51 protein-coding genes and 1 pseudogene (1 of these 52 cut by a window edge) are annotated in these 55,426 nt (G+C 74.7%); 26 read left to right on the top strand and 26 right to left on the bottom strand.

Features of this window, described 5'->3' with window-relative positions:
• Both ACZ4UX_RS12640 and ACZ4UX_RS12635 read right to left on the bottom strand, forming a co-directional pair.
• Positions 1 to 1,502 carry the start of an ATP-dependent helicase gene (locus tag ACZ4UX_RS12640; RefSeq protein ID WP_465706626.1) on the bottom strand. The gene continues 1,816 nt to the left of window position 1, outside the view, so only the first 1,502 of its 3,318 coding nucleotides appear in the window; the start codon lies at positions 1,500 to 1,502; its stop codon lies beyond the left edge, outside the window.
• 113 nt (positions 1,503 to 1,615) lie between these two features.
• The gene (locus ACZ4UX_RS12635) at positions 1,616 to 1,960 is read right to left on the bottom strand and encodes an MGMT family protein (RefSeq protein WP_465706625.1); all 345 of its coding nucleotides are present in this window, start codon (positions 1,958 to 1,960) and stop codon (positions 1,616 to 1,618) included.
• 134 nt (positions 1,961 to 2,094) lie between these two features.
• Here ACZ4UX_RS12635 and ACZ4UX_RS12630 point away from each other — a divergent pair, with 134 nt between their 5' ends.
• Positions 2,095 to 4,926 carry a flippase-like domain-containing protein gene (locus tag ACZ4UX_RS12630; RefSeq protein ID WP_465706624.1) on the top strand — a complete coding sequence of 944 codons (2,832 nt, stop codon included), beginning with the start codon at positions 2,095 to 2,097 and terminating at the stop codon, positions 4,924 to 4,926.
• Positions 4,927 to 4,985: 59 nt separating this feature from the next.
• On the opposite strand, the gene moeZ is transcribed toward ACZ4UX_RS12630, so the two are convergent.
• From moeZ to ACZ4UX_RS12605, 5 genes are all read right to left on the bottom strand, one after another.
• The gene (gene moeZ / locus ACZ4UX_RS12625; RefSeq protein ID WP_329489492.1) at positions 4,986 to 6,164 is read right to left on the bottom strand and encodes an adenylyltransferase/sulfurtransferase MoeZ; all 1,179 of its coding nucleotides are present in this window, start codon (positions 6,162 to 6,164) and stop codon (positions 4,986 to 4,988) included.
• 265 nt (positions 6,165 to 6,429) lie between these two features.
• Positions 6,430 to 7,467 carry an NAD-dependent epimerase/dehydratase family protein gene (locus ACZ4UX_RS12620; RefSeq protein WP_465706623.1) on the bottom strand — a complete coding sequence of 346 codons (1,038 nt, stop codon included), beginning with the start codon at positions 7,465 to 7,467 and terminating at the stop codon, positions 6,430 to 6,432.
• Positions 7,468 to 7,555: 88 nt separating this feature from the next.
• Positions 7,556 to 8,701, bottom strand: a complete 1,146-nt coding sequence (locus ACZ4UX_RS12615) for a hypothetical protein (RefSeq protein WP_465706622.1) — start codon at positions 8,699 to 8,701, stop codon at positions 7,556 to 7,558.
• Entirely contained in the window at positions 8,701 to 10,323 is a 1,623-nt protein-coding gene (locus tag ACZ4UX_RS12610) for a DUF3492 domain-containing protein (RefSeq protein ID WP_465706621.1), read from the bottom strand. Before ACZ4UX_RS12610 ends, ACZ4UX_RS12615 begins: the two co-directional genes overlap by 1 nt.
• A 395-nt stretch (positions 10,324 to 10,718) precedes the next feature.
• A complete protein-coding gene (locus ACZ4UX_RS12605; RefSeq protein ID WP_465706620.1) occupies positions 10,719 to 11,642 on the bottom strand; it encodes an alpha/beta fold hydrolase in 924 nt (307 codons plus the stop codon).
• 208 nt (positions 11,643 to 11,850) lie between these two features.
• On the opposite strand from ACZ4UX_RS12605, the gene ACZ4UX_RS12600 reads away from it, so the two are divergent.
• The 3 genes from ACZ4UX_RS12600 (at position 11,851) to ACZ4UX_RS12590 (ending at position 13,315) form a co-directional block, all read left to right on the top strand.
• Positions 11,851 to 12,513, top strand: a complete 663-nt coding sequence (locus ACZ4UX_RS12600; RefSeq protein WP_329489487.1) for a TetR/AcrR family transcriptional regulator — start codon at positions 11,851 to 11,853, stop codon at positions 12,511 to 12,513.
• 131 nt (positions 12,514 to 12,644) lie between these two features.
• Entirely contained in the window at positions 12,645 to 12,872 is a 228-nt protein-coding gene (locus ACZ4UX_RS12595) for a DUF3107 domain-containing protein (protein WP_329489486.1), read from the top strand.
• 125 nt (positions 12,873 to 12,997) lie between these two features.
• On the top strand, positions 12,998 to 13,315 hold the full coding sequence (locus ACZ4UX_RS12590; RefSeq protein ID WP_329489485.1) for a hypothetical protein: 318 nt from the start codon (positions 12,998 to 13,000) through the stop codon (positions 13,313 to 13,315).
• 24 nt (positions 13,316 to 13,339) lie between these two features.
• Here the strand turns inward: ACZ4UX_RS12590 and ACZ4UX_RS12585 are convergent, their stop codons facing one another.
• Positions 13,340 to 14,068, bottom strand: coding sequence for a ferritin-like fold-containing protein (locus ACZ4UX_RS12585; RefSeq protein ID WP_465706619.1), 729 nt, complete (start codon positions 14,066 to 14,068; stop codon positions 13,340 to 13,342).
• A gap of 511 nt (positions 14,069 to 14,579) precedes the next feature.
• On the opposite strand from ACZ4UX_RS12585, the pseudogene ACZ4UX_RS12580 reads away from it, so the two are divergent.
• The 5 genes and pseudogenes from ACZ4UX_RS12580 to ACZ4UX_RS12560 form a co-directional block, all read left to right on the top strand.
• A pseudogene (locus tag ACZ4UX_RS12580) lies at positions 14,580 to 16,526 on the top strand (DEAD/DEAH box helicase); the annotation flags it as partial.
• Positions 16,527 to 16,673: 147 nt separating this feature from the next.
• Positions 16,674 to 17,561 (top strand): alpha/beta fold hydrolase, encoded by an 888-nt coding sequence (locus ACZ4UX_RS12575; RefSeq protein WP_465706618.1) that lies wholly within the window; start codon positions 16,674 to 16,676, stop codon positions 17,559 to 17,561.
• 334 nt (positions 17,562 to 17,895) lie between these two features.
• A complete protein-coding gene (locus ACZ4UX_RS12570) occupies positions 17,896 to 18,042 on the top strand; it encodes a hypothetical protein (RefSeq protein ID WP_465706617.1) in 147 nt (48 codons plus the stop codon).
• Positions 18,043 to 18,358: 316 nt separating this feature from the next.
• Positions 18,359 to 18,997, top strand: a complete 639-nt coding sequence (locus ACZ4UX_RS12565; RefSeq protein WP_329489481.1) for a DUF6758 family protein — start codon at positions 18,359 to 18,361, stop codon at positions 18,995 to 18,997.
• A 63-nt stretch (positions 18,998 to 19,060) separates the two neighbouring features.
• Positions 19,061 to 19,921: a PHP domain-containing protein gene (locus tag ACZ4UX_RS12560; protein WP_352295855.1), complete on the top strand. Its 861-nt coding sequence runs from the start codon at positions 19,061 to 19,063 to the stop codon at positions 19,919 to 19,921.
• A 110-nt stretch (positions 19,922 to 20,031) separates the two neighbouring features.
• On the opposite strand, the gene ACZ4UX_RS12555 is transcribed toward ACZ4UX_RS12560, so the two are convergent.
• Complete coding sequence (locus ACZ4UX_RS12555; RefSeq protein WP_465706616.1) at positions 20,032 to 20,679, bottom strand: suppressor of fused domain protein; 648 nt, start codon at positions 20,677 to 20,679, stop codon at positions 20,032 to 20,034.
• Positions 20,680 to 21,133: 454 nt separating this feature from the next.
• Here ACZ4UX_RS12555 and corA point away from each other — a divergent pair, with 454 nt between their 5' ends.
• Positions 21,134 to 22,258 (top strand): magnesium/cobalt transporter CorA, encoded by a 1,125-nt coding sequence (gene corA, locus ACZ4UX_RS12550; RefSeq protein ID WP_465706615.1) that lies wholly within the window; start codon positions 21,134 to 21,136, stop codon positions 22,256 to 22,258.
• Between the two features lie 7 nt (positions 22,259 to 22,265).
• On the opposite strand, the gene ACZ4UX_RS12545 is transcribed toward corA, so the two are convergent.
• Entirely contained in the window at positions 22,266 to 23,195 is a 930-nt protein-coding gene (locus ACZ4UX_RS12545; protein WP_465706614.1) for a DMT family transporter, read from the bottom strand.
• A gap of 124 nt (positions 23,196 to 23,319) precedes the next feature.
• On the opposite strand from ACZ4UX_RS12545, the gene ACZ4UX_RS12540 reads away from it, so the two are divergent.
• The 4 genes from ACZ4UX_RS12540 to ACZ4UX_RS12525 all read left to right on the top strand — a co-directional run bounded on the left by ACZ4UX_RS12540 (position 23,320) and on the right by ACZ4UX_RS12525 (position 27,185).
• Positions 23,320 to 23,880 carry a pyridoxamine 5'-phosphate oxidase family protein gene (locus ACZ4UX_RS12540; RefSeq protein ID WP_352295860.1) on the top strand — a complete coding sequence of 187 codons (561 nt, stop codon included), beginning with the start codon at positions 23,320 to 23,322 and terminating at the stop codon, positions 23,878 to 23,880.
• Positions 23,881 to 24,038: 158 nt separating this feature from the next.
• Positions 24,039 to 25,325, top strand: coding sequence for a magnesium transporter MgtE N-terminal domain-containing protein (locus ACZ4UX_RS12535; protein WP_465706613.1), 1,287 nt, complete (start codon positions 24,039 to 24,041; stop codon positions 25,323 to 25,325).
• A 49-nt stretch (positions 25,326 to 25,374) separates the two neighbouring features.
• A complete protein-coding gene (locus tag ACZ4UX_RS12530) occupies positions 25,375 to 25,968 on the top strand; it encodes a DUF1003 domain-containing protein (RefSeq protein WP_465706746.1) in 594 nt (197 codons plus the stop codon).
• A 56-nt stretch (positions 25,969 to 26,024) separates the two neighbouring features.
• The gene (locus ACZ4UX_RS12525; protein ID WP_329489475.1) at positions 26,025 to 27,185 is read left to right on the top strand and encodes an Mrp/NBP35 family ATP-binding protein; all 1,161 of its coding nucleotides are present in this window, start codon (positions 26,025 to 26,027) and stop codon (positions 27,183 to 27,185) included.
• 64 nt (positions 27,186 to 27,249) lie between these two features.
• Here the strand turns inward: ACZ4UX_RS12525 and ACZ4UX_RS12520 are convergent, their stop codons facing one another.
• The 4 genes from ACZ4UX_RS12520 to sigE all read right to left on the bottom strand — a co-directional run bounded on the left by ACZ4UX_RS12520 (position 27,250) and on the right by sigE (position 30,481).
• Entirely contained in the window at positions 27,250 to 27,924 is a 675-nt protein-coding gene (locus ACZ4UX_RS12520) for a hypothetical protein (RefSeq protein WP_329489474.1), read from the bottom strand.
• A 208-nt stretch (positions 27,925 to 28,132) separates the two neighbouring features.
• Positions 28,133 to 28,576, bottom strand: coding sequence for a sec-independent translocase (locus ACZ4UX_RS12515; RefSeq protein ID WP_359803284.1), 444 nt, complete (start codon positions 28,574 to 28,576; stop codon positions 28,133 to 28,135).
• Between the two features lie 130 nt (positions 28,577 to 28,706).
• Positions 28,707 to 29,744 (bottom strand): zf-HC2 domain-containing protein, encoded by a 1,038-nt coding sequence (locus ACZ4UX_RS12510; protein ID WP_465706612.1) that lies wholly within the window; start codon positions 29,742 to 29,744, stop codon positions 28,707 to 28,709.
• A complete protein-coding gene (sigE, locus tag ACZ4UX_RS12505) occupies positions 29,741 to 30,481 on the bottom strand; it encodes an RNA polymerase sigma factor SigE (protein WP_380388406.1) in 741 nt (246 codons plus the stop codon). The genes ACZ4UX_RS12510 and sigE overlap by 4 nt, the downstream gene beginning before the upstream one ends.
• Before the next feature lie 327 nt (positions 30,482 to 30,808).
• Between sigE and ACZ4UX_RS12500 the strand changes: the two genes are divergently transcribed.
• Entirely contained in the window at positions 30,809 to 31,417 is a 609-nt protein-coding gene (locus tag ACZ4UX_RS12500) for an O-methyltransferase (protein WP_329489471.1), read from the top strand.
• A 123-nt stretch (positions 31,418 to 31,540) separates the two neighbouring features.
• On the opposite strand, the gene ACZ4UX_RS12495 is transcribed toward ACZ4UX_RS12500, so the two are convergent.
• Positions 31,541 to 31,708: a DUF3117 domain-containing protein gene (locus tag ACZ4UX_RS12495; RefSeq protein ID WP_014137929.1), complete on the bottom strand. Its 168-nt coding sequence runs from the start codon at positions 31,706 to 31,708 to the stop codon at positions 31,541 to 31,543.
• Between the two features lie 297 nt (positions 31,709 to 32,005).
• On the opposite strand from ACZ4UX_RS12495, the gene ACZ4UX_RS12490 reads away from it, so the two are divergent.
• Positions 32,006 to 32,806: an enoyl-CoA hydratase-related protein gene (locus ACZ4UX_RS12490; protein ID WP_465706611.1), complete on the top strand. Its 801-nt coding sequence runs from the start codon at positions 32,006 to 32,008 to the stop codon at positions 32,804 to 32,806.
• 75 nt (positions 32,807 to 32,881) lie between these two features.
• Here ACZ4UX_RS12490 and ACZ4UX_RS12485 read toward each other — a convergent pair whose 3' ends face one another.
• Positions 32,882 to 33,472: a DNA-3-methyladenine glycosylase I gene (locus ACZ4UX_RS12485; RefSeq protein WP_329489469.1), complete on the bottom strand. Its 591-nt coding sequence runs from the start codon at positions 33,470 to 33,472 to the stop codon at positions 32,882 to 32,884.
• Positions 33,469 to 33,888 (bottom strand): DivIVA domain-containing protein, encoded by a 420-nt coding sequence (locus ACZ4UX_RS12480; protein ID WP_352295877.1) that lies wholly within the window; start codon positions 33,886 to 33,888, stop codon positions 33,469 to 33,471. Before ACZ4UX_RS12480 ends, ACZ4UX_RS12485 begins: the two co-directional genes overlap by 4 nt.
• A 174-nt stretch (positions 33,889 to 34,062) precedes the next feature.
• On the opposite strand from ACZ4UX_RS12480, the gene folP reads away from it, so the two are divergent.
• A complete protein-coding gene (folP, locus tag ACZ4UX_RS12475; RefSeq protein WP_352295922.1) occupies positions 34,063 to 34,875 on the top strand; it encodes a dihydropteroate synthase in 813 nt (270 codons plus the stop codon).
• A 29-nt stretch (positions 34,876 to 34,904) separates the two neighbouring features.
• Here the strand turns inward: folP and ACZ4UX_RS12470 are convergent, their stop codons facing one another.
• Positions 34,905 to 35,714: an LOG family protein gene (locus ACZ4UX_RS12470; RefSeq protein WP_329489467.1), complete on the bottom strand. Its 810-nt coding sequence runs from the start codon at positions 35,712 to 35,714 to the stop codon at positions 34,905 to 34,907.
• A 145-nt stretch (positions 35,715 to 35,859) separates the two neighbouring features.
• Positions 35,860 to 36,933, bottom strand: a complete 1,074-nt coding sequence (gene dapE / locus ACZ4UX_RS12465; RefSeq protein WP_465706610.1) for a succinyl-diaminopimelate desuccinylase — start codon at positions 36,931 to 36,933, stop codon at positions 35,860 to 35,862.
• 121 nt (positions 36,934 to 37,054) lie between these two features.
• On the opposite strand from dapE, the gene ACZ4UX_RS12460 reads away from it, so the two are divergent.
• Together ACZ4UX_RS12460 and ACZ4UX_RS12455 are read left to right on the top strand one after the other, a co-directional pair.
• Complete coding sequence (locus ACZ4UX_RS12460; protein ID WP_465706609.1) at positions 37,055 to 38,077, top strand: VldE C-terminal domain-containing protein; 1,023 nt, start codon at positions 37,055 to 37,057, stop codon at positions 38,075 to 38,077.
• A gap of 328 nt (positions 38,078 to 38,405) precedes the next feature.
• Entirely contained in the window at positions 38,406 to 39,170 is a 765-nt protein-coding gene (locus tag ACZ4UX_RS12455; RefSeq protein WP_352295889.1) for a hypothetical protein, read from the top strand.
• Between the two features lie 94 nt (positions 39,171 to 39,264).
• Here ACZ4UX_RS12455 and dapC read toward each other — a convergent pair whose 3' ends face one another.
• A complete protein-coding gene (dapC, locus tag ACZ4UX_RS12450; protein WP_329489463.1) occupies positions 39,265 to 40,425 on the bottom strand; it encodes a succinyldiaminopimelate transaminase in 1,161 nt (386 codons plus the stop codon).
• A 21-nt stretch (positions 40,426 to 40,446) separates the two neighbouring features.
• Entirely contained in the window at positions 40,447 to 40,776 is a 330-nt protein-coding gene (fdxA, locus tag ACZ4UX_RS12445; RefSeq protein WP_329489462.1) for a ferredoxin, read from the bottom strand.
• 130 nt (positions 40,777 to 40,906) lie between these two features.
• On the opposite strand from fdxA, the gene ACZ4UX_RS12440 reads away from it, so the two are divergent.
• Together ACZ4UX_RS12440 and ACZ4UX_RS12435 are read left to right on the top strand one after the other, a co-directional pair.
• Positions 40,907 to 41,920: a GNAT family N-acetyltransferase gene (locus ACZ4UX_RS12440; RefSeq protein ID WP_465706608.1), complete on the top strand. Its 1,014-nt coding sequence runs from the start codon at positions 40,907 to 40,909 to the stop codon at positions 41,918 to 41,920.
• Positions 41,921 to 42,015: 95 nt separating this feature from the next.
• Positions 42,016 to 42,909: a transglutaminase family protein gene (locus ACZ4UX_RS12435; protein WP_465706607.1), complete on the top strand. Its 894-nt coding sequence runs from the start codon at positions 42,016 to 42,018 to the stop codon at positions 42,907 to 42,909.
• Between the two features lie 41 nt (positions 42,910 to 42,950).
• Here ACZ4UX_RS12435 and ACZ4UX_RS12430 read toward each other — a convergent pair whose 3' ends face one another.
• From ACZ4UX_RS12430 to ACZ4UX_RS12410, 5 genes are all read right to left on the bottom strand, one after another.
• Positions 42,951 to 43,577 carry a response regulator gene (locus tag ACZ4UX_RS12430; RefSeq protein ID WP_380388404.1) on the bottom strand — a complete coding sequence of 209 codons (627 nt, stop codon included), beginning with the start codon at positions 43,575 to 43,577 and terminating at the stop codon, positions 42,951 to 42,953.
• A gap of 33 nt (positions 43,578 to 43,610) precedes the next feature.
• Positions 43,611 to 44,837 carry a sensor histidine kinase gene (locus ACZ4UX_RS12425; protein WP_359803294.1) on the bottom strand — a complete coding sequence of 409 codons (1,227 nt, stop codon included), beginning with the start codon at positions 44,835 to 44,837 and terminating at the stop codon, positions 43,611 to 43,613.
• 8 nt (positions 44,838 to 44,845) lie between these two features.
• Positions 44,846 to 45,568 carry an ABC transporter permease gene (locus ACZ4UX_RS12420; protein WP_465706606.1) on the bottom strand — a complete coding sequence of 241 codons (723 nt, stop codon included), beginning with the start codon at positions 45,566 to 45,568 and terminating at the stop codon, positions 44,846 to 44,848.
• On the bottom strand, positions 45,565 to 46,521 hold the full coding sequence (locus tag ACZ4UX_RS12415; protein ID WP_359803298.1) for an ABC transporter ATP-binding protein: 957 nt from the start codon (positions 46,519 to 46,521) through the stop codon (positions 45,565 to 45,567). The genes ACZ4UX_RS12420 and ACZ4UX_RS12415 overlap by 4 nt, the downstream gene beginning before the upstream one ends.
• A 318-nt stretch (positions 46,522 to 46,839) precedes the next feature.
• Positions 46,840 to 49,029, bottom strand: coding sequence for a S9 family peptidase (locus ACZ4UX_RS12410; RefSeq protein WP_465706605.1), 2,190 nt, complete (start codon positions 49,027 to 49,029; stop codon positions 46,840 to 46,842).
• A gap of 316 nt (positions 49,030 to 49,345) precedes the next feature.
• On the opposite strand from ACZ4UX_RS12410, the gene ACZ4UX_RS12405 reads away from it, so the two are divergent.
• The 5 genes from ACZ4UX_RS12405 to ACZ4UX_RS12385 all read left to right on the top strand — a co-directional run bounded on the left by ACZ4UX_RS12405 (position 49,346) and on the right by ACZ4UX_RS12385 (position 55,340).
• Entirely contained in the window at positions 49,346 to 49,540 is a 195-nt protein-coding gene (locus tag ACZ4UX_RS12405) for a DUF2304 family protein (protein ID WP_045939028.1), read from the top strand.
• Between the two features lie 31 nt (positions 49,541 to 49,571).
• Positions 49,572 to 50,471: an N-acetyl-1-D-myo-inositol-2-amino-2-deoxy-alpha-D-glucopyranoside deacetylase gene (mshB, locus tag ACZ4UX_RS12400; protein WP_465706604.1), complete on the top strand. Its 900-nt coding sequence runs from the start codon at positions 49,572 to 49,574 to the stop codon at positions 50,469 to 50,471.
• A complete protein-coding gene (locus ACZ4UX_RS12395) occupies positions 50,468 to 50,929 on the top strand; it encodes a DUF6113 family protein (protein WP_329489453.1) in 462 nt (153 codons plus the stop codon). Before mshB ends, ACZ4UX_RS12395 begins: the two co-directional genes overlap by 4 nt.
• A 238-nt stretch (positions 50,930 to 51,167) precedes the next feature.
• Positions 51,168 to 53,453 (top strand): hypothetical protein, encoded by a 2,286-nt coding sequence (locus ACZ4UX_RS12390; protein ID WP_465706603.1) that lies wholly within the window; start codon positions 51,168 to 51,170, stop codon positions 53,451 to 53,453.
• Positions 53,454 to 53,630: 177 nt separating this feature from the next.
• Entirely contained in the window at positions 53,631 to 55,340 is a 1,710-nt protein-coding gene (locus ACZ4UX_RS12385) for an ABC transporter family substrate-binding protein (protein WP_465706602.1), read from the top strand.
• The last annotated feature ends 86 nt before the right edge of the window (positions 55,341 to 55,426 follow it).

Genomic DNA, 55,426 nt, shown 5'->3' with positions numbered 1-55,426 from the left:
CCGTCGGCGCGCAGCGCGGCGCGCTCCTCCTCGCGCAGGGCGCGGCCGAGGCGGCGCAGGTCGGAGCCGTCCAGGCCGCCGAGCGGGCCGGTGAGCAGGGTGTGCGCGAGCTCGGTGGTGAGCGGGTCGGGGCCGGCGGCGCGATCGTGCTTGTCCCGGGCGGCCTGCTCGGCGCAGACCCGCAGGGCGAGCAGCAGCTGGGCGACGGCGGGCTCCTCGCGCAGCGGCAGGTCGTCACCGTCGATCTCCAGCGGGACGCCGGCCGCGCCGAGCGCCCGCCGCACCCCGGGGATGGACCGGCCGCCGGCCCGGACCAGGACGGCCATCTCGCCCCACGGCACGCCGTCCTCCAGGTGGGCGCGGCGCAGCAGGTCGGCGATCGAGTCCAGCTCGGTGCCCGGGGTCGGGTAGGTGTACACCTCGACCCGGCCGCCCTCGCGGGACGGCAGCAGGGCCCGGTGCTGGGCGAGCTTGTCGGCCGGCAGCCGGCCCATCGGCATCCGCCGGGCCAGCTCGCGGGAGGCGGCGAGCAGTACGGCGCCGGAGCGGCGGGAGACCCGCAGCACCTTGACCTCGGCCGGGCCGCCACCGGCCTGCCGGAAGGTCTGCGGGAACTCCAGGATGCCGTTGATGTCGGCGCCGCGGAACGCGTAGATCGACTGGTCCGGATCCCCGACGGCGACCAGCTCCCGCCCGCCGCCGGCGAGCTGGCGCAGCAGCCGGACCTGCGAGGGGTCGGTGTCCTGGTACTCGTCGACGAAGACCACCTCGTAGCGCTGCCGCAGCCGCTCGCCCACCTCGGGGCGCTCGGCCAGCAGCACCGCGCGGTGGACCAGCTCGGCGTAGTCGAGCACCCCGCGCAGGTCCAGGACGTCCAGGTAGTCGGCCAGGAAGTGGGCGGCGGCCGCCCAGTCGGGGCGCTGCACGCCCTCGGCGAACCGCCGCAGCTCGGCCTCGCCGAGGCCTAGCTCCCGGCTGCGGGCGAGCACGGCGCGGACCTCGTCGGCGAAGCCGCGGGTGGTCAGGCAGGCCCGGAGGTCGAGCGGCCAGTCGATCCGGCCCCGGCCCCCGCGGGCGTCCTCGGCGCCGCCGGCCAGCAGCTCGCGGACCATGACGTCCTGCTCGGGGCCGGAGAGCAGCCGCAGCGGCTCGGCGTAGTCCTGAGGGTCCTGGTGGGCCCGGAGCAGCGCGTAGCAGAAGGAGTGGAAGGTGGTGGCCTGCGGGGCGGGGGCGGAGGCCCCGAGCCGGCCGGACATCCGGTCGCGCAGTTCCATCGCGGCCTTGCGGCTGAAGGTCAGCACCAGGATCCGCTCGGGGTCGGTGCCGCGCTCGATCCGCCGGGCGACGGCCTCCACCAGCGTGGTGGTCTTGCCGGTCCCGGGCCCGGCGAGCACCAGCAGCGGGCCGCCCGCGTGCTCCACCACGGCGCGCTGGTAGTCGTCCAGCACGGGCGGGGCGGGGAGCGCGAGGGGGCTGCGCACCAGACGGTAGGGGGAGCTCACGGACGTCCTGGGGGTCGTGCTTCGGGCAACGGCGGACGGGCCCGCGGCGGGGCCCGTCCGTATCGAGCCTACGATCCTGCCCCGTCATTCCCGTCCTCGCACCCGGTTCGGCGCTACCGGCCGTCCCAGCGGGCCCGCTTCAGGTCGACCCGGGGCGGGTCGGCGAGTTCGCGCAGCGGGGTGCCCTCCTCGCCGTACCGGGCGAGGGCGCGGTACTCGTGTCCGGGCAGGAACCGGCCGTCCGCGCGGACCACCCGCCACCAGGGCACCGAGCCGCCGTACAGGGCCATCACCCGGCCGACCTGGCGGGGGCCGCCCTGACCGAGGTACTCGGCAACGTCCCCGTAGGTCATCACCCGGCCGGGTGGAATCCGCTCGGTCAGGTCGAGAACCAGTTCGGCGAAGGGCGGCAGGCCGCCCGGTCCGGCGTCGTCGGTAGCGTCCGTCACCTGCGGCATTCTTCCTCACCGGCCCCGGCGCGCGGCACGGTACGCATGATCCGCCGCGCCCGATCCGGCCCCTGTCCAGCACGGGGCGCCGCGGCATGCCACCATCTTCGGGGCGGTGAGTGGTGATACGAGGACAAGACCAGATGACCGGGACGGCTGACGTGGGCGAGGGCGAGGACTCCGACGAGTCTTCCGACACCATGCCCGCAGGCCCCGGTGGAGAGCCCGCCGCCACGCCGACACCCGAAGTCTCCCTGATCAAGGACCGGACGATCAAGACCCCGCAGCCGACCGAACCCGGGGCCGTCCCCGGGGCCGGGGCGCCCGGACCGGCCCCGGCCGGCGTCCCGGCCCAGCAGCCCGAGCCGCCCGCCGTCCCCGAGCCGTCCCCGGTACCCCAGGAGCCGCCCCCGGTACCCGAGGAGCCCTTCCTGGTACCCGAGGGACAGGAGCGGCCGCAGGAGCACGCGGAGTACGAGGGGTACGACCCGCTGGACGACACCCCCTACCTGGACGTCGACGAACCGCTGCTCGCCGCCCGCGCGCACCGCCCGTCGGACCTGATCCGCTTCCTGGCCGGCGTCCTCGGCATAGTCGCCGTGTTCGTCCTGGCCGGGGTGGCGACCTCGACCACCACCGGCATCGAGCTGGACATCGCCTCCAACGCGCCGCGCTTCTCCCCGGTGCTCGCCACCATCACCGGCCTGGTCTCCAGCGTCGCGGTGCTCGCCGTCCCGCTCGCCTTCGCGGTCGAGCGCCTGATCAAACGCGACGGCCTGCGGGTCGCCGACGGCGTCCTCGCCTCGGTGCTCTCCTACGGCGTCTCGCTGGGCATCGACTGGTGGGTGGCCGAAGGCGCCTCCGAACACATCCGGGACGCCCTCACCCGGCTGCCGATGGACAGCAACGGCACCCTCACCGACCCGGTGCACGGCTATCTGGCGCCGGTGATCGCCTACATGACCGCGGTCGGCATGTCGAGCCGGCCGCGCTGGCGGGTCGCCCTCTGGGTGGTGGTGGTCTTCAGCGGGCTCACCGAGCTGCTCGGCGGCTACACCACCCCGCTGTCCCTGCTGCTCACCGTGCTGATCGGCTGGTCCGTCGCGTACGGCACGCTGTACGCGATCGGCTCGCCCAACATCCGGCCCACCGGCCAGCACCTGATGATCGGCCTGCGCAAGGTCGGCTTCACCCCGGCCAGCGCCCACCGCGCCCCCGACGCCCCCGGCGGCACCCGCCGCTACTACGTCGGCCAGCAGAGCGGCCCGCCGCTGGACGTCCACATCATCGACCGCGAGCAGCAGGCCTCCGGCTTCTTCTACCGCGCCTGGCGGCGGCTGCGGCTGCGCTCGGTGGCCGTCCGCCGCAGCCCGCAGTCGCTGCGCCAGGCGCTGGAGCAGGAGGCGCTGATCGCCTACGCGGCCGCCGCCTCGGGCGCCCACTCGCCGCAGCTGGTGGCCACCTCCGAGCTGGGCCCGGACGCCGCGATCCTGGTCTACGAGAACGTCGAGGGCCGCATCCTGGACGACCTCTCGGACGAGGAGGTCACCGACCGGGTGATGGCCTCGCTCTGGGAGTCCGTCGCCGCCCTGCACGAGCGCCGGATCGCGCACCGCCGGCTGACCGGCGAGTCGCTGCTGGTGGTCGACGAGAAGGCGGCCTGCCTGGTCAACCTCTCCGGCGGCGACATCGCCGCCACCGATCTGACGCTGCGCATCGACGTCGCCCAGCTGCTCACCACCTTCGCCCTGCGGATCGGCCCGGAGCGGGCGGTCGCGACCGCCAACGCCGTCCTCGGCGCCGAGCGGGTCGCGCAGGCGCTGCCGCTGCTGCAGCCGGTCGGGTTGAGCCGCTCCACCAGGGTCGACCTGAAGAAGCTCAGCAAGGAGCGCAAGACCGCCGCCCGGGCCCAGGCGCTGGAGCAGGTCGCCGCCGGCGAGCGCACCCAGCAGCAGGCCGAGGAGGACATCGCGGTCGCCGGGGAGGACCTGCTCAGCCGGATCCGCGGCCAGATCCTCCAGATCGCCCCCGAGGCGCCGACCGAGACGGCCAAGCTGGAGCGGCTGAAGCCGAAGAGCCTGATCATGGTGATCGCGCTCACCTTCGCCGCCTACCTCGCGCTGACCACCATCAAGCCGGCCCAGCTCAAGCTCTCCCAGATGAACTGGGCCTGGGCGGCCGTGGCGCTCGCCGCCGCCGCGTTCAGCTACGTCGCCGCCTCGATGAGCCTGACCGGCTTCGTCCCGGAGAAGCTGCCGTTCCGCCGCACCGTGGCGGCCCAGCTGGCCGGCTCCTTCGTCAAGCTGGTGGCGCCGGCCGCGATCGGCGGCATCGCGCTGAACACCCGCTACCTGCAGAAGGCCGGGATCCGCTCCGGGCAGGCGGTCGCCTCGGTCGGCGCCTCCCAGCTGGCCGGCCTGGCCGGGCACCTGCTGCTGCTGTTCAGCTTCGGCCTGATCACCGGCAGCCAGACCAACGGGGACCTCTCGGCCTCCCGCGCGGTGATCATCGGCGTGCTGACCGCCGCCGTGCTCGCCCTGGTGGTCGCGGCCGTCTCGCCGCTGCGGCGGTTCGTGCTGAACCGGCTGCGCTCGCTGTTCTTCGGCGTGGTGCCGCGGATGCTCGACCTGATGCAGACGCCCAGCAAGCTGGTCACCGGCTTCGGCGGGATCCTGCTGCTGACGCTCTCCTTCACCGCCTGCCTGGACGCCTCGGTGCAGGCCTTCGGCGGCAGCATCAGCTTCTCGGCGGTCGCGGTGGTCTTCCTGACCGCCAACGCGGCCGGCTCGGCCATCCCCACCCCCGGCGGCATCGGCCCGGTCGAGGTCGCCCTGATCGGTGCGCTCACCGTCGCCGACGTGCCCCCGACGATCGCCACCCCGGCGGTCTTCCTCTACCGGGCGCTCACCTTCTGGCTGCCCGTCCTGCCCGGCTGGATCTCCTACAACATGCTCCAGCGCAAGGGCGCCCTGTAGGGCTCCCGGTACGCGGGAAGGGCCCGCCGGATCGCTCCGGCGGGCCCTTCCGGCGTCTGCTAGTAGACCGGCTTGTGCGGCTCGACCTGGTTCACCCAGCCGAGCACGCCGCCGCCGAGGTGGACGGCGTTGGAGAACCCGGCCGCCTTCACCACGGCCAGCACCTCGGCCGAGCGGACGCCCGACTTGCAGTGCAGCACGATCTTCCGGTCCTGCGGCAGCGACTCCAGCGCGTTGCCCATCAGGAACTCGTTCTTCGGGATCAGCACCGCGCCGGGGATGTTGACGATCTCGTACTCGCCGGGCTCGCGGACGTCGATCAGGAAGATGTCCTCCTTGTCGTCCTGCCACTGCTTGAGCTGCTTCGAGGTGATCGTCGAACCGGCGGCGGCGGCCTGGGCCTCCTCCGACACGACGCCGCAGAAGGCCTCGTAGTCGATCAGCTCGGTGACCGTCGGGTTCTCGCCGCAGAGCGCGCAGTTCGGGTCCTTGCGGACCTTCACCTGGCGGTAGTTCATCTCCAGGGCGTCGTAGATCATCAGTCGGCCGACCAGCGGCTCGCCGACACCGGCCAGCAGCTTGATCGCCTCGGTGACCTGGATCGAGCCGATGGACGCGCAGAGCACGCCCAGCACGCCGCCCTCGGCGCAGGACGGGACCATGCCCGCCGGCGGGGCCTCGGGGTAGAGGCAGCGGTAGCACGGGCCGTGCTCGGCCCAGAACACGCTGGCCTGGCCGTCGAAGCGGTAGATCGAGCCCCACACGTAGGGCTTGCCGAGCAGCACCGCGGCGTCGTTCACCAGGTACCGGGTGGCGAAGTTGTCGGTGCCGTCGACGATCAGGTCGTAGCCGGAGAAGATCTCCATCACGTTGTCGTTGTCGAGGCGCTCCTCGTGGAGGATCACGTCCACGTAGGGGTTGATCTCCTTGACCGAGTCCCGCGCCGACTCGCCCTTGGAGCGGCCGATGTCCGACTGGCCGTGGATGATCTGCCGCTGCAGGTTGGACTCGTCCACCACGTCGAACTCGACGATGCCGAGCGTGCCCACGCCGGCGGCGGCGAGGTACATCAGCGCGGGCGAGCCCAGGCCGCCGGCGCCGACGCACAGCACCTTGGCGTTCTTCAGCCGCTTCTGCCCGGCCATGCCCACGTCGGGGATGATCAGGTGGCGGGAGTACCTGCGGACCTCGTCGACGGTGAGCTCGGCGGCCGGCTCGACCAGGGGTGGCAGCGACACGGGGACTCCGATGGTCGTCGGTTCAGGTGGCCAGGGGCCGACCTCTAGTGGCTTCACGCTCCGCCACCGCGGTGGCTCAGCTAGGCCAACAGTGTCATGCCGCCCCGGTATTCCGAGACAGCTCGTCCGAGGGGCGAGACAGCCGGCCTCGGATGCTGGGACCGCCCGCCGGAGCCGCCCGGGGCGGCGGACGGCGGGCGCCCGGGAGCGCCGCGGCCCGCCTCAGCGGGGCCGTCGCGCACCCGGGCACCCACGTGCCGGCGGGTCAGACCCGGCAGGCCGTCTCCAGCCAGACGTCGCCCAGCGACTCCTCCAGCGGCACCTGTGTCCGCCAGCCGAGACGGTCCCGGGCGGTCCGCACGTCCGCCTGGCGCCACGGCACCGGCTCGCCCGCCGGGCCCCGCCCCTCGGTCGGCCGTGCCTCCGCGGGCCGGTGGTACGGGCCGCCGTGCTGGCCCGCGTGCCGGTCGACGTGCCGGTCCGCGTGCCGGTCCGCGTGCCGGTCGACGTGCTCGACCGGCCCGCCGGCCTGCGCGGGGAGCAGGACCGGCCGGTTCTCCTCCACGATCGCCCCTTCGAAGCCCGAGGCCCGGACCAGCAGCTGGGCCGCCTCGCGGGCCCGGACGGCGTGCCCGCTGCCGATGTTGATCACCCCGGTGGCCGCCGACACCGCCGCCGCCTGGATCGCCCGGGCGACGTCCCGGACGTCGACGAAATCCCGGTATCCGGACAGGTCCGGCATCCGCACCTGCGACTCCTCGCGCTCCAGCGCCCGGCGCAGCCCCTCGGCGAGCCGCCCGAACAGCGAGGCCGTCGGCGCCCCCGGCCCCACCACGTCGAACACCCGGAGCACCGCCGCGTCCAGCCCGGAGGCCAGCACCAGCTCCGTCCCGGCGAGCTTGGAGACCCCGTACGGGCCGACCGGACGCGGCTCGGCGCCCTCCGAGACCGGGACCCCGCCCGGCACCGGCCCGTACTCGGCCGCCGAGCCGACGTGCACCAGCCGGGCCGGCTCCCGGCTGCGCCGGATCGCCTCGCAGACCGTGGCGACGGCCAGCGTGTTCGCCCGGATCAGCGTCCGCGAGCTGCCGTAGGTGGCGCCCGCGCAGTTGATCACCACCTGGGGCGCGACCGCGTCCAGGAACCGGGCGAGCGCGCCCGGACTCCCGGTGGTCAGGTCGAAGCGGATGTCGGCCGAGTCGCGCCGGCCGAGCACCGTCACCTGCAACTCCTGGTCCACGAGCAGACGATCGGTGACCCGGCGGCCGATAAAGCCGTCGGCGCCCAGCAGCAGCACCCTCATCGGGGGTGTCCTTCCACGAAGCGAGGTCGGGTACGACCTGGCGGACAGAGTGAACAACGGGAGGTCGAACGGTTCGGTGGGGCCGGGCTCAGCGGTGCGTGTCGGCCCGGTCGAGCACCGGCCAGGCGTACGCCAGCAGGGCGAGCGCGACCGCGCCGCCGCCGAGCAGCCAGGCCGTCGGCGCGGAGCGGCCCAGGAGGAGCGGCGCCGCGACGGCGGCCGGCCCGGCGAGCGCGCCCAGCGCGGCGGCGGCGGTCCGGCCGGACCGGGCCAGCAGCGCGGGCAGCACCAGCAGCAGCCCGAGCACACCCTGCGCCGCCCACTGGGCGGGGTCGGCCCGCTCGGCCACCAGGTGCGGCAGTCCGCCGCCGGGGGCCGGCCCGGGCCGGGGCGCCACGGCCGTCAGCACCGCGAGGGCGGCGAAGGTCAGGACCGCGAGGACGGCCAGGTGCAGGGCGACGGCCACCGGCAGGACCGGCCGCATCCGGGCCCGGAACTCCGCGAGGGTGCCCGCCACGCGCAGGTGGCCGCGGGCGATGTGCCGGAACCACCGCGCCGCCCACTCGGCCGACCCGGCCGACAGCGCCGCGGCCAGCACCAGCGCGGCCGTCGCCCGGGTGTCCCCGGTGCCGGACGCCCCGAACCCGGCGCCGACCCCGGCCAGCGGGAGCAGCAGCAGGGCGGCCACCCCGCACCCGTGGCCCAGCCCGGCCGGCCGCCACCGCCGGGCCCGGGGGCCGGGGCCCCCGGCGGCCGGTCCGAGCCCGGCGTCCGGCGGGTCGACGGCCGGGGCGCCGGCCGCGGCCCGGCCGGCCCGGTCGGAGGCGGACACCGCCGACCCCAGCGCGAGCACGGCGGCGGCCGGCAGCAGCACCGGCCACCGCCCGGCCGCCCCGACGGCCGCCCCGACCGGTGGCGCGGCCAGCGCCGCCGCCCGGAGCGCCGCACCCCACCGGCGCGGCCGGTGGCCGTCCGCCGCCGCCGGGTCCGGCGGCGGACGGCGCGGCACCCGGGCGTACAGCTCGTCGGCGAGCGAGAACAGATCGGCGTGCCGGCAGCGCGCGGCCGTCTCCGGCCCGCAGCCCGCCTCCTCCAGCCCGGCGGCGATCTCCAGCGGATCGACGGCCCGCTCGCAGAGCTCCCGGTGCTCCGCCATCACCTCCCGGACCGGATCGCCGAAGACTCCGGGCCCCGTGGCCGGGCCGCTCCCGGCGACCGGGGCGCCGCCGGCCATCAGAGGGCCTCCGCGAGTGCGCCGGGCCGCTCGGACGCCTCGCCCGCGCCCTCGTCCGCGCCCTGCCCCTCGCCGACCGGCTGCCCGGTGCCGGCGCCGTCCCGGCGGTCGGCCAGCCAGTACTCGGCGGGCCGGGCGAACGGACGGGGCCGCTCGGCGGCCGCACCACCGGACCGGGCCGTCGGGAAGCCCGGCCACTGCGAGACCAGCTCCAGGTAGATCTCCCGGAACGCGCCGATCACCGGTTCCACGGCGAAGCGTTCCTGCGCCCGCAACCGGCCCGCCAGCCCCAGCCGGGCCCGCCGCTCCGGGTCGCGCAGCAGGGCCAGACAGGCGCCCGCCAGTGCCCGCGGGTCGCGCGGCGGGACGAGCAGTCCGGTCGGGCCCACCACCTCCCGGGCCACCCCGACGTCCGTCGAGACCACCGCCCGGCCGCTCAGCATCGCGTCGGCCAGCAGCCGGGGGCCGCGCTGCGAGAGCGCCGAGAAGACCACCACCGTGCCGCTCTCCCAGGCCGCCGCCACCGGGTCGGGCCGCCCGGCGAACTCCACCGCCCCGGCCACCCCCAGCCGGTCGGCCACCGCCTCGCAGTGCGCCCGGTAGCCCGGGACGGCCTCCTCGCCGTGGACCACCAGCCGGGCCGCGGGCAGCTCGGCGCGGACCCGCGCGAAGGCGTGCAGCATCAGCTCGGTGTCCCGGCCCGGCTCCAGCGCGCCCGCCCAGGCCAGCGTCGGCGCGGCCGGCTCCGGGCCGGCCGCGGCCCGGGCCACCGCCGGGGTGCCCTCGTGGACCACCCTGGTCCGCGCCGGGTCGGCGCCGCAGCGGCGCTGCCACCGCTGGTCGTGGGCGCTGCCGGGGGTCAGTATCGCGGCCTGCCGGTACGTCTCCTCGGTGAGCGAGCGGAAGAAGGAGAGCAGCAGGGCCCGGACCGGCCAGCGGTAGGGCGCCTCGCGGTAGCCGAGGTACTGCTCGCGCAGGTGCAGCCCGTGCTCGGTGACCACGAACGGCACCCCGTGCAGCCGCTTGGCCACCAGCGCCGGCAGCGCCGCCGGACCGCCGCCGACCACGTGGCAGAGGTCGGCCGAGCCGAGGCCGCCCGGCCCGGCGCCGTACCAGGGGGCCGAGAGCGGGCGCAGGCACTGCTCCAGCAGGTCCGCCGCGACCAGCACGTCACGGACCAGCGGTTGCCCGGCCGAGGTGTCGGCGCCGGGCGAGCGCCAGACCCGCTCCAGGGTGCGCCGGGCGGCGGCGGAGGCCAGGAACGCGGACAGGCCGCCGTCCTCCCGGGCGAGCGCCGCCAGCCGGTACAGCCCCGCCCCGAACGAGGCCCGCTCGCCCGGCATCACCAGGGCCCGGACCAGTTCCTCGTACGCCCGGGCGTACTGGCGTCCGCGCAGCGCGCCGGGCAGCCGGCCGGCCGGGCGGCGCCCCCACAGCGCCAGCTCGTGCACCCCCAGCCAGCGCCCCCGCGGGCTCTCGGCGATGCCCGAACCGGCCGCGCCGGCCAGGACGAACAGCTCGAAGTCGTGCTCGGCGAGACCCTCCACCAGCCGGGCGCACCAGCCGCCGACGCCGTGTCCGGGGTGCGGACGGGCACCCTCGGTGAGCAGTGCAACGCGCACGGGAGACCTCCAGAACAGAACGGGACGACGGATGGCTGGAGCGGCTCGATCGGCACCCGGGCGCCCCGTGCGGGCACGGGTGCGGCCCGGGCGGAGGAGTCCGGTCGGCCGGAAGCACCGCGGCCCGGGCCGGCGGTCGCACCACCGGCTCCCTGCGTGCGGCCGCCCTCCGGCTCCTCCGGCGGCCGCCACTCCCCCACACCTGTTCGGTCCGACAGCAGAAAGGTAGGACCGGGCCCCGGCCCTCCATCGGTCACATGCCTGGTTGCCACCTGAACGAGTGAACCGGCGTGACCTCGCCCCGGAGCGGGGCGTTACCGCCCGTCCGTCCCCACGCCCCGCCGGGGCCGCGCCGCGCCCCCGCTCAGCCCCGCGCCGGCAGCTCCCGCGCCCCCTCAGCCCCGCGCCAGCAGCTCCCGCACCGCCCGGGCCACCCGCTCCGGGTGCTCCATCATCGCCACGTGCCCGGAGTCCGGCAGCACCAGCAGCCGGGCGTCCCCGAACGCCGCGCAGGCCCGTCGCGCCGAGCGGTACGAGACCAGCTTGTCGCGCAGCCCGTACACCAGCAGCGTGGGCGCCGTGACCCGCTCCGCCTGCCGCCAGAGCGCCTGCTCGCCCCGCTCGGTGTACGCCGAGACGATCCCGCGGGCCGAGCCGGTCAGCGCCCGCATCGCGTGCGGCACCGCGATCCGCCGCCGGTACTCGGCCACCGCCTCGGCCCGGGCCGCCGGCGAGAGGCTCCGCGGATCCCCGTAGACCAGCCGCAGCAGGCCCTCGGTGGCGTCCTCCGGGCTGCGGCCGTTCGACGGCAGCCGGCCCAGCAGGGCGGGCAGGCCGGGCACCGCGAGCAGCCCGGTCGGCCAGGCGGTGCGCTGCGGCGGCAGCTCGGGCAGCGCGGGCGAGATCAGCGTCAGGCTGCGCACCAGGTCGGGCCGGAGCGCGGCGAGCCGGACGGCGACGGCGCCGCCGAGCGAGTTCCCGAAGAGGTGCACCGGGCCGCGGCCGGTCGTCTCCAGGTAGCCGGTCACCGCGCGCACGTGCCCGGACACGGAGAGGTCGCCGTCGGCGGGCGGCGCCGAGTACCCGAAGCCGGGCAGGTCCACCGCCTCCCCGTCGACGAGGCCGGCCAGCCGCTCCATCAGCGCCGTCCAGTTGGCCGCCGAGCCGCCGAGTCCGTGCACGAAGAGTGCCTGCTCCCGGCCGTCGGCGGCCCCGCCGGCGGGCCGGTGCACCGCCAGTTCCGCACCGGCGGCACCGACCGTCCGGACCCGCGCGGGATCCCCCGCCTCCGTACGTACCCGCTGCTCGGCGCCGCTCATGGTGGACGATGGTAGTGAGCCGCGGGTGCACCGGGGCCGTCCCAGCTCTTGTCGCACCACTGCCGTCGCCGGTGGTCAGCGCCGTATTGTGGGCTCCTGACAAGGGGGCTCGGTGCTTTTCTCACGCTCGCCAAGCGCGAACGCGGTTACCGAAAAGTAGAATCGGTCATCTTGCCAGCCCCGAACAACCCGTGAAGTGAGGAGCGCCGTGACGGCCATCCAGGAGGCGCAGGAGCGCCCGCGCGGTGCCCGCCTGCCGCGAAGCGCCCGCCGTGAACAACTGCTCGGTGCCGCCCAGGAGGTGTTTGTCGCGCAGGGCTACCACGCGGCCGCCATGGACGACATCGCCGACCGCGCCGGGGTCAGCAAGCCGGTGCTGTACCAGCACTTCCCCGGGAAGCTGGAGCTCTACCTGGCGCTGCTGGACAAGCACTGCGACGCCCTGGTCGACTCGACCCGCGAGGCGCTCGCGGCGACCACCGACAACAAGCACCGGGTGGCCGCGACGATGGAGGCGTACTTCAACTACGTCTCCAGCGAGTCCGGTGCCTTCCGGCTGGTCTTCGAGTCGGACCTGACCAACGAGCCGGCCGTCCGCGAGCGGGTGGAGCGGGCCTCGGACGCCAGCGCGACCCTGGTCAGCAAGGTCATCCAGGAGGACACCGACCTCCCCGAGGCCGAGTCCAAGCTGCTCGCCGCCGGCGTCTGCGGCCTGGCCCAGATCACCGCCCGCTACTGGCTCTCCCAGGGCCTGGAGATCCCCCGCGACGAAGCCGTCCGGCTGGTCGCCAGCCTGGCCTGGCGCGGTCTGAAGGGCTTCCCGATGCACCCCGCCGCCGAGGCCGCCGAGGCGCAGGCCGCCGACCAGTGATCCGCCGACCTTCGCCAGGGCACTGATCCGGTGCTCTATGGTGAAGCCGTACGGCGCGATCACCACGAACGCTTGTCCCAGGCGGTCCGGTGACCGCGCGTGGCTGGCTGCAACCCGGAGGGACGGAAGTCGTGGAGGTCAAGATCGGCGTGCAGAACGCGCCGCGCGAGATCGTGATCGAGAGCTCGCAGACCGCCGATGAGGTCGAGAGCGCGATCGCCAAGGCGCTGGAGGGCCCCTCGAAGCTCTTCGCGCTGACCGACGAGCACGGCCGCCGCGTCATCGTCCCGGCCGAGCGCCTGGCGTACGTGGAGATCGGCGAGCAGGCCGCCCGCAAGGTCGGGTTCGGCACGCTCTGAGCTGCTTCGTGGTGCCCCGTTCCCCGCCCGGGGAACGGGGCACCACTGCGTGTACGGCCGGGTGGACCGGGGTACGGCGACAAGTGCGGCCGTCCGGAGCCGCCCACCGCACCGGGGAGGCACCCTTGCTGGTCGAGTCGATCGCCTTCGCCCTCGTCGGCCTGATCGTCGGGGCCACCGCGCTGCTGGCCCTGCCGGCGTACTTCCCGGCCGGCCGGGGGCTGACGCTCGGGACGGCGCTGGTGTCGGCCCTGCTCAGCGGGGTGATCACGCACTTCACGCTGGACGGCCGGGTCCCGGCGGCCAGCATCGGCATCGCGGCGGTCGCCTCGGCACTGCTCACCTCGGTGCTGGCCCGGCCCGACCTCGCGGCCGGGCGCCAGCCCGCCCACCGGCACCGCCCGCACCGGGCGGGCGCGCACCGCCGGCAGCGGCACGCCTGAGCCCCGCCGGCCCGGCCGGGCAGCTCAGGAGGCGAGCCCCAGCGCGGCCATCCGCTTGGTGTGCGCCTCGGTGATCCGGTTGAACATCTTGCCGACCTCGACCAGGTCGAAGCCCTGCACCTGGACGCCGCCGACCAGCAGGTTGGAGAGCGCGTCGCGCTCGGCGACCACCCGCTGGGCCTGGCTCAGCGCCTCGCCCATCAGCCGCCGGCCCCAGAGCGCCAGCCGGCCGCCCGAGCGCGGGTCGACCTCGATGGCCTGCCGCACCTTGTCGACCGCGAACTGGGCGTGCCCGGTGTCCGACATCACGCCGAGGACCAGGTCCCGGGTGTCGTCGTCGAGCCGCACGGCCACCTCGCGGTAGAAGTCCGTCGCGATCGCGTCGCCGACGTAGGCCTTGACCAGGCCCTCCAGCCAGTCCGAGGGCGCCGTCATCCGGTGGAACAGCTCCAGCGGCTCGACGAACGGCCGCATCGCCTCCTGCGGGTCCGCGCCGACCTCCGCGAGCCGGTCGTGCAGCCGCTGGTAGTGCTGGAACTCGGCGGAGGCCATCCGGGCCAGCTCGGCCTTGTCGGCGAGGCCCGGCGCGAGCTTGGCGTCCTCGGCGAGCCGCTCGAAGGCGCTCAGCTCGCCGTACGCGAGGGCGCCGAGCAGGTCCAGCACGGCCGCCCGGTAGCCCGGATCGGCCGAGCAGCTCGCCCAGTCCCCGATCGAGCCGGCCGTGTCGTCCTGCGTCTCACCATGGGTCTCCATGACCTGCCACCTTAGTCCGGCGCGGCCCCCCGCACACGCGCGGTGGCTCCCGGCGCCCGCTCCGCGACCGGTGCGCGGGGAGCCCGGCGCGGAGCGGGCGCGACGGTCCGCTGCGGGCGATGTCAGACGCGTCACGTGTTCGAGTCGTCGCGTGACTGTATGGTGGTAGCGAGGTCCGTAGTGCTCGCACGGTGTCACCGCCGTCTCGGTGCGCCGGGCAAGCCCGCTTCGTAGCGGCACCGTCCGGCAGGACGTGCCCGCACCGGAAGCCGGGCACTCACGTACGCGGATGCCCGGTCGGAGAGCCGATCGGCTCCGACCATGGCTTGGACTTCAAGCCTTGGCACCGCATCAGTGGCCGAGCGAGGGCCGCCGAGACCGCGCCGCACGGCGCAAGGTCCCGCGCAGGTCCCTCAAGGGAATCCTCCCCGACGCCGCCGTGACCGCGCCCCTCACCGGGCCCCGCGGACCGGCCGGCCGCAGGGACCGGCGCGGTTGTGCGTCCACGCAGCTGTACCAGGGCCGTCCAGGCCCGTACGCAGCAGCGCGGCTGCCCGCCCGCCGCTCGTTCTCGGCCCCTCCACACGGAAGAGGCAGCACCCTGTCCACCAACGCTGAACCCATCAAGACCACCTTCCGGGACCTGGGGATCCTCCCGGAGACCGCCGAGGCCCTGGAGGCCGTCGGCATCATCCACCCCTTCCCCATCCAGGAGATGACCCTCCCGGTCGCGCTGACCGGCCACGACGTCATCGGCCAGGCCAAGACCGGCACCGGCAAGACCCTCGGTTTCGGCCTCCCGCTGATCGAGCGGGTCGTCGTCCGGGCCGACGTCGACGCCGGCCGGGGCACCGAGGAGCAGCTCCACGAGGCCCCGCAGGCGCTGATCGTCGTCCCGACCCGCGAGCTTTGCACCCAGGTCACCAACGACCTGCAGACCGCCGGCAAGGTCCGCAACGTGCGCGTGCTCGCCGTCTACGGCGGCCGGGCCTACGAGCCGCAGGTCGAGGCGCTCAAGAAGGGCGTCGACATCGTGGTCGGCACCCCGGGCCGCCTGCTGGACCTGGCCGGGCAGAAGAAGCTGGACCTCTCGCGGGTTCGCTCGCTCGTCCTGGACGAGGCCGACGAGATGCTCGACCTGGGCTTCCTGCCCGACGTCGAGAAGATCCTGACCATGCTGCCGGCCAAGCGGCAGACGCTGCTGTTCTCGGCCACCATGCCGGGCCAGGTCATCAGCCTCGCCCGCCGGTACATGAACCAGCCGACCCACATCCGCGCCGCCGCGCCGGACGACACGGGCACCACCGTGGCCAACACCGAGCAGCACATCTTCCGTGCGCACTCGCTGGACAAGGTCGAGCTCGTCTCGCGCATCCTGCAGGCCGACGGCCGCGGGCTGGCGATGATCTTCTGCCGCACCAAGCGCACCGCGGCCGACGTCGCGGACCAGCTGACCCAGCGCGGCTTCGCGGCCGGCGCCGTCCACGGCGACCTCGGCCAGGGCGCCCGCGAGCAGGCCCTGCGGGCCTTCCGCAACGGCAAGGTCGACGTCCTGGTCTGCACCGACGTCGCGGCCCGCGGCATCGACGTCGAGGGCGTGACGCACGTCGTCAACTACCAGTGCCCCGAGGACGAGAAGACCTACCTGCACCGGATCGGCCGGACCGGCCGCGCCGGCGCCTCCGGCACCGCCGTCACCCTGGTCGACTGGGACGACATCCCGCGCTGGCAGCTGATCAACAAGGCGCTGGACCTGTCGTTCAACGCGCCGGAGGAGACCTACTCCACCTCGCCGCACCTGTTCGAGCTGCTGAAGATCGCCAAGGGCACCACCGGCGTGCTGCCGCGTTCGGAGCGGACCCGGGCCGGGCTGGGCGCGGAGGAGGTCGAGGACCTCGGCGAGACCGGCGGTCGCGGGGCCCGCTCGGCGCCCGGTCGCGCCCCCAAGGGCGGCCGGACCGGTGGCGGCCGGGGCGCCGCCCCCGTCGCCGAGGCGGCCGAGGAGAAGCCCGCCCGCCGGGCCCGCGAGCGCCGTCGCACCCGCGGCGGCTCCACGGTCGAGGGTGACGCCGTGCTCGACGCGACCACCGAGGCCGTCGCCGCGGTCGACGCCCCGGCGGCTCCGGCCGTCGAGGGTGCCGAGGGCGAGGGCGCGGCCCCGCGCCGCCGCCGTCGCCGTCCCCGCGCCGCCGCCGGCGAGACCGCCGTCGACGCGGTGACCGAGGCGCCCGCCGCGGTCGCCGAGGCCGCCGCTCCGGCCGCCGCCGTGCAGACCGAGGGGAAGCCGGCCGTGAAGCGGACCCGCTCGCGGGCCAAGGCGACGACGACCGAGCCGGTCGCCGAGGCCGCCGCGGCCCCCGAGGCCGGCGCGGACGCCCCGGCCGAGGCCGCGGCCCCGCGTCGTCGGGCCCGCACCCGCCGCCCGGCGGCTGCGGCCCCCGAGGCGGCCCCGGAGAGCTGATCCGGTCACGCACCACGCGCAGGGGGCGACCCCGTCCGGCCACCGGGCGGCGTCGCCCCCTGCGGCGTTTCCCCCCGGCTACGCTCGGCGTCACCGGCGCCAGTCGCCCCGCCGCACCGCACCCGCGCACGCAGGAGATCGCCCATGAGCACGCCGCCGTTCCTCACCCTCCCCCGCTGCGCGCGCGCCCTGCGGGTGCCGACGGCGCGCGGGGAGTTCGCCGCGCTGCGGGCGGAGCCGGCCGGCGCGGTCCGCGGGACGGCCCTGCTCGTGCCCGGGTTCACCGGCAGCAAGGAGGACTTCATCGCGCTCCTGGAGCCGCTCGCCGCGGCCGGCTACCGGGTGACCGCGGTCGACCAGCGCGGCCAGTACGAGAGCGGCGGCCCCGACGATCCGGCCGCCTACGCGGTCGACGCCCTGGGGGCGGACGTCCGGGCGCTCACCGCGGTGCTCGCCGAGGGCGACGCGCCGCTCCACCTGCTCGGCCACTCCTTCGGCGGCCAGGTGGCCCGGGAGGCCGTCCTGGCGGCGGCCGCCGACGGTCCGCTGCCGTGGAGCTCGCTGACCCTGATGTCCACCGGGCCGGCCTCGATCGAGCCCGCCGAGGCGGAGCGGACCAAGCTGCTGATCGGCGTGCTGCCGTCGATGAGCCTGGAGGAGATCTGGCAGGTGCTCCAGCAGATGGAGCAGCAGGCGGAGCAGACCGGCGGCGACCGGGCCCGCCGCCCCGCCCCCGAGGTCGCGGAGTTCCTGCACCGCCGCTGGGTGGCCAACGTGCCGCAGGCGCTCGCCACCACCGGCGCCCATCTGATCGCCGCGCCCGACCGGGTGGACGAGCTGGCCGCGACCGCGGCCGCGCTGCCCGCCCTGGTGCTCTCCGGGGTCCGGGACTACGCCTGGCCGGTGCCGGAGCAGACCCGGATGGCCGAGCGGCTGGGCGCCCGCCGCGTGGTGATCGAGGACGCCGGCCACTCCCCCAACGCCGAACGGCCGGAGGCCACCGCCGAGGCCCTGCTGGCCTTCTGGGGCTGAGCCCGGACCTTCCCTGGGTGGGGCGCCGGCGCCCCGCCCAGGCAAGTCCCAGGACAAAAGTCGTTAGTTGCGGTAATATTTGATTCTGTCCGGGAATCATCGTCGGGGTCTACGCTGGCGACAATCCGCCGAAACCTGGGCTTTACGGACGGGCAACGGCCCGGTAGCAGCACCACGAGACAGTGGTTCACGAGGTACCAGACGCACTTGGCAAGCAGGGGGAGCCCCTTTGCCTCAGCAGACCGTCGACCGTTCGATCCGACAGACCGCGAAAGGGCTGATACCCACTCAGCCACGACCGCCCCGCCCGACGGGGCAAGAGAAGGAGAGGCCCATGCGCTTCGAGATCGTCCGACTGGACGACGCCCACGGCACCGCCATCGACCGCGTGATCGCCGACGCCGAGACCGTCCGCGAACTCGTCCAGGCCGCCGCCCGCACCGGCGAGCGCCTGCTCATCCGTCCGTGCCCGACCGTCTGACCCAGCGCGGCGCCTCCGACCGGGAGCCCTCACCCGCCGCCGAAGAGCCGGGAGCGTCCGATCCCGACGTTCCGATACCCGACTGACGCCCCGTCACCGCGATCGCCGTTGACGGGGCGTCAGTTCGTCCGGCCCGGCCCACCCGGAGCGGCACCGACGTTTGCCACCGGCCGCCGCTGGACATTCCCTAGCGGGAACCGCCCGCAGCGCGCCCGCCCGGCGCCGAACGGGTGTCCGCACCGACAGGTACCGCCGCGCCCTCCGTACGGGTGATCGTCCTTGACGCGGCGGTCCGGAGGGAGGAGCGTTGTCGGCTATGAGGGGCGAGCCTAGCTGCCCGAGGTGCGCCGGTCGGGTCCGCGCCCCCGGTCTGTTCTCAGACACCTGGCAGTGCGACCGGCACGGAGCGGTGCACCCGATGCAGCCCGTGCTGCCCCCGAGCGTGGAGGCGCTCGGCGTCGCCGTCGCCCGTTCCCAGGTGCCCGTCTGGCTGCCCTGGCCGCTCCCGGTCGGCTGGCTCTACACCGGCATCGCGCACGTCGGCGACGACGTCTCGGGCGCCCGGGCCACCGCGGTCGCCTGCTCCGGACCGGCGCCGCTGGGCGGCTTCGGAGAGCTGGTGCTGGTCGCCGAGGAGCTGGGCGTGGGGCTCGGCGCCCGGTACGCGGGCCTGTCCGGGCCGGACCCGGGCGAGTCCGTCTCGCTCTACAAGCCCGCCGACGCCAAGCTGATGGCGGCCGGGCGGCCCACCCCGATGTTCCACGTCCCGGACGCGCCCGCCGATCGCGCGGTGTTCGTCGGCGAGGCCCGCGGCCTCTGGCTCTGGGCGGTCGCCTGGCCCGAGCAGTCCGCCCTGGTGATGTACGACGAGCTCGTCCTCACGGATCTGCGCGAGGCCGGCGCCGAGCTGGGCCTGCTGCCCTGCGGCGCGCTCTCCCCCCAGCTGCTGGGCTGACGGCCCGCCGGGCGCCCGCACTATCCTGGGCGGCACCCGCCGCCCACCCCAGGAGCCGACCCCGTGCGCATCGACCTGCACGCCCACAGCAACGCGTCCGACGGCACCGACAGCCCGGCCGAGCTGGTCGCGGCGGCCGCCGCCGCGGGCCTGGACGTGGTGGCGCTCACCGACCACGACACGGTGGCCGGCCACGCCGAGGCCGCCGAGGCGGTCCGCGCGCTGCCCTCCGGCACCCGGCTGAGCCTCGTCCCGGGCGCCGAGCTGTCCTGCGCGGTGGACGGCATCAGCCTGCACCTGCTGGCCTACCTCTTCGACCCGGCCGAGCCGGCCTTCGCCGGCGAGCGCGAGCTGGTGCGCACCGACCGGTTCCGCCGCGGGCGGGCCGTCGTCGAGCGCTGCCGCGCGCTGGGCGCCGACATCAGCTGGGAGCAGGTCCAGCGGATCGCCGGCACCGGCTCGGTCGGCCGGCCGCACATCGCCAGCGCGCTGGTCGAGGCGGGGGTGGTGGCCACCGTCTCCGACGCCTTCACCCCGGAATGGCTGGCCAACGGCGGCCGGGCGGACGTCCGCAAGCACGAGACCGATCCGGCCGAGGCCGTCCGGCTGGTCCGGGCGGCGGGCGGGGTGCCGGTCTTCGCCCACCCGGGCGCGGTCAAGCGCGGGCGGACCGTCTCCGACCAGGTGATCGCGGACCTCGCGGCGGCCGGGCTCGCCGCGCTGGAGGTCGACCACATCGACCACGACGAACCCACCAGGGCCCGGCTGCGCGGACTGGCCGCCGACCTCGGCCTGCTGACCACCGGTTCCAGCGACTACCACGGCACCCGCAAGAGCGTCCGGCTCGGCGAGCACACCACCGACCCCGGCGTCTACGAGGCGCTGCTGGCCCAGGCCACCGGCGCGAAGCCCATCGAGGGCTGAGCCCGCCCGGCCGGACGCGCGGGCGTGCGGGAGCACCCCGCCGGGCCCGGCGGGAGCGCGCGCCCCCGCTGCGGCGGGCACCGGGCCCTGCGGACCCCGGTGACCGGACGTCAGTCCAGCGGCACCCCGCGGCGGTCGGCGTCGCGCAGATCGGTGCCGTGCTTCAGCCAGCGCTCCTCCAGCGCGGCCGCGCCGTGCACCCGCTTCCAGCCGGCCTCGTTGGGCGTCATCGGCAGCAGCGGGAGGAAGCGCACCGGGTCGGCCGGCTCGTCGAGTTCCAGGTCGGGCACCAGACCGCCCGGTTCGGCGGCCAGCACCGAGGTGAACGGCGCGCCGTCCCAGAGCGGGGCGCCGAGGTCCAGCGAACCGCCGGGGGCCAGCACCAGGCCCTCCACCTGCGGCGTCGCGGCGAAGGTGGCCAGGGTGCGGAGCACGGTGTCGCGGGCCCCACGGATCGTCAGCAGCAGTTCGGCGCGGGGGCCGCGGACCTGGTCGGCGACCGGCGCGGTCGGGTCCGCCATCGGCGCGGCGGCCATCCCGAGCGTGGCGTAGCGGACCAGCCCCTCGGCGTCCGGGCCGAAGCGCAGCACCTCGATCCGGTCCGCGCCGAGGAAGGTGACCGCGGCGCGGCCGCTCGGCTCGCCGAAGGTGGTCAGCAGCCGGGCCTCGACGGCGGCCAGCACGGCCTCCCGGGAGAGGCCGGCCGGGTCGTGGGAGCCGCCGGAGGGGTCACCGAAGAGCGGGAAGTCGTGCGCCATGCCGGTGAGCGTAACCGGTGCGGCCGCGGAGCCGGCAGGACCACCGGGAGAACGTCGCAGCGACGATGCCCGGTCAGATGTTAGTGTGAGCGACTGGCCACCGGGGATCCTCTCTCCGGGGCAGCGGCGTGAAGGAGGTGGTTGCGGTGGATACCAGCCGACCATGCAGTACCGGCAGCTCTACCCGGCCCGGACGCCTTCCCCGTACCCCTCGCCTCGCAGGCTGAAACAGCGGCACCAGTAGCCGATCGGCAGCCGCGTTCCTCGAGACGGACCCAGGCGAAGTCGGCCCCGGCCGGGAGAGCACCCTCACCGGCGTCCGGTCGTTCCAGCGCGAGCCCCAGCAAGGCCGAGGACCGACCGCAGGCGTCATTCCACCGGTGTTCCATGCCGTCGCACCACGGCCATCCGCCACCGTGCCGCCGTGCGGCGGCTCCTGCCCAGGGAGCCTGCCATGTCGATGATCAACAGCCTGCGCGCAGCCGTCCGCACCAACCGCCGCCGTTCCGCGAGCGGCCTGTTCGACTCGATCCACCCGGGCCAGTCCGCCTCCGCGGTGGTGGACTGCGCGGTGTACCAGGCCGGCAAGCGGCACGGCGAGAGCTGCAGCCCGCGCGAGGCGGCCCGCCGGGTGAAGGCCTCGCAGCAACTGCCGGACGGCGCGGCATCGTTCAGCTGGATCGGGCTGCACGAGCCGACCGAGGCCGAGTTCGAGGGCATCGCGCAGCGCTTCGGCCTGCACCCGCTGGCGGTCGAGGACGCCGTCCACGCGCACCAGCGGCCCAAGGTCGAGCGGTACGACGACGTGCTGTTCGCCGTCTTCAAGACGATCCGCTACGTCGAGCACGACCAGCTCACCCCGACCAGCGAGGTGGTCGAGACCGGCGAGCTGATGGTCTTCGCCGGGCGGGACTTCGTCATCACCGTCCGGCACGGCGGGCACAGTTCGCTGCAGGAGCTGCGGCACCGGCTGGAGGCCGACGCGGACGGTTCCGGGCTGCTGGCCAAGGGCCCCTCCGCGGTGCTGCACGCCATCGCCGACCACGTGGTGGACAACTACCTGCTGGTCGCCGACCGGCTCCAGACGGACGTCGACGAGATCGAGTTCGACGTCTTCTCCAACAAGGGCGGCCGGGGCACCGACGTCGGCCGGGTCTACCAGCTCAAGCGCGAGGTCCTGGAGTTCAAGCGCGCGGTGACGCCGCTGCTGCGGCCCATGCAGCAGCTCTCCGAGCCGCTCCAGCGGCTGGTCGACCCGGACATCCAGAAGTACTTCCGGGACGTCGCCGACCACCTCGCCCGGGTCACCGAGCAGGTGCACGGCTTCGACGAGCTGCTGAACTCGCTGCTCCAGGCCAACCTGGCCCAGGTCTCGGTCGCGCAGAACGAGGACATGCGCAAGATCACCGCCTGGGCGGCGATCTTCGCCGTGCCCACCATGATCACCGGCGTCTACGGCATGAACTTCGACTACATGCCGGAGCTGCACCACGAGTACGGCTACCCGATGGTGCTCGGCAGCGTCGTCCTGATCTGCATCGGGATGTACCGCGGCTTCCGCCGCAACGGCTGGCTGTAGCCGGCCGTCACCGCCGGCCGCCCCGGGCGACCAGGACCAGGCCCAGCAGGATCAGCACCACCGCCGGGTAGGCGGCCACCGGGGGCCACTGGCCGAGCCAGAGCGCCGCGATCAGCGCGGCGCCCGGCGTCTCCAGCAGGATGGCGGTGGAGGTGACGGACGGGCCGAGGGTGCGCACCACCCGGTTGCTGAGCGAGTGGCCGAGCAGCTGGGCGGTGACCATCAGCAGCACGATCTGCCACCAGACGCCGGCCGGCCAGCCGGCCATCGGCGTCCCGGCCACCAGGCAGACCACCAGCAGGACGGCCGCCGTGGTGGCGTAGCAGACCAGGGTGTAGGCGGTGGTGCTGACGGTCCGGCGGACCTCGGCCCCCAGCAGCATGTAGCCGGCCGCGGCGAGGCCCGCGCCCAGCGCCAGCGCGTCGCCCAGCAGGGCCCGCGGCGAGAGCGTGAGGTCGACCCCGGTGAGCACCAGCACACCGGCGAACGCCACCGTCATGCCGATCCACACCGCTCGGGGCGCCCGCACCCCTCCGAGGCGCATCAGCAGGATGGTCCAGAGCGGCGTGGTGGTCACCAGCGCGGTCGCCGAGGCCACCGAGGTCATCCGCAGGCTCGGCATCCAGAGCGCGAAGTGCACGGCGAGCAGCGCGCCGGCCGCCGCCGCCAGCAGCAGTGCCCGGCGGCCGATCCCGCGCAGCTCGGCCCGGTGCCGCAGCAGCGCGTACGGACCCAGTACGCCGACCGACATGACGTTGCGCCAGAACGCGATCGCCAGGGCGGGCGCGGCGGTGGCGCTGATCAGCGGCGCGGAGAGCGAGATGCCGGAGACCGAGACGGCGAGCAGCAGCAGGTCCAGCCTGGGGAGCGGGTGCGGCGGCGGCGCGGCGGGGCCGGACGCGGTGGCGGGGGCTGCGGTCTCGGGCCGGGTCGGCACGGTGCTCCTCGGGCTCGGGGTGGGAGTCGGGCGGCTCCTAAGGTAAGGCCCGTGCGGCCGTCTTGGAACTGTCGCCCGACCGGTGAGACACCCCGTGGACAGCTCAGGCCGTACGCTGTCCGCCATGGACCGTACGCCCGCCGCAGCCGCCACCGCCGATGACTTCCTCGACCGGGCCCTCCTGGAGGAGGCCGCGAAGAAGTCCGGCCTGCTCTGGGTGCGCGCGGACGGCCAGGAGCACAGCCGCCCGCTCTGGCACGCCTGGCACGACGGCGCGGTGGTCGTGGTCGGCGACGGCGCCGAGCAGCCGCTGCACGGCCTGACCGCCGGGGCCGGCGCGGTGGTGACCGTCCGCAGCAAGGACAAGGGCGGCCGGCTCACCGGCTGGACGGCCCGCGTCGTCGAGCCGGAGCCGCACGGCGAGGCCTGGCTGGGCGCCGTCGAGGAGCTCAAGGGCAAGCGGCTGAACGCGCCCGACACCGACACCATCGCCGACCGCTGGGCCCGCGAGTGCCGGGTGCTCCGGCTGGAGCCGGCCGGCACCGGGCGGGACCTGCTCGCCGAACACCCGGGCGCCATGCCCGACGAGTCCCACGCCACCGCGCCGCTGCCCACCTCGGCCACCACCCGCGAGCCCGTACCGGCCGGCCTCCCGAAGCTGCTGTTCAAGCGCCGCAAGCGCTGAGCCCGCGCCGCGCCACCGCTCGGCCCTCCCCGGACGGCCGGATCGGCGCCGTGGCTCGTCGGGCCGGGTGCGGGACGCGCGGGTAGCCTGGGGCTGGTCCGACAAGCCGCGGGCCGCGCCCGCGTGCTCCTCGGGGCGCCGAGCGAGCGAGGGAGTCCATGGCAGGGGCAGGCAGCCGGGTCTTCATCTCGCACCTCTCCGGCATCGCCGTCTTCGACCCGAACGGCGACCAGGTCGGCCGGGTGCGCGACGTGGTGGTCACGCTCCGCCTCGGCGGCCGGCCGCCCCGGGTGCTCGGTCTGGTGGTCGAGGTGATCGGCCGGCGCCGGATCTTCCTGCCGATGACCAGGGTGACCAGCCTGGAGTCCGGCCAGGTGCTCACCACCGGCGTGATCAACATGCGCCGCTTCGAACAGCGCCCGTCCGAGACCCTCGTGCTCGGCGAGCTGCTGGACCGCACCGTCAGCTGGACCAAGACCGGTCAGGACGTCACCGTCCTGGACGTCGCGATGGTGCAGACCCGGCTGCGCGAGTGGGAGATCAGCAAGGTCTTCGTCCAGGTCGGCCGGGTCGGCCGGCTGCGCAAGGCCAAGGGCGAGTCGCTCACCCTGGACTGGCAGGACGTCACCGGCTTCAGCCTCACCGAGGAGGGCCAGGGCGCCGCCAACCTGCTCGCCACCTTCGACCAGCTGCGCCCCGCCGACCTCGCCAACGTCATGCACCACCTCTCCGCCAAGCGCCGCGCCGAGGTGGCCGCCGCGCTCGACGACGAGCGGCTCGCGGACGTCCTGGAGGAGCTGCCCGAGGACGACCAGGTCGAGATCATCGGCAAGCTGAAGGACGAGCGCGCCGCCGACGTGCTGGAGGCGATGGACCCGGACGACGCCGCCGACCTGCTCTCCGAGCTGCCCGGCGACGAGGCCGAGCGGCTGCTCCAGCTGATGGAACCGGACGAGGCCGAGCCGGTCCGCCGGCTGCTGCGGTACGAGGAGAACACCGCCGGCGGTCTGATGACCACCGAGCCCATCGTGCTGGAGCCGGACGCCACGGTGGCCGAGGCGCTGGCCCGCGTCCGGGTCGCGGACAACAAGCCGGCGCTGGCCGCGCAGATCTTCGTCTGCCGCCCGCCGAACGAGACGCCGACCGGCAAGTACCTGGGCACCGTGCACTTCCAGCGGCTGCTGCGCGAGCCCCCGTACACCCTGGTCGGCTCGCTGGTGGACGACGACCTCGACCCGCTGCCGCCGGACACCCCGCTGTCCCTGATCACCAGCTACCTGGCGACGTACAACATGGTCGCCGCGCCGGTGGTCGACGAGGCGGACCACCTGGTCGGCGCGGTGACCGTCGACGACGTGCTCGACCACCTGCTGCCGGAGGACTGGCGCGAGGCCGCCCTGCACGGACCGGACGACGAGCGAGAGGTGCTGACCGGTGGACGCTGACCGCAAGGGCCGACGGGAGGACACCCCCCGCCAGCGTCTCCAGGGCGAGCTGCGCCAACTGCGCCAGCTGCGCGAACTGCGCGCCCGGGAGGGCGCCCGCGAGCGCCGCGCCGAGCCCTCCACCGGCGTCGCCTCCCGCTCCCGGCTGGACCAGCCGCGGACCACCAGGCCCGGCCTGATCACCCTGCCGACGTACGACCCGGAGGCCTTCGGCAAGCTCTCCGAGCGGATCGCGCGCTTCCTGGGCACCGGGCGGTTCATCGTCTGGATGACCGTCGTCGTGGTCGTCTGGGTGGGCTGGAACACGGTGCTGCCGGACGCCGTCCACTTCGACGACTACCCGTTCATCTTCCTCACCCTGATGCTCTCGCTGCAGGCCTCGTACGCGGCGCCGCTGATCCTGCTGGCGCAGAACCGCCAGGACGACCGGGACCGCGTCAACATGGAGCAGGACCGCGCCCGCAGCGAGCGGAACATCGCCGACACCGAGTACCTGACCCGGGAGGTGGCGGCCCTGCGGCAGGGCCTCGGCGAGGTCGCCACCCGGGCTTTCATCGCCTCGGAGCTGGGCGCGGTCCGCTCCGAACTGCAGTCCCTGCTCAAGGAGATCGACGAACGCCGGGAGAGTTCCGGGATGCTGTGACCGGCAGCACGCTACCGACCGGTTAAGCGGTACGCCCGGCGCCGTACCATCAAGGCATGGCCAACGAGACAGAGGTCGCGGCCGGCGTCACGGAGGAGTCCGTACGCCAGGCGCTGGCGACCGTGAACGACCCGGAGATCAACCGTCCGATCACCGAGATCGGCATGGTGAAATCGGTCGAGATCGCCGAGAGCGGCGAGGTCCGCGTCGCGGTCTACCTCACCGTCTCCGGCTGCCCGATGCGTGACACCATCGTCACCCGGGTGCGTGACGCGGTCGGCGCGGTCCCCGGCGTCACCGGCGTCGAGGTCGAGCTCGACGTGATGAGCGACGAGCAGCGCAAGGAGCTCTCCCAGCTGCTGCGCGGCGGCGCCCCGGAGCGCGAGATCCCGTTCGCCAAGCCGGGCACGCTGACCCGGGTCTACGCGGTCGCCTCCGGCAAGGGCGGCGTCGGCAAGTCCTCCGTGACGGTGAACCTCGCGGCCGCGATGGCCGCGGACGGCCTGAAGGTCGCCGTGGTGGACGCCGACATCTACGGCCACAGCGTGCCGCGCATGCTGGGCGTCGAGGGCCGGCCCACCCAGGTCCAGGACATGATCATGCCGCCGCAGGCGAACGGCGTGAAGGTCATCTCGATCGGCATGTTCACCCCCGGCAACGCCCCGGTGGTCTGGCGCGGCCCGATGCTGCACCGCGCGCTCCAGCAGTTCCTGGCCGACGTCTACTGGGGCGACCTCGACGTCCTGCTGCTGGACCTGCCGCCCGGCACCGGCGACATCGCGATCTCGGTCGCGCAGCTGGTCCCGAACGCGGAGATCCTGATCGTCACCACCCCGCAGATGGCCGCCGCCGAGGTGGCCGAGCGGGCCGGCACCATCGCGGTGCAGACGCACCAGAAGATCGTCGGCGTGATCGAGAACATGTCCGGCATGCCCTGCCCGCACTGCGACGAGATGATCGACGTGTTCGGCACCGGCGGCGGCCAGATCGTCGCGGACGCGCTCACCAGGACCGTCGGCGCCAACGTGCCGGTGCTCGGCTCGATCCCGATCGACGTCCGGCTGCGCGAGGGCGGCGACGACGGCCGCCCGGTCGTGCTCGCCGCGCCCGACTCCCCCGCCGGCGCCGCCCTGCGCGCCGTCGCGGGCAAGCTCGGCGGCCGCCAGCGCGGCCTCTCCGGCCTCTCCCTCGGCCTCACCCCGAAGAACAAGTTCTGACCCTCACGAAGGGCCGGGCGGTTCGCCCGGCCCTTCGTGCTGTCCCGGGGCGGGCCGGGGCGGGCTACGGGCGGGTGTAGGCGGTCAGGTCGGGGACGGTGGAGAAGCCGGTGCCGTAGGCGCTGACGCCGCGGCCGTAGGCGCCGAGGAGGACGCCGGGGGCCTCGCCCGCGAGGACCCAGCCGTACTCGGACTCGCGGTAGCGGAAGGGCTGCGGCAGACCGTTCACCGGGAGGCTGAGGGTGGACCAGCCGGGGCCGGCCAGGTCGTCGGCGAGGTCCCAGGCGAGGGTGCTCTGCTGGTCCAGCCAGTCCTGGCGCAGCGTGCGGTCCAGCTGGCCCGGCCAGGTGGAGGCGAGCAGGCCGGAGCCGGCCAGCCAGGCGGCGGAGGAGGCCGAGGTCGCCTCCAGCGTGCCGGTGTTGTCGGCGCTGCGGCGGCTGCCCCGGCGGGCCACGGTGACGACCACGGCGAACTTGCGCATGTCCCGCGGCTCGTACTGCCGGGCCGGCTCCTCACCGTGGCCGAGGGTGCCGTAGTCGACGCTGCCGGGCGCGCCACCGCGCGGGCCGCCGGCGCCGGCCTGGATCAGGTAGCGGCGGCCGGTCCAGCCGTCGTCCAGGCCGTACCAGGGGAAGTCCGCCGACAGGTAGGGGACCAGTGGGTCGGCCGGGCCGGCCTGTCCGCCGACCGTCGGGCCGTCGGCCGTCGCCGTCCCCACCGCATGACTCGTCGCGTCCATCCCGGGCCTCCTCAACGCAGATCTCCTGCCGTGGTGCGCTCCCATGGTGGCGTACCGCGGCGTTCCCGCCGGGTGCCTTCGGGCCGGAACCGACCGGAAGTGACCGACGGCACAGCGGGAACATTCAGCACAATAGCGGCGCACATGCCGCCGCCCCGCTCAGCCGTGCGGCCGGGCGGGGCGGTGGCGCCGTCGGAGCGACGCGGGATCAGGTGGCGTCGGGGTCGAACGGAGGGCGCTCGCCGGGCTGGAGCGCGGCGCCGGCGGAGGCCGGGGCCACCGCGGCGGACTTGTCCATGCTGACCGTGCCGGCGCGCCCGTGGCCGTTCACGGCGGCGGCGGGCTTGTCGTCCAGCACCGAGCGGATGTCCAGGCTGTCCCGCATCTCCTTGAGGCCCAGCGGATCGTCCTGGCCGCCCATGAGCTGCTTGCGGACGAAGGTCTTGGGGTGGAGGTCCTCGAACTCGAAGTCCTTGAACTCCGGGCCCAGCTCGCTGCGGATGTCCTCCTTGGCCGAGTCGGCGAAGGAGCGGACCTTCTTGATGAAGCCCATGGTGTCCTGGATCAGCTTCGGCAGCTTGTCCGGACCGAAAATCACGATGGCCATGATGACCAGAGTCAGGATCTCCAGTCCGCCTACGTCGCTGAACACCTAAGCTCCCTCAGCTCGTCGGACAACGGGTTCCTACAGCGTAATGGCCACCGTCGGATCCGGACCCCACAGTGTGATGAAGCCGTGGTGAAGAGCCGTCGATGGCCATGGCCGCGGTGGCCGGTCCGCGCTACCGGTTCTCCTGGTGCAGCCCGGCGAGGCCCGAGCTCGGGGTCCGGTCCGGCACGATCTGCTGCGGGGTCGCGCTGCGGGTGGCCGCCACCGGGCGGACCGGGAAGTCCACCGGGACCTGGGCCTTCATCGGGGCGTACCCGCCGCCGCGGCCGGGGTTGCCGGCCGGGCTCACCGAGGTGCCGTGCTGATCGTCGCTCTGCGCGGCGAAGCCACCGACCCCGCCCAGCGTCACCGCGGCGACCGAGAAGGCCCCGGCGGCGGCGAAGACGAAGCGGCGCCCGCGCGGCGGAGCCTGCCGGGTCACCACGGGGCCGGTGGCGGCCGCGGCCGGGCGCGGCACCGCGGAGGCCTCGGGACGGCCGGAGCGCCGGCCCATCAGCGGGCGCAGCACCGAGCTCCCGCGCCCGAACGCGCGGGGGTCGACACCGGGCACCGGTGCGTCGGCGCCGAGCGCGCCCGCACCGAAGGCGCCCGCGCCACGGCCGAAGGAGCCGCCGTTCAGCCGGCTGCCGCCGAGCGTGCCGCCGGCCTCCGGCCGGGGGGACCCCCAGGCCGCGGGCAGGCCGCCGCCGGGCAGGTCGTCGTCGTCCCGGCGCGGCCGCTCGGCGGGAGCGTCCTCGTCCTGGAGCGTGCCGACGGCCATCAGCCGGGACATCAGCGCCGAGGACGGGCCGGGGGTGCCGGTCCGGGTCAGCAGGTGCTTCACGGCGCGGCCCTCGTCGGCCTCGGCGAGGCACTGCGGGCAGGTCGCCAGATGGGCCTGGACGCGGTCGCGGGAGTCGTGGCCGAGTTCGCCGTCGACGAAGGCGGAGAGCCGCTCCCCGAGGTGGTGCTCCTCGGCGGCGGGTTCGGCGGGCCGGACGGCGACCGCGCGCAGCGACGCCTCACCCGGCAGGGCCGGAACGGGCGGCAGCGGGTCCTCGGCGCCGTCCTCGTGGCCGCGCCGGCCCAGCTGGGGCCAGCCGCCGCGCCAGGGGGCGGCCTTGCCGGGAGCGTCCGGCCGACCCGGTCCCGACCGGCCGGTTCCGCTCACGATCGCCTCCGTCCGCGCCCGCCCGGCGCGACCGTGGCCTCACCCGCGGCGGCGCCGACCGGCACCGGTACCGGCTCCTCGGAGCCGCCCCGGCGCTCGCGGCCCGGGGCCGCGCCGGGGGCGCGGTGCTTCAGCGCGGCGCGCAGGTGCGAGCGGCCGCGGTGGATCCGGCTGCGGACGGTGCCGAGCTTGACGCCCAGCGTCGCCGCGATCTCCTCGTAGGAGAGGCCCTCGATGTCGCAGAGCACCACGGCGGCCCGGAACTCCGGGGCGAGGGTGTCCAGCGCCTGCTGGACGTCGGCGTCGAAGTGGGTGTCGCTGAAGTGCTGGGCCGGGCTGGGCTCGCGGCTGGCCAGGCGCTCGGCCGCGTCGTCGCCGAGCGCGTCGAAGCGGATCCGCTGGCGCCGGCGGACCATGTCCAGGAACAGGTTGGTGGTGATCCGGTGCAACCAGCCCTCGAACGTGCCGGGGGTGTAGGTCGACAACGAACGGAACACCCGGACGAAGACCTCCTGGGTGAGGTCCTCGGCGTCGTGCTGATTCCCCGTCAGGCGGTAGGCGAGGCGGTAGACGCGGGCGCTGTGCGCCTCGACGATCTCCTCCCAGGAGGGCGGAGTCCAGGTCTGCGCGTCGGGACCCTCGGCGAAGCTCGCGAGGGCGGCGGGTGCCTCGGTGGTACCGGCGGCCGGCGTCGCGGCGACCGGCTGGTCCAGGGTGGAGTGCGCAGACTGGTTCATCACGGGCTTCGGCGTACGGGCTGACGCGGTGCCGCGGGAGTGCCGCCGCACAGGGACGTCGCCCTCGGCCACACCTCCTCGGTTGGCTCTTCTGCCCAGCAGGGCCACCACCATATCCACCTCGCCCGTCAAGCCCGGATAAAAGTGCCCGGGGGGGTATCGCGGGGGTATCCGTCGACCGGTCCCTTCCTCAGCAACGGCCCGCCGCCGTACGCGGTTCCCGGTCGGCCAGTAATCTGTGCCAGGAAATATCGACTTCCGCTCGGCACCGGGCCATCGCCCGGGGCTCCGAAAGAGGCAGCCATCAGCGAGTTCGGGCCCGCGCGCGTGGCCCTCTCCGACACCTTCGTCGGCGAGGACGCGGTGCTCACCTACGCCCGGGCACAGTCCGCGCGCACCGGTATCAGGGCGATCGGACCGGGCGGCGGGGCCTGTCTGCGGCTGCTGGCGGCCGCCCTGGACGCCAAGGCGGTGGCCGAGATCGGCACCGGGACGGGCGTCTCCGGCGTCTATCTGCTGCGCGGGATGCGCCCGGACGGGGTGCTCACCACCGTCGACACCGAACCGGTGCGCCAGCAGCTGGCCCGGGAGGCGTACCACGCGGCCGGGTTCGCGGCGAACCGGTCCCGTTTCATACCGGGCCGGGCCCTGGACGTGCTGCCGCGGCTCGCGGACGGCCAGTACGACCTGGTCTTCTGCGACGGGGACCCGGCGGAGTCCCGGGAGTACCTGGCGGAGTCGCTGCGGCTGCTGCGGCCGGGCGGGATGGTCTGCTTCGAGGGCGTCTTCCAGGAGGGCCGGCTGGCCGAGCCGGACCAGCAGGACCCGCAGACCCACGCGGTGCGCGACCTGGTCCGGGACGTCCGGGAGAGCGAGGCCCTGCTGCCGGCGCTGCTGCCGGTGTCGGACGGGCTGCTCTGCGCCGTGAAGCGCTGACCGGGCCGGCGCCCCGACGGCGGCCCGACGGCGGCCGCCCGGGAACCACAGAGCCCGGGCCGACGTAGTGTCGTACCCGGGCCCGGCGGCACATCTCCAGGAGATGGGGAGCACCCGCTGCGGTCAGCCGCAGGCCTTCTTCAGGGCCTCGCCCAGGGCGTCGGCCTCGTCAGGCGTGAGCTCCACCACAAGGCGTCCGCCGCCTTCGAGCGGAACGCGCATGATGATGCCCCGCCCCTCTTTGGTGACTTCGAGCGGGCCGTCACCCGTCCGCGGCTTCATGGCCGCCATGCTCGTTCCCCTTCCTGCAACCGCTCAGCTACGCACCGGCAGTCCGTCCACCGCCGGTATCGAACGCATTGATCGGAAGCCATTATCCCGCATGCCACGGCCTGATGACCAACATCACTCTCGGCGCAACCACGGCCGGACCGGCTCCAAGCGCCACATTTCCTGCCATAAGCCCCGGCGCGGCGGCGGTCGGCGCGCCGCCGAAAGGTGCGATACCTCACACTCCCCACCCGGCCGCACGCTCCGGCATCCTGACACACGACCGAGCTGTGCCGATCGCAAGGGAGCCCCTCGCCCATGTCCGATTCCGTGCTGTACGAGCTGGACGGCGGCCTCGCCGTCATCACCATCAACCGCCCCGGGGCGATGAACGCGCTGGACACCGCCACCAAGGTGGCCCTGCGCGACACCATGACCGCCGCCGCCGAGGACCGGGCGGTGCGGGCGGTGCTGCTCACCGGCGCCGGTGAGCGGGCGTTCTGCGTCGGGCAGGACCTCAAGGAGCACCTGGGCCTGCTCAAGCGGGCCGAGGAGACCGGTGAGGGCGCGCTGAAGACCGTCTCCGAGCACTACAACCCGCTGGTGCGGGCGCTGGCGGGGATGCGCAAGCCGACGGTGGCGGCGGTCGGCGGCGTCGCGGCGGGCGCGGGCGCCTCGCTGGCCTTCGCCTGCGACTTCCGGATCGTCGCGGACACGGCCGGCTTCAACACGGCCTTCGCCGGGATCGCGCTGACCGCCGACTCGGGTGCCTCCTGGACGCTGCCCCGGCTGGTCGGGCACGCCAAGGCCACCGAGCTGCTGATGCTGCCGCGCACGGTGAAGGCCACCGAGGCGATGGAGCTGGGCCTGGCCACCAAGGTCGTCCCGGCCGCCGAGCTGGCCGCCACCGCCCGGGTCTTCGCCAAGGAGCTGGCCGAGGGCCCGACGGTCGCGTACGGCACCATCAAGGAGTCGCTCGCGTACGGCGCCTCGCACTCCCTGGACGAGCTGCTCGACAAGGAGGACGAGCTGCAGACCCTGGCCGGCGACAGCGAGGACCACCGGATCGCGGTCCGCGCGTTCATCGCCAAGGAGAAGCCGACGTACCTGGGCCGCTGAGGCCCGGTGGGGCACCGCCCGGGCCGTGCGGGCCCGGGCGGGGTCCGGCGGGGTCCTCCCGGGGCCCGGGCGGGCCTAGACGGCCCGCAGGGCGCTCCGGACGTGGCAGTCCGCAAGGTGGTCGTCGACCAGGCCGCAGGCCTGCATCAGCGCGTACGCGGTGGTCGGGCCGACGAAGCGGAAGCCCGCCTTCTTGAGCGCCTTCGCCAGCGCCGTCGACTCGGGCGTGACGGCCGGGACCTCCGCCAGGGTGCGGGGGGCCGGCCGGTCCGGCGCACCGGCGTACTGCCAGATCAGCGCGTCCAGGCCGCCGTCGAGGTCGCGGGCGACCTTCGCGTTGGCGATCGACGCCTCGATCTTGGCCCGGTTGCGGATGATGCCCGCGTCGCCGAGCAGCCGCTCGACGTCCGCGGGGCCGAACTCGGCGACCTTGTCGATCGCGAAGCCCTCGAACGCGGCCCGGAAGCCCTCACGGCGGCGCAGGATGGTGATCCAGGAGAGGCCGGACTGGAAGGCCTCCAGGCAGACCCGCTCGAACAGCGCGTCGTCGCCGTGGACCGGGCGGCCCCACTCGGTGTCGTGGTAGAGCCGGTAGTCGTCCGCCGAGTCGCCCCAGCCGCAGCGGCGCAGGCCGTCCGCGCCGAGCGCCGCACCGGCCTCGGTCACTGGTCCGCCGCCGGCTTCGCACCCTCCGGGCCCTTGGTCAGCGTGCTGACGGGCTCCACCACCTGCGCGAACTCCTCCAGCCCGGGCAGCGGTTCGGCCCCGGCGTCCGGGCCGGTGGCCTCGACGGCGCCGCGGACCGCGCCGGCGGCCTCCAGCTCGGCGATCCGCGAGTCCCGGTAGGCGAGTTCGGCACCGAGACGGTCCAGGACGTCGTCCACCTCGTCCATCCGGTAGCCGCGCACGGCCATCGGCAGCCGGATGCCGTCCACGTCGTCCCGGCTCAGCGGACGGTCCTGCGGCAGCCGGGCGGCGATCCGGTCCTGCACCGCCTCCGGCAGTGAGCCGCCCCCGCCGAGCGCCACCAACGCGGCGCCTCCGACCACGACGGCCATCGCCACCACGATCACCCAGAACACGAGCGGTCCTCCCGACTTCCCTGCCGGCGCTGACAACAGTGCCCGGCTCACGATCATGACAGCATGGTTCCCGATAGGCCGGGGGCCATCATCGCACCCGGAGCAGCTGTGGAGGAGACATCGGTGGCACTGCGCCTGGGACCACGGGAATTCGGTGACGACGAGCTGGTGATCATGGCCATCGTCAACCGCACTCCGGACTCGTTCTTCGACAAGGGCGCCACCTTCGCGGACGAGGCCGCGTTCGCCGCCGCCGACCGCGCGATGGCCGAGGGCGCCGCGATCCTGGACATCGGCGGGGTGAAGGCCGGACCGGGCGACGAGGTGACCGTCGAGGAGGAACTGCGGCGCACCGTGCCGTTCGTGGCGGAGCTGCGCAAGCGCCACCCGGACGCCGTGATCAGCGTGGACACCTGGCGCCACGAGGTCGGCGAGGCGGTCTGCGAGGTGGGCGCGGACCTGCTCAACGACGCCTGGGGCGGGGTCGATCCGAAGCTGGCCGAGGTGGCCGCCCGGTACGACGCCGGCCTGGTCTGCACCCACGCGGGCGGCGCCGAACCGCGGACCCGGCCGCACCGCACCGGCTACCCGGACGTGATGGCGGACATCCTGCGGGTGACGGTCGGCCTGGCCGAACGGGCGGTGGAGCTGGGCGTGCGGCGGGACGCGGTGGTCATCGACCCGGGGCACGACTTCGGGAAGAACACCCGGCACTCGCTGGAGGCGACCCGCCGGCTGCCGGAGATGACCGCGACCGGCTTCCCGGTGCTGGTCTCGCTCTCCAACAAGGACTTCGTCGGCGAGACCCTGGACCGGCCGGTGAACGAGCGGCTGCTCGGCACGCTGGCGACCACGGCGGTCTCGGCCTGGCTGGGCGCCCGGATCTACCGGGCGCACCAGGTGGCCGAGACCCGGCAGGTGCTGGACATGGTCGCCTCGATCCGGGGCACCCGCCCCCCGGCGGTCGCCCGCCGGGGACTGGCGTAGGGCGCCCCCTCCTTCGGCTCCCGCCGCCCTCAGATCTCGTTCGCCGGGCGGCGTGCGTCGGCGAGGATCTTCATGACCTCGTCGATGTCGTCGGTGATGTGGAACAGCTCCAGGTCGTGCGGGGCCGCCTTGCCCTGCGCGACCAGGGTGTTCTTCAGCCACTCGTAGAGGCCGCCCCAGTACTCGCTGCCGAAGAGGATCACCGGGAACCGGGTGACCTTCTTCGTCTGCACCAGGGTCAGTGCCTCGAACATCTCGTCCAGCGTGCCGAGGCCGCCGGGCAGCACCACGAAGCCCTGCGCGTACTTCACGAACATCGTCTTGCGGACGAAGAAGTAGCGGAAGTTCAGCCCGAGGTCGACGAACTCGTTGAGCCCCTGCTCGAAGGGCAGCTCGATGCCGAGGCCCACGCTCAGGCCGCCGGCGTCCGAGGCGCCGCGGTTGGCCGCCTCCATCGCACCCGGGCCGCCGCCGGTGATCACCGCGTAGCCGGCCTCCGCCAGCGCCCGGCCGATCGCCACGCCCGCCGCGTACTCGGGGGAGTCGACCGGCGTCCGGGCGGAGCCGAAGACGCTGATCGCGGCCGGGAGTTCGGCCAGCGCGCCGAAGCCCTCGACGAACTCCGAGGTGATCCGCAGCACCCGCCAGGGGTCGGTGTGCAGCCAGTCCGTCGGGCCGGTGGTGTCCAGCAGGCGCTGGTCCGTCGTGCTGGTGCCGACCTGGTCCCGGCGCACCAGCACCGGGCCCTTCTGCTTCTCGGGCCACGCCTTCTTCGGGCGCGGCTCGCCCACCTGCTCGGGCCCGTGTCCGTAGTGCTTCTCGTCTCCAGTGCCTGTCATGACGAAACCCTACGCCCGACGATCCCGGTTTTCAGGCAACGGTGAGAGGTCGGTTGGGCAACCGGAAGATGGCGTTCGACGACGGACCGGCTGGTCCGGGCGGCCGCGCCGGCCGGCGGCGGACCGTCCGGCCGGCCGCGGCGGCTCAGTCGGTCAGCCAGGCGCGCAGTCGCTCCTCGGTCTCGGCGATCGCGGCGAGCGAGCAGTACTCGTCCCGCTTGTGCGCCATGTTCGGGTCGCCCGGGCCGTAGTTGACCGCCGGGATGCCGAAGGCGCTGAACCGGGCGACGTCGGTCCAGCCGAACTTGGCCCGGGCGACGCCGCCGGTGGCGGCCAGGAAGGCCCGGGCGGCCGGCTGGTCGAGCCCGGGGAGGGCGCCGGGGGCGGAGTCGGTGACGGTCACCTCGAAGCCGTCGAAGACCTCGCGCAGGTGCTTCTCGGCCTCCGCCTCGCTACGGTCCGGCGCGAAGCGGAAGTTGACCGTCACGACGCACTCGTCGGGGATGACGTTACCGGCCACGCCGCCGTCGATCCGGACGGCGTTCAGGCCCTCGCGGTACTCCAGGCCGTCGATCTCCACCCGGCGCGGCTCGTACCCGGCGAGCCGGCCGAGCACCTCGGCGGCGTGGTGGATGGCGTTGTCGCCGAGCCAGCCGCGGGCCGCGTGGGCGCGCACCCCGGTCAGCCGGACCTGGATCCGCATGGTGCCCTGGCAACCGCCCTCGACGGCGGCCCCGCTGGGCTCCATCAGCACGGCGAAGTCGGCGGCCAGCCAGTCCGGGTGCCGGGCGGCGAGGTGGCCGAGGCCGTTGCGGTGGGCCTCCACCTCCTCGCAGTCGTAGAAGACGAAGGTGAGGTCCCGGTTGGGCTCGGCCAGGGTGGCGGCCAGCCGGAGCTGGACGGCCACCCCGGACTTCATGTCGGAGGTGCCGCACCCGTAGAGCAGGTCGCCCTCGACGTAGGAGGGCACGTTGTCGGCGATCGGCACGGTGTCCAGGTGGCCGGCGAGCAGCACGCGCTCGGCGCGGCCCAGGCCGGTACGGGCCACCACGTTGTTGCCGTACCGGTCCACGGTCAGGTGCGGGTAGGCCCGCAGCGCCGCCTCGACGGCGTCGGCGAGCGCCTGCTCGTCGCCGCTGACCGAGGGGAAGTCGACGAGCCGGGCGGTCAGCGCACCGCCGTCGAGGGTGAGGTCCAGGGGCGTGTCAGAGCTGCTCATGGTCCTTCAGCCTAGTCGTGGGCGACCGGCCGCCCCGTGCGGCGGATCGCAACCGGTGGCGCCGCACATCCGTCCGAGTGGGTACGGTGTGCGATCAGGAACAGCGTGGAGAGGGGCGGCGGTGGCCAGGAAGAGGCGCGGCGAGCAGGGCGGCGACACGGCGCCCCGACGGCGGCGCAGGCCGTTGCGCGCGGTGCTGGTCGTCCTGCTGGCGCTCGTGGTGGTCGCGGTCGGCCTGTACTGGCTGCGCGACACCAAGCTGACGCCCGAGGGCTGCACGGTCAAGACCGCCTCGGGCGAGGGCACCCTGGAGATCCCGCAGGCGGCCAACGCCGCGACGATCGCCGCCGTGGCGCACTCGCGCGGGCTGCCGGACCGCGCGGTGACCATCTCGCTGGCCACCGCGATGCAGGAGTCCAAGATCCGCAACCTGGCGGGCGGCGACCGGGACTCGGTCGGCCTCTTCCAGCAGCGTCCCTCGCAGGGCTGGGGCACCGTGGAGCAGATCATGGACCCGGTCTACGCGACCAACAAGTTCCTGGACGGCCTGGTCAAGGTCCCCGGCTACACCCGGCTGCCGCTGACCGACGCGGCCCAGCAGGTGCAGAAGAGCGGCTACCCGCAGGCCTACGCCAAGCACGAGACCAAGGCGACACTGCTCGCCTCGGCGCTGACCGGCCGCGAGGCGGGCACGCTGAACTGCGTGGTGCACGACTTCGCCGCGCCCGAGCCGGAGCCCGACGACACCGCGCCGACCGCCACCGGCTCCCCCGCGGCCCCGGCCGCCGCGGCCCCGCTGCCCGACCGGGTGCAGGTGCTGAGCGACCGGGTGCGCCGCGAGTTCGGCCGGACGGTGACGCCGGCGGCCGGCTACACCTCGACCGTCAAGGGCGCCGAGCAGGCCGTCTCGCTGACCCCGGACCCGGCGGCGAGCACCGACGCCGGCCCGGACGCCGAGCGGCAGAACGGCTGGGAGGTGGCGCACTGGGCGGTGACCCAGGCCCAGCAGCTGGGCATCGAGACGATCGCCTACGACGGCAAGATCTGGCGCAAGTCCAAGTCCGAGGGCGGCTGGAAGCCCCAGCCGACGGGCACCTCGACCAAGCTGGTGCTGGTCTCGCTCGCCCCGGTCGGGAAGTCCTGAGCGGAAGGCCGCCGGAGCGGCTCCGAACGGCCGCTCCGGCGGGCTGACGCACTGGTGTCCGGGTTGCCGCCGAAGGAGTGATTCCGGTCAATCCAGGTGGACGGGCGGCCGACGCCGGAGCCCGACCCGAAGAACCGTCACTCCCCTTGGCCCGCACCGCCCGCACGCCCGCGGCCGGGCCGTTCGCCACCCCCCGGTACCGGTCCTACGATCCGATCGTCGGTAAGGCCGTTTCCTTGCACCGGCCGAAACCTTCTGGCTTCTGAAGCGGTAAGAACGTCGTCCGCCCGGCGGACAGGACGGACCCAAGACCCTTTCGAGGAGCCCCATGTCTCACTCCCTCACGCGCCGGATCGCCCAGGCCGCACTGCTCGTGGCGGCCGGCGCGACCCCGCTCGTCGCGGCCGGCACCGCGTCCGCCGCCGACGCGCTGCTGCCCAAGTCCGACCTGGCGGCGCCGCTCGGCCAGCTGACCAACACCGACGCGGGATCCACCCTGCAGCACACCACCCACGAGCTGGGCCAGGCCGCCGGGGACACCGGCGCCGCCACCGTCGCCGCGGGCGTCCCGGCGACCGCCGACGCCACCGGCAACATCGTCGCCCACCAGCTGCCCGAGGCGAACGAGAAGGCCAGCTCGCTGACCGCCCCGGTGGACAAGACCGCCGCCACCACGGGCCAGCTCTCCGGCATCACCCCGAAGGTCGCCGCCGCACTGGCCGGCAAGCTCGGCGAGGCCGTCAACGGCGGCCCGGGCGCGACCGGCCGCAGCGCGGCCGCCGGCGCCAACCCGGTCGGCGGGCTCTCGCAGACCGCCGGCCTGACCCAGGGGCTGCCGGGCGCCGGTGCGCTCGCCGGCGCCGTCCCCGGGACCAACGCCGTGACCGACGCGCTCCCGCTCGGCGCCCTGGGCCGCGCGCTGCCGGCCGACGTCCCCGGCACGGACGTGCTCGGCCTGGCCGAGCACGGCTCGGCCAACCGCCTCGGCGGCGCCGACCTCGGCCCGAACTCCCCGCTGGCCGGTCTCAGCCCGATCACCGGCCTGCTCGGCGGGATCGGCGGCGGTGGCCTCGGCGGCCTGCCGATCGGCTGATCCGGCGCCGCCCGGCGCGCCCCGCACAGCACCGAAGGGGGCCGGTGTCCCGTCCTGGACACCGGCCCCCTTCGCCGCGCTCGGGCTCCGCGGGTCAGCCGCGCAGCCGCTCCACGGCCGCCGCGACCCGCTCGTCGGTCGCGGTGAACGCGACCCGGACGAACCGCTCGCCGGCCGGCCCGTAGAAGTCGCCGGGCGCCACCAGGATGCCCAGCCCGGCCAGTTCGGCCACCGTCTCCCAGCACGGCCGGTCCTGGGTCGCCCACAGGTACAGGCTCGCCTCCGAGTGCTCCACCCGGAAGCCGTACGCCTCCAGCGCCGCGCGCAGGGCCGCCCGGCGGGCGGCGTAGCGCCCGCGCTGCTCGGCCACGTGCGCGTCGTCGGCGAGCGCCGCGACGACCGCCGCCTGGACCGGGGCCGGGACGATCATCCCGCCGTGCTTGCGCACCCCCAGCAGCTCCTTGACCACCACCGGGTCGCCCGCCACGAAGGAGGCGCGGTACCCGGCCAGGTTGGAGCGCTTGGACAGCGAGTGGACGGCCAGCAGGCCCTCGTGCTGCGTCCCGTCGTCGGCGGCGCCGCAGACGTCCGGGTGCAGCACGGAGGCCGGGTCGGCCTCCCAGCCCAGCTCCAGGTAGCACTCGTCGCTGACCAGCAGCGCCCGGTGCTCCCGGGCCCACTCGACCGCGCGGCGCAGCTCGTCCGCGCCGAGCACCCGGCCGGTCGGGTTGGAGGGCGAGTTGACCCAGAGCAGGCGGACCCGCGAGCCGTCCAGCTCGTCCACCGAGTCGTACTCGACCGGCTCCGCGCCGCAGAGCCGCGCGCCGACCTCATAGGTCGGGTAGGCCAGCCGCGGGTAGGCCACCTGGTCACCGGGGCCGAGGCCGAGCTGGGTCGGCAGCCAGGCCACCAGTTCCTTGGAGCCGACCGTGGGCAGGACGGCCTGCGGGCCGATCTCGGCGCCGACCCGGCGGCGCAGCCACCCGGCGATCGCCTCGCGCAGCTCCAGCGGGCCCCAGACGGTCGGGTAGCCGGGCGTGTCGGTGGCCGCGGCCAACGCCTTCTGGATCACCTCGGGAACCGGGTCGACCGGGGTGCCCACCGAGAAGTCGCAGAGCCCGCCGGGGTGGGCCAGCGCCGTCTTCTTGTACGGCTCCAGCTTGTCCCAGGGGAAGACCGGCAGGAGATCGGAAACGCGGCGCGCCGCCCCCGGGTGGCCCGGGAACGGCGCGTGCGTGCTGTTCTTGGTACTCACAGCTCAGTTGCCACCGATCGTTCAGTGCTCGTCGGTGTTCTGCGGCGGCAGAGCGGCGATGAAGGGGTGGTCGCGCTCGATCAGGCCGAGCTTCGAGGCGCCACCGGGCGAACCGAGGTCGTCGAAGAACTCGACGTTCGCCTTGTAGTAGTCCTTCCACTCCTCCGGAGTGTCGTCCTCGTAGAAGATCGCCTCGACCGGGCAGACCGGCTCGCAAGCGCCGCAGTCGACACACTCATCCGGGTGGATGTAGAGCGATCGCTCGCCCTCGTAGATGCAGTCAACCGGGCACTCTTCGATGCAGGCCTTGTCCTTGACGTCGACACAAGGCTGCGCGATGACGTAGGTCACGCTGTCGTTCCTCCTCGGAAGGGCTCGGCGGCCCATTCTGTTTGCTCGCGTGCGCGGGTGAGCGCGGCGTCGTCGATGCCCGCCCCTAGTATCGCGGGTCGGAGACCGCAAATGCACAGGAGGTGCCCAGATGGCGGCTGGCGGGCCGGTCCAGGACCGTCCGGAGGTCCGGATAGATCGCTCTGACGTGGGACTACGGGTGTCAGTTCGGCGTGTCGCGGAGTTCGTGGACGACAGGCCGGTATTCCGCGATGTGATCGGTGTGCTCACATCCTGGGACGATCATGAGCTTACCGTCGCCCCGCGGCGCGGCGCTCCGGTCACCTTCGCGGAGAAGCTGCTGGTCGCGGGCAAGGTGGTGCCGCTCTTCCCGGCCCGGCGGGCCGCGCTGCCCGTCGCCCCGCCGGAGGAGCTCCAGCGGATCGCCGCGCGCGGCTGGCCCGCCGTCGAGCAGGAGCCGCTCGGCGGGTGGACGCTGCGGGCGTCCGCCGGCTTCACCCGGCGGGCCAACTCGGTCCAGACCCTCGGCGACCCCGGCCTGCCCCTGGACGAGGCGCTCGCGACCGTCCGGCGGTGGTACGCGGCGCGCGGCCTGCCGGCCTGGGTGGAGGTCAGCACGCCCGGCTCGCCCGAGGACCTGCGCGGCGAGCTGGACCGGCTGGGCGCGGCGTACTCGCCGACGCTGGTGCGGGTCGCCCCGCTGGCCCCGCTGGCCCGGCTCGGCTCCGGCCACCGGCGCGTGCGGCTCGCCCGGACGGCCGGCGCCGAGTGGATGTCGCTGTACCGGCGGGTGACCGGCGACCCGGCGGTGGAGGAGGCGGCGCGGCAGGTGATCCACGGCGGCCCGTCGGTCTGGTTCGCCACCGCGCCGGGCGCACCCGGGCAGCCGCCGCTGGCCATCGGACGCTGCGTCATCGACGGCCCGTGGGCCTGCTTCGGCGCGATCGAGGTCGCCCCGTACGCCCGCCGTGCGGGCCTGGCCACCACGCTGATGGCGGTGCTCGCCGCCCGGGCCGCCGAGGAGGGCGCGACCGGTGCCCACCTCCAGGTCGAGGCGGAGAACGATGGTGCGATCGCGCTCTATGACGGACTTGGCTTCACGACCAGTCACACTTACCACTACGCCCGCCTGCCCCAGGGGTAGCGCGGTCGTGGCGCCACGTCCGTCCGCCCCACCCGCCCGTCGGCCCGGCCGCCGGTGCCACCCGTCAGTTCCGTTCCGCCTGTCCGTCCGCCCGCATGAAAGCCGTCGCAGCCACCGTGACCGAGCAGAGCCGAGCACGCTTCCGGACCGAGGCCCGGGCCGAGCACCCCGATCCGGTGCTGCTCTGCCTGCTCGCCGCCGCCGAACACAGCCCCGTCCCGGACCCGGACGACCCCCGGGACCCGCCCACCCTGGAGGCCCTGCTGGCCGCCTGCGAGGCGGCCCTGGAGCGGCACGCCGCCGCCGTCCGGCTCGCCGTCGCCGAGCGGGCCCCGGCCGGGCCGGAGGAGACGGCCGCGCTGCTGGCCGCCGTGCTCGGCGGGCGGGAGCGGTTCCACGGGCGGCAGTCCGACTACCGGAGGCTGGAGTCCTCGCTGCTGCCCTACGTGCTGCGGCGCCGGCGCGGCCTGCCGATCATGCTCGCGCTGGTCTGGACGGCGGTCGGCCGGCGGGCCGGCGTGCCGGTGCACGGGATCGCGCTGCCGGGCCACTTCATCGTCGCGGTCGGCGGCCCGGACGGCGGGGACGACTACGTCCTGGCCGACCCGTTCCACGGCGGGCGGCTGCTCGACCTGGAGGACGCGGCCGGCCTGGTCCGGGCCGCCGGCCACCCGTTCTCGCCCGAACTGCTCACCCCGGCCCAGCCGCTGGACACCGTGCTGCGGGTGCTCGGCAACATCCGCGCCTGGGCCGCCGAGCGCCCCGAGCACGCCCGCACCCAGCTCTGGGCCACCGAACTCTCCCTGCTGCTGCCCCGGCACCCGGCCCAGCTCCGGCTGGAGCGGGCGGAACTGCTGGTGCGGACCGGCGACTTCCTCGGCGGCTCGGCCGAGATGGACGCCTACGCCGAGATCCTGGACGCCTTCGACCCGGACACCGCGGCGAAGGTCCGCCTGGAGGCCCGGGCGGCCCGGCACCGGCTCAACTGACCGCCGCCGGGCGCGCCCCGTCCGTCCGGTCCGCGCCGGGCCTACAGCCAGCCCTTCTCGCGGGCGATCCGGACCGCCTCGGTGCGGTTGCGGGCCTCGGTCTTCTGGATCGCCATCGAGAGGTAGTTGCGCACCGTCCCCTCGGACAGGTGCAGCCGGCGGGCGATCTCGGCGTTCACGGCGCCGTCCGCGGCGGCCGCGAGCACGTCCCGCTCGCGTGCCGTCAGCGGGTTCGCCCCCTCGGCGAGCGCGGCGGCGGCCAGCACCGGATCGATCACCCGCTCGCCGCGCAGCACCCGGCGGATCGCCTCCGCCAGCTCGGCCGCCGGGGCGTCCTTGACCAGGAAGGCGTCCGCCCCCGACTCCATCGCCCGCCGCAGGTAGCCGGGGCGGCCGAAGGTGGTCGCGATCACGACCCTGGTCTGCGGCCGCAGCCGGCGCAGCTCCGCCGCGGCCTCGATCCCGGTCATGCCGGGCATCTCGATGTCCAGCACCGCGACCTGCACGTCGTGGGCGACCGCCGCGTCCACCACCTCGTCGCCGCGCCCCACCTGGGCCACCACGTCGATGTCCCCCTCCAGCCCGAGCAGCGCGGCCAGCGCCTCCCGGACCATCCCCTGATCCTCCGCCAGCAGCACGCGGACGGACGGGGCACCGTCGTTTCGCATCTCACTCATGCCGACGACCTTAGGCCCGCGCCCCTACACGACGGAGACCGAGCGCAGCGGGACCAGCGCGCGCAGCCGGAACCCCCGGCCGCGGTCGCCCGGGCCGGTCTCCAACCGGCCGCCGACCAGCGCCAGCCGCTCCTCCAGCCCGGAGAGCCCGTTGCCCGGCCCGGACTTGCCCGGCCCGGCCCCGTTGTCGCAGACCTCCAGGACGGCGTACCGCTCGCCGCCGCCCTCCCACGTCTCGTCCGCCCGCACCGTGCAGACCGTGGCCCCCTCGCCGTGCCGGACGATGTTGGTGACCGCCTCGCGCAGCGCCCAGGCCAGCGCGCCGGCCTCCTCGTTGGCCAGCCCGGGCCAGGCGTCCACCAGCTCCGGCGCCGCCTCCAGGCTGACCTGCGCGGCCGCCAGCGCCGTCCGGGCGGCGGCGAGTTCGACCGGCAGGGTGGGCCGGCGGAAGCCGGTCACCGCCTCCCGGACGTCGATCAGCGACTGCCGGGCCACCTTCTCGATGTCGGCGACCTGCGCCCGCGCGGCCTCCTCCTTGCCGCCGTCCATGAAGCGCCCGGCCAGCTCGCTCTTCAGCGTGATCAGCGACAGCGAGTGCCCGAGCAGGTCGTGCAGGTCCCGGGCCATCCGCAGCCGCTCCTCCGAGGCGGCGAGGTGGGCGACGGCGGCCCGTGCCTCGCGCAGCTCCCGCATGGTCGCGACGAGGCGCTGCAGCCCGGTCATGGCGGCCCCGGAGAGGAAGGCGGTGAGCGCGATGGTGGGGATGTCCCCGTGGTCGGCACGGCTGAGCAGCCCGACCACGACGGTCAGCCCGGCCATCGCGGCGACCCCGGCGAGCGCGAAGCGCACCGGCGCGATGATCGCCACGGCGACCGAGGCGTAGGTGAAGAGCGTGAGCCACGCGGTGCCGAGGCCGAAGGAGGTGACGACCGCCGTCACGATCATCGCCGCGACCACCACCCGGCAGGCCAGCGGCCGCATGCCGGCCATCGAACGGAACACCACCAGGCTGACGTAGCAGCCGACGAACGCCACCAGGGCGATCCAGCCGGCCACCGTCGCCGCGGGCGAGTGCCCGTCCTTGAGCAGGTCGCCCACCGGGTAGAGCAGGTAGACCATCCAGAGCAGCATCCAGCTGACCTTGACCAGCAGCTGCCGCCGGTTCTCCACGGTGGCGCCGGGGACGTTCATGAAGGACACCGGCCCCGCCTCCGGCTCGTCGGTGCGGTGGGTACGGGGCGTGTCGGACATGGTGGCCATCATGCCCGCCGGGTGTCCCGGCGGTACAGCACGGCCGCGGCCGCGGTGAAGACCACCAGGAAGCCGGCCAGACCGCCGACCGCGACCAGGTCCAGCGACTGCCCGGGCCGAGTGAAGCCGGCCAGCCGGTTGTACAGGTAGACCGGGTTGACCTGGGCGATCGTCCGCAGCGTGCCGGTCACCGGGAACCACGTCCCGCCGAACAGCGCCATCACCATGTAGGTGATCATCACGACGGTCTGCACCGAGTCCGCCCCCGCCGCGTAGCCGAGCGCCACCCCGAGCGCCGCGAAGACGAAGCTGCCCAGCCAGAGCGCCACGGCCAGGCCGGCCCACTCGGCGGCCCCCATCCGCACGCCCTGGGCGGCCCCGACCCCGAATACCACCAGGATCGCGGGCAGCGTCGTGACCGCGCCGGCGGCGATCTTGGCGCCGGTGTACGCCCGGCCGGGCAGCGCCGTCAGCCGCAGCTGGCGCACCCAGCCGCTCCTGCGCTCCAGCGAGATCCGCTGCGCGCTGCCGGTGAGCACCGCGCCGACCGCGCCGAAGGTGGCCATCGAGACCATGAAGTAGGTCTTCACCGGCAGGCCGCCGGCCACCTGGTCGGTGCCGTAGGCGTGGATGAAGAAGAAGTACATCAGCGCCGGGTAGAGCACCGTGAAGAGCACGTACCGCTTGTTGCGCAGGGTGCGCGTGATCTCCAGCCGGATCAGCGTGGTCATCGGGCGGCCTCCGTCGCGAACTCGGTGGTGTCGGCGGTGTCCTGCTCGCCGGTGATGGTCAGGAAGGCCTGCTCCAGGCCCAGGCCGGTCACCTCCAGCCCGCGCGGGTACAGACCCGCCCGGTAGAGCCCGGCGACGCCCGCGTCGGCGTCCGCCGTCCGGATCCGGACGGTTCGCACCCCCGGGACCCGGCCGCTGACGTCCAGGGCCAGCACCCCCGGCAGGCGACGCAGCGCCGCCTCCTCGAACGGGCCGTCCACGTCGTGCAGCTCGAAGGTGATCCGGCGGGCCCCGGCCTTCGCCTTGATCTCGGCGGACGTACCGTCCGCGATCAGCCGGCCCCGGTGCAGCACGAGCACGCGGTCGGCGATCGAGTCCGCCTCCTCCAGGTAGTGGGTGGCGAACAGCACCGTGCGCCCGGCGTCGGCCTGCGCCCGCATGCTCGCCCAGAACGACCGGCGGACCGAGACGTCCATGCCGGTGGTGGGCTCGTCCAGCACGATCAGGTCGTTGGCCCCGGCGATCGCCAGCGCGAAGCGCACCCGCTGCTCCTGGCCGCCGGAGAGCCTGTCGACCCGCCGCTCGGCCAGCTCGGTGATCCCGGCGTCGACGAGCACCTCCCGGACGGCCCGGCCGCGCGGGTGGACGTCGCAGGCCAGCCCGACCAGCTCGCGGACCTTGACGTCCGCCATCAGCCCGCCGCTCTGCAGCATCGCGCCGACCCGGCCGGCCGCGATCGCGGCGCGCGGGGCACCGCCGAACAGCGTGACGCTGCCGCGGTCCGGCTCGCGCAGGCCGAGCAGCAGGTCGAGGCTGCTGGACTTGCCGGCGCCGTTCGGGCCGAGCAGCGCGACGGTCTCGCCCGGCCGCAGCACGAGGTCGAGCCCGTCCACCGCCCGCACCCGTCCGTAGCTCTTGCCCACGCCCCGGAAGGCGGCCACCTCGGTACCCATCGACCCGGTCCTCTCCCCTGCTGGTGTCGTTCGCACCAGCTCAGAGTCCCGCGCGGCCCCGGCCCGGCGGCAGTGGCCGCCGTCGTGCCTTCGGCATGACGGATGTCATGCCGGTGGCCGGTACCCGTGTCACGGGTACCGGCCACCGAAGCCGCAGGTCGCGCGCCGTCTGTCGGTGCCGGGGGCCGGCGTCCGCACCGGGGCCGGGCCTGTCGACCCCGTGCGGGCACCCGCGGCCGGAGGGCGCCTCGGCACCGCTCGTCCGCGGGCCCCGGCGCCCTGACGGCCCCCCTCCGCTGAACCTCGGAGCCGCCCGCCTCAGAGGCCGAGCGACTTCTTCACGAAGTCGACCTGGAGCAGCAGCAGGTTCTCCGCGACCTCCTCCTGCGGGGTCATGTGCGTCACGCCCGAGAGCGGCAGCACGGTGTGCGGCCGGCCGGCCGCGAGCAGCGCCGAGGAGAGCCGCAGGGTGTGCGCGGCCACCACGTTGTCGTCCGCCAGACCGTGGATGATCATCAGCGGGCGCTCCAGCCCGGCCGCGTGGCCGGTCAGCGAGTTGGCCGCGTAGACCTCGGGCCGCTCGGCGGGGTGGCCCAGGTAGCGCTCGGTGTAGTGGGTGTCGTACAGCTCCCACTCGGTCACCGGGGCGCCGGCCACGGCCGCGTGGAAGACGTCCGGGCGGCGCAGCACGGCGAGCGCCGCGAGGTAGCCGCCGTACGACCAGCCGCGGATGGCGACCCGGCCGAGGTCCAGCGGGAACTCCTCGGCGAGCGCCCGCACCGCGTCCACCTGGTCGTCCAGGGTCGCGCCGGCGAAGTCGAAGGCGATCGACTTCTCCCAGGCCGGCCCGCGCCCGGGGGTGCCGCGCCCGTCGGCGACGACCACCGCGAAGCCCTGGTCGGCGAACCACTGCGAGTTGAGGTGCGGGTTGTGCGCCTGGACGACGCGCTGCCCGTGCGGGCCGCCGTACGGGTCCATCAGGACGGGCAGCAGGCCGTCCCGCTCGCGGTCGTAGCCGGTGGGCAGGAAGACCGCGGCGGGGATGCGGCGCTCGCCCGCGAAGCGGAACACCGGGCGCGCGGTGAGCACCGGCGTCTCGGCGTAGGACGCGACGGTGGCGACGACGTCGACCACCACGCCCTCCGGAAGGTCCCGGGCGACCTGCACCAGCGTGCCCGGCAGGTCGGGCTCGGCGGTGGCCCGCACGGTGATGCCGGCCGCGTGCACCGCCGACGTGACCGAGGTGAACGGCCGGTCGTTGGCGGCCTCCCAGGAGAGCCGCTTGCCGTCGTGGCTGATCCGGCCGACCGCGATCCAGCCCGGCTCGGGGTCGGTCTCGCCGGCGCCGCCGGAGGCGGTGAAGAAGACCTCCTCGGCCGTCACCGCCACCACCGAGCGCACCAGCAGGTCGGCGCCGGTGACGGTCTGGTCGCCGATCACCAGTGCCCGCACGCCGTCCTCGCCCGCGCCGTCGGAGATCCGGACCAGCTTGCCGTCCGGCGTCCAGGCGGGCACGCCCTGGAAGAGCTCCAGCCAGGCGTCGTCGTGCTCCTCGAACAGCACCTCGGTGGCACCGGTCTCGACGTCCACCCCGAGGATGCGCTGGCTGCGCTGGTCGCGGGCCTGGACGAGCAGCAGTGGCACGCCGCCCGCCGACCAGTGCACCCGGGCCAGGTACGGGAAGGCCGCGTCGTCCCAGCGGACCTCCGTCCGGCCGCCGTCCAGGCCGATCAGCCAGAGCCCGACGCCGGCGTTGGCGGTGCCGGCCGCGGGGTAGGCGATCTCGGCGGGCTCGGTGCCCGGGTTGGCCGGGTCGGCGATCCACCAGCGGCGCACCGGGGTGTCGTCGGCCCGCTCGACCAGCAGCCGGTCGCTCTGCGGCGACCACCAGAAGCCGCGGTCGCGGCTCATCTCCTCCTGGGCGATGAACTCGGCCTGGCCCCACGTCACGCCCGGGCCGTCGGGCTGCGCGAGGGCCCGGTCGGCCGTCCCGTCGGCGCGGGTGAGCCGCAGCTCGCCGGCGGTGTTGGCGTAGGCGACGTGGACGCCGTCCGGGGCGAGGCGGGGGTCGACCACCGGGCCCTCGGCGGGCAGTTCGACGGTGCCGCCGGCGACCAGGTCGGCCGTGAAGAGGCGGCCGGAGAGGGCGAAGGCGGCCAGCGCGCCGGCCCCGTCGAGGGAGTAGCCGACGATGCCGGCCGAGCCCTCGCGGCTGCGCTCGCGGCGGGCCTTCTCGGCCGGGGAGAGGTCCTCCTCGCCGCCGCCGAGCAGGGCGACCGGATCGGCCGCGATCCGCTCCTCGCCGGTGGCGGTGTCGAGGGTCCAGAGGCGGTTGGCCCGGTCGCCGGCGCGGGGGGTCTCCCCGGCCGAGGGGCGGGGCAGGGAGCGCAGGAAGACGACCCGGGAGCCGTCGGATGCGACGGAGAAGGACCGGGGGGCGCCGACGGTGTAGCGCAAGGTGCGCGCGTACTGCCGCGGGAAGGTGTCCGCAGGGGTGTGGGAGGTCATGGCACCAGACCCTACGACGTTCCCCCGCCCCCACCCGGAGGATTTTGATCACTCGTTCGGAGCATCGTCGACCGGGACCCCCGAACGGGGTCCGCACCCCTTCCGACCGGCCCATGCGCCCCATTTGTGCCACCATGCCCCGGCGCGTGTAGCCTCACTGAACGTAATGCGCCCCTCACACATCGGGTATGACTGGTTCAACGAGTGATCGTCAGGCCCCGTCCCGGGCCCCGGTCGCCCGACCGCAAGTCCCGCACGGTCCCGACCGCCGCCCTCCCCGAGGGGGTGGCGCACCCGAGAAGGGGTGTGAGCCGACATGGCTTTGTCCATCTCCGCAGCCATGCTGATGCTGGTCATCGTGGTGGTGCTGATCCGCCGCTCCGGCCTGAAGCTCGGGCACGCGATCGTCTGCGCGCTGCTCGGCTTCTACCTGGCGTCCAGCTCCATCGCGCCGTCGATCAGCCAGGTCACCAGCAACCTCGCCGGAATGATCAACGGCCTGAAGCTCTGAGCCCCCGCACGCGGTCGTTAGGCTTCCTCCCATGACCGCGACTACCGGCCGCCGCCTGCTCCTGGTGCACGCCCACCCCGACGACGAGTCGATCGGCAACGGCGCCACGATGGCCAGGTACGCCGCCGAGGGCGCCCTGGTCACCCTGGTGACCTGCACCCTCGGCGAGGGCGGCGAGGTGATCCCGCCGGAGCTGGCCCACCTGACGGCGGATCGGGACGACACCCTCGGCCCCTACCGGATCGGCGAGCTGACCGACGCCATGCGCGCCGTCGGCGTCGCCGATTTCCGCTTCCTCGGCGGCCCCGGCCGCTACCGCGACTCGGGGATGATGGGCGTCCCCGACAACGACGTGCCCGGCTGCTTCTGGCGGGCGGACGTGGACGAGGCGGCCGGCCACCTGGTCGCGGTGGTCCGCGAGGTGCGGCCGCAGGTCCTGGTCACCTACGACGAGGACGGCGGCTACGGGCACCCGGACCACATCCAGGCGCACCGGGTGGCGATGCGCGCGTACGAACTGGCCGCCGACCCGGCGTACCGGCCCGACCTGGGCCCGGCCTGGCGGATCGCCAAGGTGTACTGGAACCGGATGCCCCGGTCGGTGATCGAGCGGGGGCTGGCCGAGACGGCCGCCAAGGCGCCGTCGCCCGGCGTCGCGAGCCCCTCCGACGTACCCGGTGTGGTGGACGACGCCGTGGTCACCACCGTGCTGGACGGCGCCGCGTACGCCGACCGCAAGGCGGCCGCGATGGCCGCCCACGCCACCCAGATCACCGTGCACGGCGACTGGTTCACGCTCTCCAACGACCTCGGCCAGCCGCTGGTCGCCACCGAGTACTACCAGCTGGTGCGCGGCCGGGCCGGACGGCCGCTGCCGGAGGACGACCTCTTCGCCGGCCTGGACAGCACCTTCGAGGAGAGTGTCCGATGACCGAGCCCGCCACCCCGCAGGCCCGCCGCCGCTCGATCCCGGCGGCCGTCCTCGGCACCCGCGCCGAGCGGCTGGCCGAGCCGCAGCCCCCGCGGATCGGGCGGATCGCGGCCTATGTCCTGTTCTTCCTGCTGGGCGTCGCGGTCTCGGTCTGCGGAGCATTTGTGCAGGCCTTGTGGCCGCCCGTGGGAGTCCTGCTGGCGCTCGCCGCCACCGGCGCCACGTTCTACGCGGGCCTGCGGGTGACCGGCACCCGGCTCGGCGCCGCGCTGCCGGCGGCCGGCTGGTTCCTGGCACTGCTGCTGGTGATGGTCCCCCGGCCCGAGGGCGACAACGTGCTCTGGACCAACGCCACGTCGCTCGCCTGGCTGTTCGCGGGCTCGATCCTGGGCGTGATCTGCGCCACCCTGCCGACCCGGACGAGCTGGTTCCCCGGAGTGCCCGGCCCGCCGCGCTGACCGCCCCGGCGGCCCGCGTACGGTACCGCGTACGACGCGCAGTCAGGACCACACAGCCGTACTCTCATACCGGAGGAACCGGACGTATCAGGTTCTATCCGAACCGGTTCACCGGTCAGTTCTTCCCAGTATGGTGGTGCCGCAGAACGCCCGTACCCCACCGCCGCCCGCCAGGCCCGGCGACCACGAACCGCGGTCGCGCCGCACGGCCCGCCCGCGAACCCGGAGCAGAGCAGCATTGAGCAGCCGCGAATCTGACAACGCCCACCCGACGCCTCGGCGGACGGGCCCGGACGCCTACCCGTCGGGCACCCCGCCCTACGGCACACCGGGTTTCCCCGGCGGCGACCGCGCGGGTGCCGGTGCCGCCCCGGGCTCCGCGTCGGCCGGGGAGGACGAAGCCCCGAAGACGGAGACCACGCTGACCACGCGGGTCCGGATCAACATCCCGGGCTCGCGCCCGATCCCGCCCGTGGTGGTCCGCAGCACCGTCAAGAACGAGGACGGCCAGGGCGAGGAGGCCCCGCCGGCCGCCGCCGAGCCGGCCGGACCCCGGCACCGCTCCGCCGCGTCCGCCTCCCCCGTCCTCGGGGTGATGGACGGCGGCGCGCGGACGGCCACCCCGCCGAACCTGCCGCCGGAGTGGGAGATCCCGCCCGCGACCTCCGAGTCGGAGTCCACCGGCGCGTGGTTCCGGCCGCGCCAGAAGAAGGGCCCGGCGGAGCCCGCCGCCGTCCCGGCCGGCGCCGCGGACGCCCCGGCCGACCCCTTCGCGCCGGGCCCCGCGCCCGCCCCCGGCACCGAGGCCCGCCCGAACGGCGCCCGGCCCAAGGCCGCCCGCCCCGCCCGGACCGCGGGCCCGGACACGGCCCGCCCGAACGGCCGGGCGGTACCGGCGCAGGCCGCCGCCCCGCGCCCGACCGGCGCACCCGCCTCGCCGTTCGGCACCGGCGCCGGCCCGGACGCCCCGGCGGACGAGGCCGGCGTCTACGAGGACGCCCCGGCGGACCCGTTCGCCACCGGCCCCGGCGCCGACCCCTTCGGCCCGGGCCCCGGCGCGGACCCGTTCGCGGCCCGCCGCGCTCCGCAGGGCCAGGGCCAGCGCCACCCGATGGCCGGCCCGGCCGACGCTGCGAACCCGGAGGACACCTCGGTGGACGGCTTCGCGCCGATCCGCGAGGAGACCCTCCCGCCCGCCGCCATATCCGGCCTGCCCGGCGGCACGGCCCAGCACGGCCTCCCGCCGAACGGCTCCCCGCAGAACGGCCTGTTCGCCTCGGCCCCGGCCGGCGCCGACCCGTTCGCCGCCCAGCGCCCCCAGGCCGGCGCGGAGCCGTACGGCTCCGCCGCCCCCGGCGGCCTCTTCCCCGGCGTTCCCGGCGTCTCCGGCGCCCAGCCGACGGCCCCGCCCGACCCGCAGGCCGGTCGGCCGGGCGGCCCCGGCAGCGCCGCCCCCGGCCGGCCGTACCCCGGCGGCCCGGAGTCCGAGGCCGGTACCGCTCCCGCCCCGAAGCAGCCGGCGCCCGCCGCGCCGCAGGCCCCCAAGGCGGCCACCGGCAAGGCCCGGCCGAGCCGCGGCAAGAAGCTCGTCAAGCTCGGCGTCTACGGCGTCGCGGGCGTGCTCTTCCTCGGCGCCGCCGCGTACGGCACCGGCCTGATGCTGAACCAGTCCGACATCCCCAAGGGCACCGTGGTGCTCGGCACGGACATCGGCGGCAGCAACCGCGACCAGGCGATCCACCAGCTCGACGAGACGGTCGGCAAGGCCGGCCAGCAGCCGGTCAAGCTGAAGATCGGCGACCAGGCGATGGACCTCGACCCGACCGTCGCCGGGCTGAGCTTCGACACCACGGCCACCGTGGACCGGCTCACCCAGCACTCCTACAGCCCGGTCGACGTGATCACCTCGCTGAAGGGCGACGAGAAGGCCGTGCCGCCGGAGGTCAAGGTGGACCGGGCCAAGCTCAAGGCCGCCCTGGAGGGGCTGGCCGCCGGGTCCGGGCAGGGCCTCCAGGAGGGCTACGTCAGGTTCGGCGACGCCGGCGAGCCGGTCGTGGTGCCCGGCAAGGCCGGCCAGGCGGTCGACGCCGCGTCCGCCGTGGACCAGGTCGAGCAGGCCTACCGCGACCGCGCCACCGGCAAGGCCGAGCAGCCGGTCGCCCTCACCGTGACGGCCGCCCAGCCCAAGGTCTCCCCGCAGGCCCTGCAGGCCGCCGCGGACAGCCTCGGCAAGTCCGCGGTCAACGGGAAGATCCACATCACGGCCGGCACCAAGACCTGGGACTTCGGCCCGAAGACCGCCCCCAAGACGCTCACCCTGGTGCCCGACGCCGCCGGCAAGATCGTGCCCAAGTGGGACCTGGACGCGCTCGCCGGCCAGTTGGGCACGGTGTTCGACAAGCTGAAGATCAAGAAGAACGGCCAGACCGCCACGATCACTCCGCAGGACGTCGCCGACGCCATCACCTCGGTGCTGGACAAGACCGGCGACAAGGAGCGCACGGTCAAGTTCACCGTCGCCTGAGCGGAGCCTCCCGCCGCCCGGGCCGGCCCACCGGCACCGGGCGCACGGCGAGTGGACGAACGACCGAGGGGCGGGGCCGGATCCGGGCCCGCCCCTCGACAACTCACCACCCCGGTCATCAAGATGTGACGCCGTACCCTCCGTCACGTCCTTCACATCCGCACCGGGAGCAGCATCATGGGCCGCCTCACCTCGCACCGCACGGCCCTGCTCGCCGGCCTCACCGCCGTCTCGCTCTCGCTGACCCTCTGCGCCTGCGGCTCCGGCACCGGCGGCGCCCAGGCCGCCCCGACCCCGCTCGAATCGCCCAAGCTCACCGCGGTCGACATCAATCCGCACGACCGTGCCGAGCTCCGCCCGGGCGGCACCCTGCGGGTCGCGGTCGCGCAGTACTCCACCCAGTGGTCGCCGATCCACACCGACGGCAGCGAGTCCTCCACGGTCACCGTCACCAAGCCGCTGCTGCCGACCTTCTTCCGCTCCGACGCGGCCGGCAGCCAGAGCATCAACCCGGCCTACCTCCAGGACGCCCGGTCCGAGCTCCGGGACGGCCACCAGGTCGTCACCTGGACGCTCAACCCGAAGGCGAGGTGGTCCGACGGCACCCCGCTCACCTGGCGCGACATCGCGGCCAACTGGCACGCCCTGAACGGGAAGGACCCCGCCTTCAAGGCCTCCAGCAGCACCGGTTTCGAGCTGGTCTCGTCGGTCGAGCGGGGCCGGGACGACTTCCAGGCCGTGATGACCTTCGACAAGCCGTTCTCCGAGTGGCAGTCGATGTTCAACGGCGCCGCCAACGCCCCGCTGCTGCCCGCGAGCCGGATCGCCACCGCGGACCTGTTCAACTCCGCCTACCTGGACGCGATACCGGTCACCGCCGGCCCGTTCAAGGTGGAGAAGCTGGACCGGGCCGCGCAGACGGTCACCCTGGTCGCCGACCCCGGGTGGTGGGGCGAGAAGCCGCTGCTGGACCGGATCGTCTTCCGTGCCATGGTGCCCAACACGATGGCCGCCGCCTTCGCCAAGGGTGAGATCGACTTCTTCAACAACGGCCCCGACGTGGCCGGCTACCAGCTCATCAGGAGCACCAAGGGCGCCGCCGTGCGCCGCGCCGGCGGGCCCGACTTCCGCCAGTTCACGCTGAACAGCCGCAGCCCCCTGCTGACCGACCCGGCCGTCCGGCAGGCCCTGTTCCAGGCGATCAACCGGGACGCCATCACCCGCTCCGACCTCAGCGGCCTGGACTGGCCCACCGTCACCCTCAACAACCACCTGCTGGTGGCCAACCAGAACGCCTACCGGGACAACTCGCTCGGCCTGAGCCGGTTCGACCCGGCCGACGCCGTCCGTAAGCTGGACGCGGCGGGCTGGAAGCTCGACGGCGACGTCCGCAAGAAGGACGGCCGGGAGCTGAACCTGCGGATGGTGATCCCGGCCGGGGTCACCCAGGCCCAGAACGAGGCCGCCGTGACCACCCGGATGCTCAAGGACGTCGGCGTCAAGGTCACCACGGTGACCGCTGCCGCCAACGAGTACTTCGACAAGTACGTCAACCGCCACGACTTCGACATCGCCGCCTACTCGCTGCTCGGGACGCCCTTCCCCGCCAGCGGCAACCGGGCCAACTTCGTCCAGAACGGCGGCACGAACCACTCCCTGGCCGGCAGCGCCACCGCCGACGCCGCCCTCGACCGGGCCGCCGCCGCGACCGACGCGGCCACCGCCTTCGAGGCCATCAACCAGGCCGACGGCGAGCTGTGGAAGGTGGCCGGGGTGCTGCCGCTCTACCAGCGCCCGCAGCTGTACGGTGCCCGCGCCAACCTGGCCAACATCGGTGCGCAGGGCCTGTCCGACATCGTCTGGGAGAACGTCGCCTTCCAGCGGTGAACGGCCGGGCGGGGGGGGGGGGGGGGGGGGGGGGGAGGAGGGGGGGGGGGGGGGGAGGGTGGGGGAGGGGGGGGGGTTACGTGCTC

It is taken from the genome of Kitasatospora sp. NPDC028961 (genome assembly GCF_055564815.1).
The sequence above is the reverse complement of the archived record's forward strand: the minus strand, read 5'-3'. Positions and strand labels throughout refer to the sequence as shown.

What these genes read in the sequence shown, in the direction of transcription:
- ACZ4UX_RS12385 (WP_465706602.1), top strand. Translation starts at nt 53,631, where the DNA reads ATGGGCCGCCTCACCTCGCACCGCACGGCCCTGCTCGCCGGCCTCACC.
- ACZ4UX_RS12430 (WP_380388404.1), bottom strand. Translation starts at nt 43,577, where the DNA reads ATGCGAAACGACGGTGCCCCGTCCGTCCGCGTGCTGCTGGCGGAGGAT.
- ACZ4UX_RS12605 (WP_465706620.1), bottom strand. Translation starts at nt 11,642, where the DNA reads ATGAGCGGCGCCGAGCAGCGGGTACGTACGGAGGCGGGGGATCCCGCG.
- ACZ4UX_RS12570 (WP_465706617.1), top strand. Translation starts at nt 17,896, where the DNA reads ATGCGCTTCGAGATCGTCCGACTGGACGACGCCCACGGCACCGCCATC.
- dapE (WP_465706610.1), bottom strand. Translation starts at nt 36,933, where the DNA reads ATGAGCAGCTCTGACACGCCCCTGGACCTCACCCTCGACGGCGGTGCG.
- mshB (WP_465706604.1), top strand. Translation starts at nt 49,572, where the DNA reads ATGACCGCGACTACCGGCCGCCGCCTGCTCCTGGTGCACGCCCACCCC.
- sigE (WP_380388406.1), bottom strand. Translation starts at nt 30,481, where the DNA reads ATGAACCAGTCTGCGCACTCCACCCTGGACCAGCCGGTCGCCGCGACG.
- folP (WP_352295922.1), top strand. Translation starts at nt 34,063, where the DNA reads ATGGCCATCGTCAACCGCACTCCGGACTCGTTCTTCGACAAGGGCGCC.
- ACZ4UX_RS12435 (WP_465706607.1), top strand. Translation starts at nt 42,016, where the DNA reads ATGAAAGCCGTCGCAGCCACCGTGACCGAGCAGAGCCGAGCACGCTTC.
- ACZ4UX_RS12635 (WP_465706625.1), bottom strand. Translation starts at nt 1,960, where the DNA reads ATGCCGCAGGTGACGGACGCTACCGACGACGCCGGACCGGGCGGCCTG.
- ACZ4UX_RS12630 (WP_465706624.1), top strand. Translation starts at nt 2,095, where the DNA reads ATGACCGGGACGGCTGACGTGGGCGAGGGCGAGGACTCCGACGAGTCT.
- ACZ4UX_RS12585 (WP_465706619.1), bottom strand. Translation starts at nt 14,068, where the DNA reads ATGGAGACCCATGGTGAGACGCAGGACGACACGGCCGGCTCGATCGGG.
- ACZ4UX_RS12425 (WP_359803294.1), bottom strand. Translation starts at nt 44,837, where the DNA reads ATGTCCGACACGCCCCGTACCCACCGCACCGACGAGCCGGAGGCGGGG.
- ACZ4UX_RS12540 (WP_352295860.1), top strand. Translation starts at nt 23,320, where the DNA reads ATGGACCGTACGCCCGCCGCAGCCGCCACCGCCGATGACTTCCTCGAC.
- ACZ4UX_RS12565 (WP_329489481.1), top strand. Translation starts at nt 18,359, where the DNA reads ATGAGGGGCGAGCCTAGCTGCCCGAGGTGCGCCGGTCGGGTCCGCGCC.
- ACZ4UX_RS12470 (WP_329489467.1), bottom strand. Translation starts at nt 35,714, where the DNA reads ATGACAGGCACTGGAGACGAGAAGCACTACGGACACGGGCCCGAGCAG.
- ACZ4UX_RS12525 (WP_329489475.1), top strand. Translation starts at nt 26,025, where the DNA reads ATGGCCAACGAGACAGAGGTCGCGGCCGGCGTCACGGAGGAGTCCGTA.
- ACZ4UX_RS12395 (WP_329489453.1), top strand. Translation starts at nt 50,468, where the DNA reads ATGACCGAGCCCGCCACCCCGCAGGCCCGCCGCCGCTCGATCCCGGCG.
- ACZ4UX_RS12415 (WP_359803298.1), bottom strand. Translation starts at nt 46,521, where the DNA reads ATGGGTACCGAGGTGGCCGCCTTCCGGGGCGTGGGCAAGAGCTACGGA.
- ACZ4UX_RS12420 (WP_465706606.1), bottom strand. Translation starts at nt 45,568, where the DNA reads ATGACCACGCTGATCCGGCTGGAGATCACGCGCACCCTGCGCAACAAG.
- ACZ4UX_RS12490 (WP_465706611.1), top strand. Translation starts at nt 32,006, where the DNA reads ATGTCCGATTCCGTGCTGTACGAGCTGGACGGCGGCCTCGCCGTCATC.
- ACZ4UX_RS12615 (WP_465706622.1), bottom strand. Translation starts at nt 8,701, where the DNA reads ATGGCCGGCGGCGCCCCGGTCGCCGGGAGCGGCCCGGCCACGGGGCCC.
- ACZ4UX_RS12495 (WP_014137929.1), bottom strand. Translation starts at nt 31,708, where the DNA reads ATGGCGGCCATGAAGCCGCGGACGGGTGACGGCCCGCTCGAAGTCACC.
- ACZ4UX_RS12440 (WP_465706608.1), top strand. Translation starts at nt 40,907, where the DNA reads ATGGCGGCTGGCGGGCCGGTCCAGGACCGTCCGGAGGTCCGGATAGAT.
- ACZ4UX_RS12410 (WP_465706605.1), bottom strand. Translation starts at nt 49,029, where the DNA reads ATGACCTCCCACACCCCTGCGGACACCTTCCCGCGGCAGTACGCGCGC.
- corA (WP_465706615.1), top strand. Translation starts at nt 21,134, where the DNA reads ATGTCGATGATCAACAGCCTGCGCGCAGCCGTCCGCACCAACCGCCGC.
- ACZ4UX_RS12620 (WP_465706623.1), bottom strand. Translation starts at nt 7,467, where the DNA reads ATGAGGGTGCTGCTGCTGGGCGCCGACGGCTTTATCGGCCGCCGGGTC.
- ACZ4UX_RS12520 (WP_329489474.1), bottom strand. Translation starts at nt 27,924, where the DNA reads ATGGACGCGACGAGTCATGCGGTGGGGACGGCGACGGCCGACGGCCCG.
- ACZ4UX_RS12455 (WP_352295889.1), top strand. Translation starts at nt 38,406, where the DNA reads ATGTCTCACTCCCTCACGCGCCGGATCGCCCAGGCCGCACTGCTCGTG.
- ACZ4UX_RS12575 (WP_465706618.1), top strand. Translation starts at nt 16,674, where the DNA reads ATGAGCACGCCGCCGTTCCTCACCCTCCCCCGCTGCGCGCGCGCCCTG.
- ACZ4UX_RS12555 (WP_465706616.1), bottom strand. Translation starts at nt 20,679, where the DNA reads ATGGCGCACGACTTCCCGCTCTTCGGTGACCCCTCCGGCGGCTCCCAC.
- ACZ4UX_RS12535 (WP_465706613.1), top strand. Translation starts at nt 24,039, where the DNA reads ATGGCAGGGGCAGGCAGCCGGGTCTTCATCTCGCACCTCTCCGGCATC.
- ACZ4UX_RS12405 (WP_045939028.1), top strand. Translation starts at nt 49,346, where the DNA reads ATGGCTTTGTCCATCTCCGCAGCCATGCTGATGCTGGTCATCGTGGTG.